The following is a 57,671-nucleotide window of genomic DNA, read 5'->3' as shown; positions in this document are numbered from 1 at the left end:
GCGATATTTACCATTCGGCGAAATAGTTTGCCTTAATTTGTTCGATTGATCGTACCTATTCAACTCTCTTTGACCTTGCTAGAGGTTTGGCTTAAATCGGAGTTTGCGCCAAACCTGGCCGTAAGAGCTGGAAAAATGTAAAAAAGTTCCAATCTGAGGCAACTGCTGCTGGCTTTGCTAGGGGGAGAATGAGGTGTCACAAATTAGAATTATGAATTGTTAGATGTATTGAGTGTGTGAGCGCCGTAGGGGCCAGTGACTTCGAGTAAGTGCCCAAACCCCAGTGGGTTGAGGATCGTTATGCGCTACAAAAGAAAGTTCATACCCTTAAACCTGAAGCGAGAGCAGTTGGGGCATCCTAAAACTTTTCTGACCCTTAGTGAGGAGGCCCAGGCTTTCGTAGCCGAAATTATCGACGATAGTTATTCGTTGCGTTTTTCCATTGATCTGGAGCCCGATGGCGATCACCGGGCGAGCTTACATGGCCCACCCCACCTGCTGGATCTATTTACCGCGCTCAACCTGCAAATACGCTGTGAAATTGTCTCTGATGGATATGGTGATACAGGAGGTGGGGCGGTTACTTGCGCGGGCGAGCCAGAAGAACTCGAGAAGTTTGCTATGGCGCTGGGCCTCAGCAATGGTTGTCGAGTTCTCGACTTGATGTGTGGCAGGGGAGTCCTGAGTAGCTACCTGCTTAAGTTTGCCAAAGCTCATGGGGTTATTATTCAATGTAGCTTGTGCGATTCCCACCCTTCGCAGCTTGAAAACCTTGACCCAAATATTCAATTGCTAGCTGCCGATATCACTATAGGTGATGGAAGAAACTTGCCATATCCCAGTGAATTATTTGATGCTGTGGCAATCAGAATGGGCCTGCACGAAGTGCCTTATAAAGATCAGCCCCTGGTTCTCCAGGAGTGTTATCGGGTTTTGAAGCCGGGAGGTCCGCTGTTGGTTTGGGACTTGATGCCGGCGTCTGCCGGGGTCCAAGATTTACTGTGTGCCCAAAAGCGAAAATTGTCAGCGCTGACACACCGTGAATCGTTGCTCTTGGATCGGTTCTTTTTGCGGGAAGACCAGTTGTTACAATTGCTCAGCGATGCAGGCTTTTCGCAAGCAGAGCGGGTATCCAGAACCTATTACCGGGATAGTACTCAAGACAAATTAAAAACAGAGTTGGGCGGGGATCAATACAAATTGGAAATTCTGAATAGTTACCTCCGCGAGAGAGTTACCCAGGCGATTATTGATGAGGTTTGCTGGGAGGATTCAGGGCAAGATATCTCGATGATGATTCCAAATTGCATCTATCGCACGTACAAACCGATAAATTTAGAAGAGAATACTGGCTAGGAACCGCTCCAGGTTTTTCGATACTGCCGCCAAACAACAAAAAACTACTTGGTGTCAGGGATCGTAAGGCGCAATCTGAAAGCGTAGATTGTAAAATAGCCTGATTGATTTGCTTTCTTCTGTAAGCAATACAGAATTTTGTCAGGCGGCATGGGGATTCAGGTCCCAGGTAGACACCGCCAAGTTCATGTGGACATAAAAAGTACAGCATTATTGAGGTAAGCCATTGAAGGCCGAAAGCGCAACTGAAAAAAGCCCTGCAGAGAGCAATGCATTGCCAGACTCATTGATCGCCCGACTCGTTCGCGAGGGGGCCCTGATCAGTTTGCTGGCTGGTGCCCTGTTGCTCGCCATTAGCCTGTTAAGCTTTAGCGCAGAAGATCCGGGCTGGTCGCAAACTGGCAGTACCCAACAAGTGCACAATGCCATTGGGCCAGCCGGTGCTTGGCTGGCAGATGTGTGTTTGTCTTTGCTCGGATGGATGGCTTACCTGTTCCCCTTGCTGATTGGTCTGCGGGCCTATCACATTCTTCGCGATCGCAATGCCCGCTTCCATTTGCCGCTATTTGCTTTGAGAGTATTTGGCTTGCTGCTTGTTCTTGTCAGCGGGGCGGCAATGGCGACTCTTTGTTTTGATCCCGCAGAAAACCCGTTGCCGTTTACCAACGGAGGCATCATCGGCAGTGCGATGGCGTCTGCCCTGGGTTCTAGCCTCGGCTATGTAGGGGCAACCATTTTACTGCTGGCGATATTTGCTATCGGTGTCACTGTTTTTACAGGTTTGTCGTGGCTCAAATTGGCAGAGGCAATCGGCAAGAATGTGCTCGGCTTTTTTGCCTTACTGGGCAGTTTCTATCAACGCTGGCGCCAAAAGCGCAATGAGCGGAGGGTGGCCAGAGAGGCGATCGTCGTGCGCAAGGCCGCTGTGGAGGAAGAGAAACAGCGAGTTGCCAAACGAATTCCCCCAAAGATTGAGCCCACTGCCCCCAAGCCGAAGCAGAGTCCTCGGGCAGCAAAGGAAAAACAGCGAGAGCTTTTCAAGAGTGGCCCGGTTACTGGAACCCTGCCGCCGCTGGGTCTTCTCGATCCAGCAGATCAAAACAAGAAGGCCGGCTTCTCCCGGGAATCCCTGGAAGCGCTGTCACGCCTGTTGGAACTTAAGCTGAAAGACTTCGGCGTTGTTGCCGAAGTGGTATCTGTGCTGCCGGGACCGGTAGTAACCCGCTTTGAAATTCAGCCTGCTCCCGGTGTAAAGGTGAGCAAGATTTCCAATCTGGCAAAAGACCTGGCGCGCTCACTGGCGGTGATCAGTGTGCGTGTGGTCGAGGTAATCCCAGGCAAGTCGGTTGTGGGTATCGAAATCCCTAACGAAAATCGACAGATGGTACGCCTCAGTGAAGTGTTGTCGGCAGATGTCTACGATAATGCCAAATCGCCGCTGACTCTGGCGCTCGGTCACGATATTTCCGGTCAGCCGGTGGTGGCCGATCTGGCCAAGATGCCTCACTTGCTGGTAGCGGGTACCACCGGTTCGGGTAAATCCGTGGGTATCAACGTTATGTTGTTGAGCCTGCTGTACAAATCCACGCCCGATGAGGTCCGCCTGATTCTGGTGGACCCAAAAATGCTGGAGCTCTCGGTGTACGAGGGCATTCCGCATTTGTTGACCCCGGTCATCACCGATATGAACGATGCCGCCAATGGTTTGCGTTGGTGTGTTGGAGAAATGGAGCGCCGCTACAAGTTGATGGCAGCAATGGGGGTGAGAAACCTCGCAGGCTTTAACCGCAAAGTGAAAGAGGCGGAAGAGGCCGGGGAGCCGCTGATCGATCCTATCTGGCAGCCAGATCCCGCCTCCAGCGTGCCGGAAGATGAACAAACCGCACCGGCCCTGAAAGCACTGCCTGCCATTGTTGTCGTGATTGATGAATTTGCCGACATGATGATGATCGTCGGTAAAAAGGTCGAACAGCTGATCGCGCGAATCGCACAAAAAGCCCGTGCAGCTGGGATCCACTTACTGCTTGCAACCCAGCGTCCGTCGGTGGATGTTATTACCGGCTTGATTAAAGCTAACGTACCTACTCGAATCGGTTTTCAGGTTTCGTCCAAGGTGGATTCCCGCACAATCCTCGACCAGGGCGGTGCGGAGCAGCTGCTCGGTCATGGTGACATGTTGTACTTACCGCCTGGAAGTGGTGTTCCTGTTCGTGTCCACGGCGCTTTTGTCGACGATCACGAAGTGCATAAAGTTGTCGCCGATTGGGGCCGTCGCGGTGAGCCTGATTATATCGATGGTATTGTCGACGATAGTAATAACAGTATCCCCGTGCCTGGATTACAGTCTGAAGGCGGTGAGGATGAAGATCCTGAAGCCGATGCGCTCTACGACGAAGCCGTAGCTTTCGTCACTAAATCCCGCAAGGCGTCAATTTCCTCTGTGCAGCGTCAGCTGCGGATTGGTTACAATCGCGCGGCTCGAATTATTGACGCCATGGAGGCTGCTGGGGTGATATCTGCGGCGGGCCACAACGGCAATCGAGAGGTGCTGGCACCGCCGCCAGCCTGATAGGAGTTTGGCCCTTGGAGCAGTGGCGGGTTAAGCCACTGTTCACTTAGTCGGGGTTAATCTTTAAGGAAATCAATACGTTGGGACTCCACTATGAAAAGAATTCTGCAGGGTCTGCTGCTTTCAATCAGTGTTACCGCCAGCGCGGCCTGGGCTGATGCCACAGATGACCTGAGCGATTTACTCAAGCCGTTGGAAGCGATTTCGGGTAATTTCAAACAGACATTGATCGACGAGCGCGGTGAGGTCACACAGAAGAGCAATGGTAGCTTTTCTGTGCAGCGCCCGGGCAAATTGCGCTGGAAAACCGGTGAGCCTTACCCCCAGTTACTGGTGACAAACAACAAGACGCTCTGGCTGTACGATCCGGACCTGGAGCAGGTGACAGTTCGCCCGGTGGATGCCCGTATTAAGGATACCCCAGCCCTATTACTGGGGGGCAAAGTAGAGGAAATTCGAGGCTCGTTTAATGTGAGCCAGAAAGAAGGGGTTTATCACCTGACCCCCAAGAACCCCTCGGCCCCTTTTAAAGCCATGGAAATTCGATTTGCCAAAAATGGCTTGCCGTCGGCAATGACCGTGCGCGATGGTATGGGACAAACCACTGAAATTCAGTTCAGTGGTATGGAGGCGAACCCAAAACTATCCGCTTCTATATTTGATTTTAAGCCCCCGGCCGGTACTGACATTATTAAAGATGAGTGATCTGTTCGATACTCCCAAAACCCACCAACCCCTCGCGGCCCGTATGCGGCCGAATTCCCTGGCCCACTATGTGGGCCAGTCGCATTTATTGGGGGAGGGCAAACCTCTGCGGGAGGCCGTAGAGCGCGGCCAACTGCACTCAATGATTTTGTGGGGGCCACCCGGTGTTGGCAAAACCACTTTTGCGCGGTTGCTAGCTGAAGAGTGCGATGCTCGATTTGCCACTCTGTCTGCGGTACTCGCCGGAGTGAAAGATATTCGCCAGGCGGTGGCCGAAGCTGAACAGCACCGGATACAGTCGGGCCGACACACTATTTTATTTGTCGATGAAGTGCATCGATTTAATAAGGCTCAGCAGGATGCCTTCCTTCCCTACGTGGAGGAGGGCACTGTGACTTTTGTCGGGGCGACTACGGAGAACCCGGCTTTTGAGTTGAACAATGCGCTTCTATCCCGGTGCCGGGTCTATCTTTTGCGCAGTATTCCCGAAGAGGAATTGTTGGGGTTGCTGCGCTACGCCCTGCAAACTGACCAGCAGTTGCGCGAGCGGAGCGTCAACATTCCCGAAGAAGTGTTGGGCAAGATTGCCCGGGCTGCCGATGGGGATGCCCGCAGTGCTTTGAACTTGCTGGAAGTGGCATGCGATCTGGCCAAAGAGGAGGCCGGGCGACTGATTGTCGATGAAGACGTGCTCGCCGAGGTGCTCAGTGCCGATGTTCGCCGTTTTGATAAAGGCGGCGATTATTTTTACGATCAGATTTCCGCCATGCATAAATCAGTGCGGGGGTCTGACCCGGATGCGGCGCTCTACTGGTTTGTGCGGATGCTGGATGGAGGCTGCGACCCGCTATATATCGCTCGCCGTGTCGTGCGTATGGCTAGTGAAGATATCGGCAATGCGGACCCGAGGGCTTTGCAGTTGTCGCTGAATGCCTGGGATGTGCAGGAACGACTGGGGAGCCCCGAGGGCGAGCTGGCAATTGCCCAAGCCATTACTTACCTGGCGGTTGCGGCAAAAAGCAATGCGGTTTACTCCGCTTACAATCGTGCCGTGGCGGATGTTCGTCGCGAGCCCAGTTACGAAGTGCCAGTGCATTTGCGCAATGCCCCTACCAAACTGGTAAAAAGCCTGTCCCACGGTGCGGAGTATCGCTACGCCCACGACGAACCCGATGCTTTTGCTGCGGGAGAGAATTACTTCCCCGAAGAGATTGCTGAGCGCGAGTACTACCAGCCGGTTCCCCGAGGGTTGGAGTTAAAAATTTCAGAAAAATTGCAGACTCTGCGCCGACTAAATCGCGAGAGTGACAAGCAGCGTTACAGAAACTCTAAATAGATAGAAAGGAAGCAGCTAAATGCAGTGGCTGGCAGTCGCCTTGGGCGGCGCACTTGGGGCAGTTCTTCGCCACCTGGTGAGTATCTGGAGCTTTCCGGTATTTGAGGGTCGGTTTCCGCTAGGAACCATCATTGTCAATTTAACAGGCTCTTTTTTGATCGGTATTGTTTATGTACTGATCGCTCACCGCGCCATGTTGGGGGAGGAATGGCGTCTACTGTTGATGACCGGCATGTTTGGCGCACTGACAACCTTTTCCACTTTCTCCCTCGAAAGCCTGATACTGTGGCACAATGGCCAGCCGCTGGTGGCCCTTGGCTATATTGTCGGCAGCCTTGTTGGTTGTTTGTTGGCCACCGCTGCTGCTGTCGCTTTGGCGACACGGTATTTTTAATTTAACTTCTCTGTTGTAGGAGCCTGATAACAGGCGAACTGGAAACGATGCTCGATCCCAAACTGATTCGCACGGATATGGACCAGGTGGCCGCTGCCCTGAAAAAGCGCGGTGTAGAACTGGATACTGCCAAACTTGAAGCCCTTGAAGAACGCCGCAAAGAATTGCAGGTGCGCACCGAGAGTTTGCAAAACGAGCGCAATAGCAAGTCGAAAAATATCGGCCGTGCCAAGGCGAATGGTGAAGATATTGCCCCGCTTTTGAAAGAAGTGGAGTCCCTCGGTGGTGAGTTGCAAGATGCCAAACATGCACTGACAGAATTGCAGGGAGAGCTGGATGCAATCTTGTCTGCGATTCCCAACTTGCCGGATGCCTCAGTGCCTGAAGGCGAGAGTGAAGACGATAATGTAGAAGTTCGCCGCTGGGGCCAGCCGCGTACTTTTGACTTTGAAGTTAAAGACCACGTAGACCTGGGCACACACCTTGGTGGCCTTGACTTCGAGATGGCAGTGAAGCTCACCGGCTCCCGCTTTGCGGTAATGAGTGGTGATGTTGCGCGTCTGCATCGCGCGTTGGCACAGTTTATGCTGGATACTCACACCGAAGAGCATGGTTACCAGGAAACCAATGTGCCGGTTGTTGTGAATGCTGATTCCCTGTACGGCACTTCCCAGCTGCCTAAATTTGAGGAAGACCTGTTTAAGCTCGAGGATGATCGTGGTTTTTACCTGATCCCGACTGCGGAAGTGCCCCTCACCAATATGTATCGCGATCATATTGTTGAAGACAGTGCTAGCCTGCCGCATAAATTGGTTGCTCACACTACCTGCTTCCGCTCTGAAGCTGGCTCTCACGGCCGCGACACTCGTGGCATGATTCGCCAGCACCAGTTTGAAAAGGTAGAACTGGTTTGGGTGGCGCGCCCGGATCAGTCTGAAGAGGCACTGGAAACCCTGACGCAAAATGCGGAGACCATTTTGCAGAAGCTGAACCTGCCATACCGCACAGTGATTCTCTGCGGTGGCGATATCGGTTTCTCTGCTCGAAAGACATACGATATTGAAGTTTGGATTCCGTCCCAGGATAAGTACCGCGAGATATCCTCTTGCTCCCTGGTAGGTGACTTCCAGGCGCGCCGAATGAAGGCGCGCTGGCGCAACCCGGAAACCAATAAGCCCGAATTGGTGCATACGCTGAATGGCTCCGGCCTTGCCGTGGGTCGTACCCTTATCGCTGTTCTGGAAAATTACCAGCGCGAGGATGGCAGTATAGAGGTGCCGGAAGTATTGCGGCCCTATATGCGAGGCCAGGAAGTGATCTCAGCTTCCTGAGCGTAGCACTCCAAAAGGGCGAGCGTAGAGTTCGCCCTTTTTTGTTTGTAGTCATGAGTTTCACTTTGCCCGCTATTTGATGGAATAAGAAGTTGCGTTATTTACCCCTCGCATTTGATGTCAAAGATCATCCCTGTTTGATTGTTGGAGGCGGCTCCATTGCCACCCGTAAAGCTCGTTTATTGCACAAAGCGGGTGCACAGATATTGGTGGTATCCCCGGAAATTACCGATGAGCTTCAGCAAATGGTGACTGATTCTGGTGGGGAATGGTTTCAATCAGTTTATTCGAGCGAGTATTTACAGAAAGCGGGGCTGGTCGTTGCTGCATCTGATAGTGAGTCCGTGAATGCACAGGTTTCAGCCGATGCCCAGGCTCAGCGCTTACCTGTCAATGCAGTGGACGCGCCAGAGTTGTGCACGTTTACTTTCCCGGCCATTGTGGAGCGGGGAGATCTATCGATCGGTATCAGTAGTGGCGGCGCGGCTCCAGTACTGGCGCGCAGAATCAGGGCTCAGCTCGAAGCTCTGCTGTCGCCGGGTCTGGGACCGCTGGTGACTTTGGCGGCGCGAATGCGCGATAGGGTTAAGGCAGCGTTGCCAGAGTCTCGCCGCAAGAATTTTTGGGAGTGGGTTTTTGCCGGCCCCGTTGCCAATCGCATGGAGGCGGGGCAACCAGCAGATGCAGAGCAGGCGCTGGTGGATGCGCTACAAGACTGGCAGGGGAGCCCCAATCCGGTGGGTGAGGTTTACCTGGTGGGTGGAGGTCCGGGAGATCCAGACCTGCTGACTTTTCGCGCACTGCGCTTGATGCAGCAGGCAGATGTGGTGCTCTACGATCGGTTGGTTTCACCGGAAGTGATGGAGTTGGTGCGTCGGGATGCAGAGCGGATCTATGTGGGTAAGCGCAAGGCTTTCCACGCGGTGCCACAAGACGATATCAATCAGCTGTTGGTAGATCTGGCCAGCCAAGGCAGAAAAGTTTTGCGGCTTAAGGGAGGCGATCCCTTTATTTTTGGTCGAGGCGGTGAGGAAATAGACAAGTTGTCAGAGGCGGGGATTCCCTTTCAGGTGGTGCCGGGAATAACAGCGGCCTCTGGTTGTGCCAGTTACGCTGGTATCCCACTGACTCACCGGGATCACGCTCAATCTGTGCGCTTTATTACCGGGCACCTGAAAGAGGGTGAGTTGGACCTCCCTTGGCAAGAACTTGCGGGCCCAGCACAAACCCTGGTTTTCTATATGGGGCTTACGGGGTTACAAACTATTTGTGCTGAATTGATTAAACACGGGCTCGATGCGAATACGCCGGCGGCCTTGGTTGAAAAGGGCACTACGCGAGACCAGCGAGTAGTTGTCGGTGACTTGAGCAGCTTGCCGGCCCTTGCTGAAAACAGTGAAGTTCGAGCGCCAACACTCACCATCATTGGTGGGGTAGTGAGCTTGCATGAAAAGCTTCAGTGGTATCAGCCAAATCGAGAAGATTAAGGCAGGGACCCAATGACGCCGAGAGTACCTATACTGAAAAGGTACTCTCAGAGTGGTGTTCAATATGCTGCTTGCATTTATTCGCTTTTATTGCACCAATGCTGTGCGCTTTTTTCTCCCACCGGTCCGTGAAATAGCAATTCCTGCACAGCTAGACAGTCACACCCGGCGCTACACCTACCACTACCAGCAAAAGAAGAGTTGGGTGAGAAACCTCTGGATTATATCGGCGGCACTGATGTTGTGCTTTCCAGTGCTGCCTTTCGTTGTGAGTCTTGCCTTCTTCACCACGTTTCTGTCTTTTGCAATTCTCGATGAGACTGCCTGACTTTAGCGTCCCTGCGGTACCTCTAATTTAACGTGAGTCGGTAGCGAGGCTCGCGTTCAATAAATGATGAAGTGTTTCCCTTTACCCAATCCTGATGGCCGTTGCCGAAAAATGGTGAGAGTGGATGAGCACTCTGACCTGTGGCCATATGGAAAATACCGTCTGCATCCCGGCCCGGTGAAACCACTAAGCGCTGGGATGCGCCATGAGAGGGAGACTGGAAGCGGGGCATATGGGTATCTCCAGCGAGAGGCTCCGCAGGCATTGCCAGGAACCAATTCAGCGGTGGTATTGCTTTGCCCAGTGGATGCTGGATCTTTGCCGTATTTTCAGCACCCCAGGATTGACGCTTAAGGGGCTGATTGCTGCGATTCATTTTTTCCAGTACTTGATCCAGAGCGGCGAGCTTTATCGCGTTCCAGGATTCAAAATCCGGGTTGAGAAGCTGTTTTGGCTCTTGCTGAGCCATTTCCCAAAGTGGGTATTCAAATTGGCGCTTGAGTTGGCCGAAAGAAAACTTGGGCTGATAGCGGCGCATGTAAGTCAAAATGGGCGCTGTCGTAAGCTCCATCAACTTCAGGCGATAGTTGCGAACGATGCGATAGCCTACGGAGTCGATGGCGGCTCGGCCTCCCCAATTTTGAATCTGTATATATACCTCGCGGTAGTCTTGCTGATCTTCAAGTAAGGTGAGGAGGTGTTGCTGCCACCGCTCGAGAAAAACTGCCTGATCGTCGAGCTGGATATTTAAAAGGTCCTGCTCATTGAATTTTTCTTGAGCGAAAAGCCGTTCGCGAATTTGTTGCTGACGTGCGCCGAGCGCATAGCCGTGGTTGCCCATGAGTTTGAGATAGTCCCCATCAACGATTCGAGCGTTGGCACTCCAGATTCGGCTTGACTCTGGGTTATACAGGCGGGGGTGCTCCTGGGGGCTTAAATAACCGTCCCAATAGGCACTACCATCTGCCCAGCTGACTGATCGACTGCCATCAAACCCGACTCGCTTGGGAATAGCGCCAGCCACAGTCCAACCAATATTGCCGTTACTATCGCCAACCACTAGGTTCTGGTGGGGGATGCCTATGGTGGGGCCAAGCTCCAGAGCTTCTTCGGCGGTACGAACAACTTCCATATCAATCAAGTTCATATTGCCGCCCAGAGTGTCGTGAGCAACCCAGCGGAATGCGAGAGGAACGCCATCGTGGTTTGTACCGATAACGGGACCCCAGATAGTTGTGCGAACTTCTATGGTTTTTGGGTCGCTGCCTTTGACGGCGATAGATTCTGTTTCATAGGCAAAATTCCTCCAGCCTTCAGGCGTTTTATATTGATTGCCGTCTTCGCTGAGTTCCAGTGGAATCAGGTCACTCCAGTCGCCCCCGGTGTTGGTAAATCCCCAGGCAACTAATTCGTTGCTTCCGGCAACCATAATTGGGCCGCCTGGAAGGGTTACGCCACGGACAAATCGGTTGGTGCCAGGTATGCTCCAGCCTGCTCGGAACCAGATATTGGGAACACTCAGCCCGAGGTGCATATCGTTGGCAAGAATGGCTCCACCGTGCGCTGTCAAATTACCGCCGACCACCCAGTTATTACTGCCGTAAATTTTGTCATCACTCTCCATCGCCTGATAAACGATAGTGTCCTGTTCATCTAAAAGCGCAGAAATCGGCGTTTCTGGGAGGCTGACTTTTTCTCGTGCTTCGCCAAATAGTGGTGCGTCCCATCGCCCGCCTTGGGGAAAATAGAAAGCGTAGAGATCTGCTGGAAGCAATTCGGCTAAAGCGGTGTCGCGAAGTTCATAACTACCGCGTTCACTTTGTAGCGTCAGGTACATGCTGTAGATCGTTAACAGGCTGTCGGCAGAATTCCAGGGGCGCGGTTCCTGACCCAATAACAAATACTCCCAGGGTTTTGCGGGAAGCTGGTTGAGGCCAAAATTAATACCGTTGATATATTGATCCAGAAGGGCTTTTTGTTCCGTCGGCATCGCAGCAATGTTTCGCTCTGCTCGCTGGCGAAATTGATGTAAACGTACCTTTTGATCGTGTTTTATAGTGGATGCGCCCAGTAATTCTGATAATTCCCCAGCAGAACTTCTCCGCAACAGATCCATTTGGAAAAAACGTTCCTGCGCGTGTAAAAAGCCCAATGCGAAGGCCGAACTGTTTCGGTTTTCAGAATGAATTAATGGCACTCCCTGTGAATCGCGCTCGATAACAACCGGGTCTTTTAATTCACCCGTGGTAATGGTTCCATCGAGAGAAGGCAAGCTCTGTCGGAGCCAGATCCAGGAGCCAATTAAAAATATAATTATCAAACCCAATAGGCTGAAAATTATTGCTGGCATATACCGCTTGAGAAATGGAAATGTTGTCATTGTGGTGGCCGCAAAATCTCTGAGTTAATGTCGGTAGCACTTTTTTGTGCAATTTTAATTTCACTCGCAAAGTTACTAAGCGATACAAAGAGTAACTTTTAGTGACAAAACCCAAGCTTTAAATTATAGGATTTTCCTGTCATTCACTGCTATTTCTCGAAGAACTGACTGGTCACAAGAAAAAAGTCATCGCAGGGTTTTCAATATGAAAACGCAACCGTAAGATGGCGTGCAATAACAAAAACAACAAGAAATCGAAAACATCAGGCTGTATAACAATAAACGCGAGGACGCGATGATGCACGATGTTGGTAGAGATGTAACAAACCGTAGATTCAATCTTTCCATTCTTTCTGGAACCATTGCTTTCCTCACCGCTGTCGGCTCTCACGTTCACGCTGCGGAAATTGAGGAGGTTGTCGTTACTGCGCAGAAGCGAGCGGAAAACCTACAGGACGTACCTATCGCGATTTCCGCCTTCACCGGGGAAAATATAAAAGAAGCCGGTGTCAAAAATTTGACTGACTTGGGGAAATATACGCCGGGCGTGGAAATGCACAATGATACCGCCCTGCAACCAACGTACAGTATTCGCGGCGTGCAAACTAATGACTGGACCATAGGCTCTGATCCAGCAGTGGCGGTCTATGTGGATGGGGTTTATACCGGCCGCAGTGCAGGTGCCGAGATACCGCTGACCGATATTGAGAGGGTTGAAGTCCTCAAGGGGCCTCAGGGCACACTATTCGGGCGCAATGCCACCGGTGGTGCGATCCACATTATTACCACCAAACCGCAGGCGGATGATTCTACAGAATTAAATCTAACTGCCGGTAATTATGGGCGCCAGTCGTCGGATCTTTTGGTTAATCGCCAGATTAGTGACAACCTGTATGGTCGTTTTTCGGCGTCGACAAATCGTCGCGATCCATTTGCCGATAATTTAGCAAATGGGTTCTCTGTAGGGGATCAGGATACTCAGACCTACCGCGCCTCTGTGTTGTGGGAGCCGGCGACGGATACCGAGGTGCTGTGGCGCGCCAATTACGGGATTATGGATCAAGGCAGCGCTTTGCGAACAACCATAGTGCCCAGCCTTAAAGATGAAACGGATGTTTTTGGCGACTATGCCCTGGATACCCCGACCATTGAGGATCGTGATTCCTTTGGCACATCACTGACAATTACCAAAGATTTCGATAATTTCACTTTTACTTCGATTACTGCCTACAGCGAATTCGATGCCCACCTGCAGCAGGATGAGGATGGTACCGCCAACCCGGACTATATGTTTGGGTCCGCTAATACTGATGATCAAAGCCAATTTTCTCAAGAATTCCGTCTCAATGGTGCTACAGATACCATCAAATGGACTCTGGGAGCTTCTTACTCCGAAGAAGAGGTGGATCACACCACTTATGCCAATTTCACTACCGGATCGGTAGAATCCTTCGCCGTTTATGAAGGGGTAAAGGCTGCCTATCCGGACCTGACCCAAACCGAGCAAGAGGACTTAGCGGTTATCACCCGTGCGCAGCTGCAGCAGGCGGGGTTGGAGGGAATTGCCAGCGCTTCCTTTGTCTATGACCTGATGCTGCAAACAGGCCAGGTGGATGCGTTACTCGCTCAGTTAGGCGCTGCTGGTATAACTGGCGATATGCTCTATGCGGAAGATGTAGTCGGACAGATGATGGCGGGCTTCAATCCCTGGATAGCCTCGGATGCACATTGGGGGGAGAGTGTCCGCAACACAGGTGATTACCGTTCCAGTGCTATTTACGGTGATATGACCTGGAGCCTTACCGATAAGATGGACCTGACTATCGGTGCTCGTTATACCTACGATCAAAAAGATTTCACCATCCAGACGGCTTATGGCAACAGTATTCCTCTGTCACTGTCCGGCGGAGATGTGCGCTTGGTTGACGGAGATGGCAACGTAATCGGCACTGTAACCCTGCCTGAGGTCGATTTGGGGTCCCAGTTGTTTGGCATTGTGTTTTTCAACAATGGCCAGCCGGTTTTGGACTCTAAGTTGAGCGATAGCTGGAGCGACCTTTCCGGTCGTATAGTGCTGGATTACCGCTGGAATGACGATGTGATGACCTATGTCTCCCTGGCGGATGGTTTTAAAGCTGGTGGATTCAATAGTCTTAATTTTGGTCCCGGGGTTGAGTCGTCTTTTGATCAGGAAGATGTCGTTAACCTGGAGGTTGGTCTTAAGAGCAGCCTGTTCGACAACCGAGTACGCTTGAATACCTCTATTTACACCTACGAATACAACAATTTGCAGGAGCTGGATCTGGTGGGTACTCCTATTCCTAGTTATAACTTGCGGAATTCGGATGCAGAGGGTACTGGGGCGGAGATCGAAGTGCAGTGGGCAGTAACAGAGAGCTTGTTTATTGCCGGTAATTACTCCTACCTGGATACAGAGTTTACTGACTACCAGATCATCGAAGCCATTGGTGAGACTGAAGAGGACTCGAAAGTAGGCCAGTCTCGGGTATCAACGCCAGAGAATAAATTCAACCTAATGGCTGAATACACAGTGGACCTTGCATCTGGCGGGGAGTTTATTTTCCGTGGCGATTATAACTGGACAGATGAGCGAATTGGTTCGATTACTGATCGGACACGTATCGTGGAAGACTATCAGTTGTTCAACCTGCGGGCGGCCTGGAACAGCCCTTCAGATAGTTATTCTTTAGCGCTATGGATACAAAATTTGACGGATGAAGAAATTGCTGGCGGTTATGGTGGTACCGGTGCAGCCATTGGTGCCAGTCCCGCTTGGCGCTTTATGCCGAGAATGTACGGTGCGGATTTAACTGTCCGATTTTAATTAACCCATGGGTTAATACGGCACAGGGATGTGCTGTTGTCGACCTTGGGAGGGCATTTAAAGGCCACAGGGGCATTGTGGGATTATTTAGAGCCCCTTATTCCGGCAGTAGCCTATAAAAAACGTTTAGATTGTGAAAATTGCGTCTAAATTTTGAAAGAAATATTACATAAAACAATTTTTGCTCTATTTTATTAAGTTATTCCTGTCAGCATGACGAGAGAGTGGGCCGGTTTATCCGGCCCTTTTTTTTATTGACCCTTCAAGAGAAAAATAAACTGGCGCATATACCCTTCTGTTGAATAGCTAGCCTCTAGGTTTACACCTAAAACTGCGTATGATGATTTCAATAGAGAAGAAATGTGTCGCAGTTGATTACTAATATGGCAATACACGTCGGTGAAGTAACTTTAGAGGAAGTACAACATCAACTTCTCAGTGATTACCAGAAAGTTCGTGCAGAGACAGAGAACCTCGCGTTGCCGTTATCCCCGGAGGATATGCAGCTACAGTCTATGCCGGATGCCAGTCCTACCAAATGGCATTTAGCACATACGAGCTGGTTCTTTGAGACCTTTATCCTTGCCAACCGGTTGCGGGGATATCAAACATTTAACCCACACTTCAACCACCTGTTCAACTCTTACTACAACAGTTTGGGTACCCCCTTTGCACGCCCTAACAGGGGGCTAATTTCGCGTCCGGATAGTGCCCAGGTTTATGAATATCGAAAGTTTATCGATGACTCCATGCACCGGATGCTCAGTGAGTACCCGATTCCTGAAAATTTGGCCGCGTTGGTCCAGCTGGGGTTGAATCATGAGCAGCAGCACCAGGAATTGATATTGACCGATATCAAGCATGCGCTGTCAACTAACCCCATGGCACCGGCATACAGGGTTATGTTTCCTGAAGATGAAGACGGGGCGCTGGAACCACTGCGATGGTTGAGCATACCCAAGGACTTCTATGGGATAGGGAGTGATGGGGATGCTTTCTGCTTTGATAATGAAGGCCCTGAGCATCAGCAGTTTATCGATGACTTTGTGATTGCCTCCCGATTGGTTACCAATGGCGAGTATCTTGAATTTATAGAGGATGGTGGCTATGAACAGCATCGGCTGTGGCTTTCGGATGGTTGGCTGCATTTGCAGAAAAATCAGCAAAAGCACCCATCCTATTGGCGGCTGAACAGTGATGGTTGGCATCAGTACTCCCTCTATGGGTTGCTACCCTTAAATCCAGCTGAGCCTGTCTGCCATCTTTCTTTCTATGAGGCAGATGCTTTCGCAACCTGGGCTGGAAAACGATTGCCTACTGAATTTGAATGGGAGGCAGCTGCTTGCCATTTACGCCAGCCGAATCAGATGGCATCAGCTAATTTCCTGGAAAAACGTCACTTTAGGCCATTGCAGGCGCAGCGGGGGCAAACGCAGTTCTTAGGGGATTTGTGGGAGTGGACTTCCAGCGCTTACTTACCTTATCGGGGCTTCAGAGCCCGGGAGGATGCAGTAGGGGAGTACAACGGAAAGTTTATGTGTAACCAAAAGGTTCTTCGCGGTGGATCTTTTGCAACCCCGGCTGACCATATCCGGATCAGTTACCGCAACTTCTTTTATCCACACCAGTCGTGGCAATTTACCGGTATCCGTTTGGCAGGAGACTAAATGTGAAAGCAGCCGTATCATCGATGCAGGAAAGTTCACAACAAGACCATGAATTTCTCAATGATGTGTTACGGGGGTTGGCCGGAGATCAGAAAACACTACCGTGTAAATACCTATACGACGAACTTGGCTCTCAGTTATTCGAGAAAATATGTGATGTAGACGATTATTATTTAACCCGTACTGAGGCGAAGATATTCAGTCAGTATCTACCGGATATTGCTGAGGAAATTGGCCCAGGGGCACTACTGGTGGAGCCCGGTGCAGGCAACTGCGAAAAAGTAGAGGGCCTACTGCATCTATTAAAAAGCCCTAGCGGATACTATCCCATCGATATTTCCCCGGAGATTCTCTATCTGGCGGGGCAACGAATTAAAAAAGGCTTACCTCATATTTCTATCTGGCCGGAAGTGGGTGACTTTACTCAAGCCGAAGTATGGGACAATCTGTCGAATATTGAGTCAAAAAAACGTGTGGTGTTTTTTCCTGGTTCGACAATTGGAAACTTTGAGCCGGATAGGGCGGAGCAATTGCTGGAGACGTTTGCGGCAAATTTGAGAGCGGGAGACGGCCTGCTTATCGGAACTGATTTAGTTAAAGATTCAGTTGTGCTGGAGAGGGCGTATCACGATAGTGAGCATATTACGGAGCAGTTTAACAAGAACCTCCTGCAACGAATTAACAGTGAGTTGGGAGGCAACTTTGATTTGTCATCTTTCTCTCATCGCGCCTTCTATCAGCCATTGCGACAACGCGTAGAAATGCATTTAGTTAGCCTCCGGGATCAAAGCGTCGCAATCGCTGGGGAACAAATCGTCTTTTCGGAAGGGGAGACTATTCATACCGAGAATAGCCATAAATATAAAGTGAGTAGTTTTAATACCCTGTTGATGAAAGGCGGCTTTAAACCTGTTCGCCACTGGACTGATTCCTCTGAATCTTATGCTATTCACTATGCCCAGGCTATCTAGGGAGGTTTTAGGTCTCCTTTTCTCACTGGTGATATTGGCCGCACCAGCAAGTTTTGCTGGTGCGGAGGAAAAAAAACAGTGGGATGCCGATAGTTTTATTGTGTATAAACATCCGCTTTGCTTCTGTTGTAACAAATGGGTGGATTATCTACGGGGTAACGACATTGCCGTATCTACCAGTTCTGAGCTGAATATGGCCAAAATTCGGCAGCAATGGGGTGTTCCTCGGGGGATGGAGGGTTGCCATACGGCGGTGTGGCACAACAAATATGTTTTTGAAGGCCATGTTCCCGTCAAACATATCCTGCAATTTATTTCCTCTCCTCCAGAGGATGGAATCGGTCTATTAGTACCCGGGATGCCCGTTGGTAGCCCAGGAATGGAAGTGGATGGAAAGTTTGAACCTTACAATATTTATCTGCTGCTGGAAGGGGGAGACTATCGCCCCTTTGTCCGAGTCGAGAAGCCCCAGAGTTAGCTCTTGTTTTTAGGTCTGTAGCGAGCTGTACCAAATAATATAGAGATAACTCGCTGCCACACTGATAACACTTACCGGCAACATCAATAAAAAGAACTGCCAGAAGTTAAATGGTTGCACACCAAATTTTTCCGCCTGCTGCAGCACTATTACATTGCTGGCTGCGCTGATTATAAATAGGTTACCAGCAACTGTAGATATGGCTGATAGCATCATAAGTGTTTGAGTGTCGTGTTCATGTAGCAGATTCAGGTAGATTTCCACTACGGGAACATTGGAAAACAGTTGGCTGGCAAAAAAACTGACAAAAGTTACGGTTTCAGGTTCAGCCAGATTAATCCCGCTCTTGTGCAGAAAAAACTGTAGTGATCCGGACTTGAGTAGTGAGCCGGTCACAATAAACATAGAAATAAAGAAAAAGAGGGTGGGCCAGTCTACTTCTCTCAGTATTCTTCTTCTTTCATGACTCGCCAGATAAATGGGTGAGCAGGCGACCAAGCCTATTTGACCCAAGGTTGGGTGGTAAATACCTTCTACGTTATGAAGTACACTGCCTAATGCTATTAGAATTACCAGAAGGGCTGCCGACAATAGAGGTGGCCATTTTTGTGCTATCTCATTGTCCTCTCGATGCTGAATGCCTACATTGTGACTGGGTTCGTCAACTTTAAGAAACCTTTTTAACCAAAGAATCGACAGCAGCATGGTGATTGCTGCCGGGATAAAGATCCACTCGGCAAATACCAGAAACATATTGTCAAACTGCCCTGCGTTGGCAATCAAGATATTTTGTGGGTTGCCGACTGGGGAGATCATGCTGCCGATCGTAACGGTGGCACAAAGTAAAATAAGTAGGGGTACAACACCCCAGTTCATATCCCTAGTCATCAATAGAGCGATGGGTACACCAATCACTGCTGCAGCATCATTGGTGAGAAGGGCGGCGCAGACGGCCATGATCAGGACATAGCTTGCCAGTATGGTATTGGGGTTTTTACGGGAGAGTATTCGCCTGCTGATTTGTGCTGAAATCCCTGTGTCGTACAGAGCGGATGCAATCGAAAATACAGAGAATAAGTAGAGGATTAAGTCCCAATCCACTGCAAAGAATGCATCTTTAAGTGTGATTTGCCTCAAGGCCAAAAGTGCTACTGCGCCAAGGGTCATGATGTGCCAGATACGAACGGCAGACGGTAGCCATTGGCGCACGGCTATTAGGATAAAGATGATTGCCGAGACGGTTAAGCTGATAGACATCTATCGTTATCCGAGTGTCGCTAGTCCCAACTGCTACTCTGGTTTTCAGCATTGCTATTTTTCTGAGGCTCTATCCAGTGCAGCAGAGTGCCAACAAGGCCATTCATAAGAGTTTAAACAAACCTCTTCTCTTTACGAATTTCTTTGCTGGAGATGTGGTTGCGGGTTTGGGACCATACTTGGCTATTTACCTGCTCTCAGCCATGCACTGGAAGCCGGGAGATATTGGGGTTGTCCTGGCAATTGGCGGGGTAACCACTGTACTGCTGCAGACACCTGCTGGCGCATTTATCGATAGTACTCGCTTTAAGAGAGGGCTTATTGCCACTTGCGGGATCATTATCGGTATTGTTTCTATCACTATTGTGGAATTTACCAGCCACAAGCCATTGATTTATCTCTCCCAAGTTTTGATGGGAGGCGCAATTGCCTTCGTGGCTCCTTCTATTGCGGCAATCACACTCGGGGTTACCAGCGATAAAAACTTTACCTATCAAACCAGTGCCAACCAGGCCTCCAATCATGCGGGCAATGTCTTTGCTGCTGGACTTGCAGCGATTCTTGCCCTGACTATTTCCGGGCAGGGGGTGTTCTGGTTGATGGCGGTTATGGGTGCCCTTATGGCGATCTCGGTAGCCTTTATTCCGGGAAAATCTATCGATCATATCCGTGCTCGGGGCGGAGAGCACAAGGATGTAGAGGGCAAAGCGCAGCCGTCAGGCTTTAAGTCACTGCTGTCTGACCGGCGCCTGGTCGCTTTGGCTGTCAGCGTGTTTCTATTCCACTTTGGCAATGCCGCGATGTTGCCCTTGGTGAGTCAGAAACTGTCGATTAACTCGAATGCCGATATAGCTATTGCCTTTACATCAGCTTGTATCATCGCCGCCCAGTTTATGATGATGCTGATGTCCTTTCTGTGTGCGGCCAAAGCGGATACCTGGGGGCGCAAGCTAATCTTCCTTATCGGTTTTTTTATCAATCCGGTACGGGCGCTGTTGTTTATGTCTACGGACAATCCGTACTTCCTGGTAGCAATTCAATCCCTGGATGGCGTGGCTAATGGTATATTTGGCGTCATTATTATTTTAATGTGTGCCGACCTGACACGTGGTACGGGCCGCTTTAATGTTACCCAGGGCGCTATGGCCGCCTTGGTGGGAATTGGTTCGGCATGTAGTAATTTTTCTGCGGAATATATTGTTCAGTATTTTGGCTATGGCGTTGCTTTTCTTACTTTGGGAGCTATTGCTCTGATCGCCGGTACATTTTTTCTGATTTTTGTCCCAGAAACGAAAGGGGCAACAATCCCTAAACCATCAGCAGGAAACTGATAGCCCCGGTTGTTTCGACTATTGATAGAAATCTATGGTTAATTCTTTTTCTCCAGCCCCAGGCCTTGGCAATCGACATATTCAGACCGTATTCAGTCGTTTTCACCGCGCCACCCCCTGGATTGAGACAGATTGCCGCTGGTACGAAACGCCTGATGGCGATCGCCTTTCTTTGCATTTTCCCAGGCCGCTACGCAATGATCCCGATTATCCTCTGGTATTGATACTTCACGGTTTGGGAGGTTCGGTAGAGTCGCCCTATGTGCAGGGGCTGATGGAAACCCTTCTGGCATACCATTATCAGGTCGCTGTAATGCATTTTCGAGGTTGTGGTGGTGTGCCTAACAAGTTGCCGAGGGCCTATCACAGTGGTGACACTGAAGATCCTCGCTGGCTGGTTAGTGAACTTAAGAAACAGTTTCCATTAATGACGATTGCCGTGGTTGGCTTCTCATTGGGCGGAAATGTTGTTCTGAAAATGTTAGGTGAAGATGGTGGCCGCGGGCAGGTAGCCGCTGGGATTGCTGTTTCGGCGCCAATGGACCTCCATGCCTGTAGTCGCTACATCAACACTGGTATATCCCACCTTTATGAGCGCCACCTGATTAGCGGGCTTCGTTTGAGCCTGCTTCATAAGGCGAAAGACCCACAGTTGGCTGCGGCCTTACCCGATCTCAATTGCAGTGAGGACTTTGTCGATTTCAGGCATTTCGACAATGCTTTCACTGCGCCGTTACATGGTTTTCGTGATGTGGATGAGTATTACACCCAGGCATCCAGTAAGCCTTTACTCAAAGATATTCGCACGCCGACTTTGATTATCAACGCCGTTGATGATCCTTTTATTTGTCCATCAGCGATACCTGTAACCAGCGAAGTTAGTTCTGCTGTCGATTTGGCGGTGAGTGATCGAGGGGGGCATGTAGGGTTTATAGATGGGACGGTATGGAGCCCCAGTTATTGGCTGGAGAAAAAAATACCCTACTTTTTGGGGGCAGTCGTTGGGTTTCCAAAGGGAGCCCGTTAGGGGGCTCCCATTTCCAGGCTCAGGGTTAACAGCACTGGGTACTCGATTGATCCGCTTCGGGAGTGTCGCTGGCAAATGGCATTTCCTTGCCGCAGCCGGGAAACAGGCCAAAGTGCCGTGAAAAATCGCCAATAAACTCGAAGTGGGGTGCGAGACGGGTCTCTGCGAGCATTCTCCAAGTATTACCGCACACAGGGAATACTCGTCCGGTCTCAATAATGTGGTGTCCATCGAGAACGAATTGATCGGCAGAGCCCGGTAGTGTGCCTTTGTAAATCACTGCTTGGCCGTAATCCTCACAGTCTTTTTCCAGTTGCGCTAATTTGAACAATCGATAAGTGGCGGAAAAAAATCGAATTGATCCACAGCGCTGGGCCAGGGTTGGGTTGGTGATAAGTAATGGCCGACTCTCCACCAGGCGTGGATCGCGGAAGCCGCTGCCCTGAGCAATTTCCAGAAAGTCATTCCAGTAGAGTGCGCCCCCAAGACACTCGCCGAATAGTTCGGGGTCAGAGCTAATTGCGGGGGGAATGCGGCGGTCGGCATAGACATCGGAGAAGTAAAATTCTCCCCCTTGTTTCAGCAGCCGGAACAAGCCTTTGAGTACAGCATCTTTGTCTGTGGAAAGGTTAACCACACAATTGGAAATGATCACATCAAAGCTTTCAGGCTCTAATTCCAGTTCCTCCAGCTTTTCGATGTAGCCATGCAGGAAGCGGACATTGTCATAGCCAAACTTGTCGGCGTGATGGGCTTGGTGCTGCCTGGCCACAGCTAACTGCTCTTCCGTCATATCGACACCTACTACTTCACCTTTTGGGCCTACCAACTGGGAGAGCAAGTAAATATCCCGGCCTGAGCCACAGCCAAGATCCAGTACCCGGCAGCCTTCCAAAAGCGGAGGGCAGACAAGTCCGCAGCCGTAATAGCGGGATAGAATATCGGGATGAATATTGGACAGCAATGGTTTTAGCCACTCTGGCATATCGCTGGGATCACAACAGGCATTGGTCTTCAGGTCTGAAGAGTTCTTTAGTTGGCGTCCGTAGTAGTCCTGTACTAAATCGTGCATTGGCTCTTTACCTATTGCGGGGGTTAACCAAAAAGGTGCAGTTGCGCCGGTATTGGCGCTCTTTGTAATTTTGCTGAGGAAGTGTAACAAGTCTGCGGTTCCCTCGACTAAAAACCAGAGGAATCACGGAAGAGTTGAGGAGTTAGAGGTTCTTCTGGCCAAAGGTTTCCGCTTTCGAAACTGATGCAGAGCTCTATACTGGCATGATATTTCACTCATTCTGGCTCAAGAGGCGGGGTAAAGCAGAAAAGTCTCAATTGGCACAAAAATACCAGCATGATGCACTAGATATTTCAGAATCAGCAAAATTGCCTTTTGGCGCCAGTGGGAATTGGTTTGTAGAGAATCGCATTATTTTCGTTAATATCGACTCTCTCCGCTTCGATATTATGAGGGAACGTAATTGAGCGATCACCTAGCTCCCAGTGCTTCGACAGAGTCCGCCGAGGATTCCTTACAGAATTCGCAGTTCCTGGTGGATTTGCGCCAGCAGATGCTGCGTTTTGCCAGTTTGCAGTTGCAGGATACGCAGTTGGCTGAGGATGCTGTTCAGGAAGCATTGATGGGTGCCCTAAAGAACTCGCGTAGCTTTTCCGGTCGCTCGGCTTTGAAGACCTGGGTCTTCGCCATTCTCAAGAACAAGATTGCCGACATATTGCGACAGAGACAGCGCTTCGTAGATGCGGATCAATTGGTTCGTGGGGATAGGGAAGAATATGATCACGATGAGCTGTTTGATCAGACGGGGCACTGGCAGAAGGATGAAAAGCCCAAACGCTGGGCTGATCCTGAGTCGGCAATTCACGATAAGCATTTCTGGCGGATCTTTGAGGCCTGTCTCAGCCATCTTCCCTCGCGCCAAGCGCAGATCTTTATGATGAGGGAGTTTATTGAGCTGGAAAGCCATGAGATCTGTGCTGCCATGGAGATTACCGTTAGCAACTTAAATGTCACATTGCACAGGGCGCGCCTTCGCTTGCGCGAGTGTCTGGAAGATAACTGGTTTGGTGTGGAGAAGTGACAATGATGAAGACCTGCCGGGAAGCCACGAGGCTGATGTCTGAGTCCCAGGAGAGGGACCTGCTCATTTCCGAGAAGGCGAGCCTGAAGTTACATCTGGCGGTTTGCACACCTTGCCGCAATTTCGGCAAGCAGATGAAGACCCTCAGGCATATCACCAAATCCTATGCTCAGGGTGGCCCCGAGAAAGCTGACAACGAAAAATAGCATTTCGCACTTGGGGCCACTTATCCAATATTGGCGTTCCTAGCGGGGAGGGCGAACCGGGCGGTAGGCGATATGGCCGCCGACAAAGTGCGGTTCATACCAGTAGGACCCGCAGTGCTCATAGGTAACGTTACCAACAGTTACTGCAACACAGCTGCGAGGCAACGTATATAACCACCCGCCGACACCTACGGCTGCTGCCGTACCCCAAAATGCTGGTCCCGGGTAGGGCCAGTAGTGGGGGCGCCAAGGGGGCGGTGGGTAGGGTGGATGATGGGGGTGAAATGGGGGGTGATTGGGAAAGCGCCTTGCAAACTCCCCCGGGGCATAGCCACCGTGGAAGCCTCCACCCATCGGACGCATCCCATTAAAATGTCCCCCAATATTGAAATGAGCCCCACCACCACCAAACCGACCAAAGGCTTCGGCTGAGGGACTGGCCAATGCAGTCAGTAGTGCCCCCGTGACCAGGGCAGGTACAACCAGTTGTGCAAGGAAACCCGTCTTTTGACCGTTGCGATGCATCATGGTGTGGCCTCCTTATTGGGTTCCGCCTTCTTAAACTGGATCTGCTTGAGCTTGTCGGTGGAAGGGGTAAATTGCCCGGCGGCACCAGGTTTGGCTTCCATCCATTTCAAGGTGGCAATAAAGCGCGGCTTGGCGGGGTCGCGGGTATTCACTGTTGAAATACGCAGGGGCAGGGGCTTGTCACCAGCCTTGATCCAGATTTCCCAGTCCAGGTTTTCAGAGCGAAATGCCCAGTGCTCGGTTTTTTGGCCGTCAACCATAGGCCGGTTTACCAGAAAGCCTTCTTTGATACCGGACCAAACATTTTCCTTCCTTCCCCATTCGAGGAGGTCGGCAAAAGGAATCTCAATGCCGTAATCCTTGGCGGCTTTGGTCAAAACTTCCGCTGTAGGCTGGGGTGCTTCCATTTCTGCGAAGTAACCATCGCGGGGAGCAATCACGGTGAACTTGTCGCCATTGTGAATAAATTGACGGGTAATAGAATCTGTTTTCAGGTCTACACGCAGTTGCTTGGGTGGCATTGCCATATATTTGACGGTACCGCCAATCAGGAGCTTTTCCTGATTTTCCAGAACGACCTCAGTGAATATATCGGCGTTAAACATCATCATTTTGAGGCTGGCGAGGTAGTCACCCATTCGTTTCAAGGTTGCCATCGCCTTGGGGTCTAGGGGTTCGTTTGATTCCATGCCCCCCATTTGGCCTTGAGGAGGTTTGCCTTGCTGCATTTGCCCTGGTGGCTGGGGGGGATTGCTGTCATCGGTCGATTGAGAGGGGTGCCCTGGTGGCGGGGTTTGGCCTTGGGGGCCAGTGCTATCGGGTTGCGGGGGTGGTGTCGGGTTTTGAGCGACAATCGCAGGGGCTAATGCCACCGTCGCTGCAAGAATCAGCGCCCTAGCCAAGCCACCAAAGGGTTGAAAAGCAAGCATTTACCGGTACCTCCCAATACATAGCCATAGTTGTGGCATCTGAATCAGTGTAGAGGAGAACCTTCGCGCCTGCCGTTGCGTAAAAACGAGTATTGAAACGAGACTGGCTATTCAGAATTGCTGGTCAATAAGCTGTTGTTTTACAAAACTTTTGCCGTATTCAATTGAGGCTCTGGGTTATGTTTGCTAGAGTCGGTCTATTATTGATACTAGCCTGCTCCTATGAATGTGGTTCGTCTGTCATTTTTATTGATTGCGCTGCTGATTTTCCAGACAGCTGGCGCCTTCTATGACAGTCATGATGAGCTAGAAGATATCACCATCCACTTCTCTTCAAATCATATTGATCAACTCCAGGGGGTAGCTCCTACTGACGAGCCTGATGGGGGTTCCGTCACTTTCTCGCTGCCTTCCTCCGGTGAAGAGCAATCTACACCGACGTTGGATTTCTGTAATCACTGTTGCCATTGTCACGGAATTAATGCAACCGGGCTTTTGGGGCAGTCTTATCAACCTCTTCTTCGGGGTACTATCAGTTACAGTGACGCAGTCAGTGCAGCTGTGCCCTCAGGTTATTTTTCTCCACTTTTACGCCCACCTATAACCCAAGTCTGATTAGTTAAATACTGCGTGTGCCGCTATAGAAGTATGTAGCTTTTGCCCACGCATGCTGATCGAGTTGTGACTTGGGAGAATTCCATGGATTTTAATTACACGCTCTTTAGGGGCGTGGTGGGTCGTGCAGCCGCTAAATTCTTGCTGGCGACCACTTTGAGTTTATCTGCGCAAACTGTTTTTGCGCAGAAAGGGGAGCTATTAACACTGCCAGAGGCAATACAGAGAACGCTGGCACAAAACCCCCAAATTGCAGTTTTTCCTTTTCAGCAATGGGCTTTGGATGGTGCTGAGTTCACCGCAAAACAGCGTCCTGCTTGGGATTTTGGCTTTGAAGCTGAGTATGCAACCTACGACGATGGTTCATCAGGTAACGGCCCTCCCGGGCCTCCAGGCCTCCCGGGCCCTCCAAGTGATGACGACGATGATGAGTATACCGAGCTTGAACTGACCGCCTCACTGTCGTCAGTTATTGAGTTGGGTGGAAAACGCGAAGCGCGTATTGATGTAGTTAATGCCCAACGGGATCTCTTGATTGCTGATGAGCAGGCGACTGCGTTAGATGTCTTGGCCGAGGTGGTTCGAGCCTATGCCCAGGTACTTGCTGCCGCGGAGTTGCTTGCTCTTGAAGCAGAAAAAGTTTCACTGGCCAAAGAAACGCTGAAAGTGGTGACTACGAGGGTGAATGCCGCAGCTTCGCCAGTGGCTGAACGCATGCGGGCAGAATCCGCGTTGGCAAAAGCCATTTTGGCTGCTGAGGCGCAGGAGAGAATGCTGACCTACTACAAGTACGCATTGTCTGCACTTTGGGGGCAGCCGACACAAGACTTTACTGTTGATTCCAGTGTGCTGTTTCGTTTTGAGCCAGGTGCGAGTTTCGAGGTGTTGTACGAAAGAGCTCAGGAAAACCCTGCCATTGCTCGATTCGCTTCGGAAGAACGATTACGCACATCGCAACTGCACTTGGCGCAGGCGAAGTCGAAGCCGGATATCGGTTGGTATGCCGGTTACCGTATCGACCGCGAATATGATGAGAATGCGGTGGTGGCGGGCATTAACGTGCCTCTTTTCACCGGTCGACGCAACCGGGGCAGGGAAATCTCTGCGATGGCTGAGTTGGAGCAGGTTCAGCTAGAGAGAGAGGCGGCGCTACTAAAACTCTACCCCCAACTTTTCCTGGCGGTAACAAGCCGGGAACAAGCCTTGGCTACTGTCGATGAAATGGAAAACACCGTAATCCCTATGCTGCGCGAGGGGCTCTCCGAAGTGGGCCGGGCTTATCGCCGTGGTCGCTATTCCTATGTTGAATTAATTTCTGCCCGCGAGGAGTTGCTCGATGCTGAGCGTTCCCGAATTGTTGCGGCGCGATCTGTCCATTTATATGGCGCGGAAATTGAGAGATTAACTGCCCGACCTTTAGGGGCTGTAGCTGCTGATAACAGCAAATGAATTTGGATTTAGAAAATGAGCAGATCAAATAAAACATTAAAGTTTGCGATGTTGTTCTTCTCCCTTTTGGTATCAGCAATGGGGGCGATGAAGTTCAGTTATGCAAGTGGCTCCCATGGCGGAGGGCATCATGAAGAAGAGTCCAAAGGGCCCCATGGAGGGCGACTTCTGGAGCGCGGAGACCTAGTAGTTGAGCTGGCGTTAGTAGAGCAAAGTGGTAAGGCTGAGTTTCGCGCGTGGGTTCAGAAAAATGGAGAAGCACTGAATAATGCGGACTTGAGCCTGACTCTAGTTCGACTTGGGGGTGAGTCAGAACGAATAGCTCTTTCCCGTGATGACAGTATTGATTACTGGCGCAGCCACAGAAATTTGCCTGAGCCCCATTCATTCGATATTGAACTCTCCCTGACCTACAAGGGGGGTAGTGCTGAATGGAAGTTCGAATCCTATGAGGGCCGCGTAAAGATAGCCGAGGATATGGCAGCAAAAGCCGGCATTAAAACCGCGATTGCCGCACCGGGAGTTATTCAAGAGCGCGTCACTCTTTACGGCAAAACTGCTATCGATCATCGCAGCCTCAGCCATGTTCGCGCCCGCTATCCGGGCACAATTATGACGATTGAAAAAGCATTGGGTGATTCCATACAAAAGGGGGAAAAGCTGGCAACAATTGAGTCCAATGACAGCTTGCAAACTTATTCCTTGATAGCGCCTATCAGCGGCCAGATTATCGATAAGCAGGCCAGTCGAGGGGAGTTTAGCGGTGATCGGGTACTGTTTACGATTGCGAACTACAAGCAAATATGGGCAGAGCTTCAAGTATTCCCCACTCGCCGGGGACAAATTGCTCGCGGGCAAAAAGTTTCTATTACCGCCGATGGGCTCTCATTTGATTCGACAATTGTCAGCTTGGCACCGGGGGGCAATGGCACGCCTTTCGCAATAGCCCGCGCGATGATTGAGAATCCAGAGGACATTTGGACAACAGACCTGATGGTTCAGGCTGATGTGGTTACCCATGAGAGTCCTGCGCCTTTAGTGGTGGAAAATCAAGCGCTACAACCCTTCCGTAATTGGACCGTTGTGTTTGTAAAAGTAGGGGATGCTTATGAGATTCGCCCACTGGAACTTGGGCGGACTGATGGCAGGGTTACAGAAGTATTAAGTGGACTCAACCCTGGAGACCGCTACGTCACTGAAAACAGTTACTTAATCAAGGCGGATATAGAGAAATCCGGCGCTGCTCACCACCATTAATTGAGGCCAGAAGATGATTGAAAGCATCCTGCGCTTCTCCATTGAGCGGCGTTATTTCGTATTGTCCCTAATTTTTATTCTGGTGGGGCTCGGGGTTTGGAGTTACCAGAAACTACCTATTGATGCAGTCCCCGATATCACCAATGTTCAGGTGCAGATTAATACTGAAGCACCTGGTTACTCGCCTTTAGAAGCTGAACAGAGAATCACCTATCCGGTAGAAGCGGCACTTGCCGGACTTCCCAACTTGGAGTACACCCGTTCGATTTCGCGCTACGGGCTATCCCAAGTGACCGTGGTTTTCAAAGAGGGGACAGATCTTTATTTTGCGCGAAACTTGATAAACAGTCGTCTGGGTACCATCGAGAGCAATCTGCCCCCGGGGTTGGAGCCAGAAATGGGGCCCATTGCCACCGGGCTCGGTGAGATCTTTATGTATACCGTGGAGGCTCTGCCCGGAGCAACCCAGCCCAATGGCCAGCCCTACGACGCCACTGCACTGCGGGAGATTCAGGATTGGATTATTAAACCGCAATTGTCTCTCGTTCCGGGGGTTACGGAACTAAATACTATCGGTGGCTATAACAAGCAGTATCACGTAACACCGGACCCCCGCCAGATGCTTAACTTCGGCGTATCTATGGAGGATATTGCCGAGGCTTTGCGTCGCAACAACGAAAGTCGCGGTGCTGGCTATCTGGAAAATAATGGACGCCAACTGTTAGTGCGTTCACCGGGACAACTACAGAATATCGGAGAAATTGAAGACGTAGTAATTACCAGCCGATCCGGGGTGCCGGTTAAAATTTCTGATGTTGCTGAAGTGGCTATTGGTAAAGAGCTGCGTACCGGTGCTGCTACGCGAGATGGTGAAGAAACCGTTTTGGGCACCGCTATGATGCTGGTGGGGGAAAACTCCCGCGAGGTGGCGCGCAATGTGGCGGAAGCTTTGGAGCAAGTAAAATCCACTGTACCTGAAGGTGTAAAGGTGGAAGCGGTTTACGATCGCACGACGCTCGTGGACAAAGCCATCGCTACCGTGCAGAAAAACCTTATTGAAGGTGCGTTGCTGGTAGTCGTCGTGCTGTTCTTGCTGCTTGGAAATATTCGGGCTGCCTTTATTACGGCCGCTGTGATCCCGCTGTCCATGCTTGCCACTATATTTGGTATGGTGCAAACCGGTGTTTCTGCCAACCTGATGAGTCTCGGTGCGCTCGATTTCGGTCTGATTGTCGATGGGGCTGTAATTATCGTAGAAAATGCGATTCGCAGGCTCGCCGAAGCCCAACAGCGCAAGGGCGGTAAGTTACCTCTGCAAGAGCGACTGGAGCTGGTATTCCAGGCCACCAATGAAGTGATTCGCCCGAGCCTTTTTGGAGTGTTGATTATCACGGTGGTGTATATTCCTTTGTTCACACTGACTGGTGTCGAAGGAAAGATGTTTCACCCTATGGCCGCTACTGTGGTTATGGCGTTATTGGCTGCATTGGTTCTTTCTCTCACCGTAGTACCTGCAGCAGTTGCTGTTTTTCTCACCGGGAAAGTCAGTGAAAAAGAAAATAAGGTGATTGTTGCTACTAAGTCACTGTACAAGCCGCTTTTAATTGCCGCAATGAAAGTGCGTTGGCTGGTACTATCAGGGGCTCTTGCTTTAGTACTGTTTTGTAGTTGGCTAGCTACTACTCTCGGTTCTGAGTTTATCCCTCAGCTTAATGAGGGCGATATTGCACTACACGCTTTACGTATTCCGGGGACTGGCCTCGAGCAGTCGGTGGAAATGCAGCGTCTACTGGAGCAGCGTATTAAGGAGTTCCCCCAGGTAGACAAGGTATTTGCAAAAATTGGTACTCCAGAGGTAGCTACAGATCCAATGCCTCCGAATGTGGCTGATAACTTTGTGATCCTGAAACCCAGAAATCAATGGCCCGATCCAAAACTGCCTCAGGAGCAATTGGTGGCAGAAATCGAAGCAGCCGTTCGAGAGCTTCCAGGTAATAACTACGAATTTACCCAGCCAATCCAGATGCGTTTCAACGAGTTGATTTCTGGTGTGCGTGCAGATCTGGGCATCAAAGTATTTGGTGATGACCTGGACCAGCTGGTCGCTTCGTCTAATCAAATCCTGGGTGTGTTAAATGGGATTGAGGGTGTAGCCGATGCTCGAGTAGAGCAGGTTGAAGGTCTGCCAGTTCTCTCTGTAGTCCCCAAGCGTATAGCGCTTGCCCGCTATGGTATCGACCTGAAAACCCTACAGGACTTGGTATCAACCGCAATTGGTGGGGAATCTGCAGGGCTGATTTATGAGGGTGACCGTCGCTTCCAATTGGTAGTAAGGCTGCCGGAAGGGCTGCGCCGGGACTATGAAAACCTTGGTGACTTACCTGTACCTTTACCCGCTGGTAGCCCGCTAGGTAGCTATGTGCCCTTGTCTGAAGTAGCCAATCTTGAAATGACACCGGCTCCCAATCAAGTCAGTCGTGAAAATGGCAAGCGCCGTGTAGTGGTAACCGCGAATGTACGCGATCGCGATTTAGGATCTTTTGTAGAGGAGGCAAAAGCCCGAATCCAACAACAGGTGTCTTTGCCTGCCGGTTACTGGTTGGTATATGGAGGTACATTTGAACAACTGGAATCTGCAAGTACGCGTCTTTCTATCGTTGTCCCGCTGACGCTTTTGGTAATCCTCGGCCTTCTAGTAATGGCTTTCGGCTCATTCAAAGATGCCTTGATCATTTTTACAGGAGTTCCCTTAGCGCTAACTGGCGGGGTGCTAGCTCTATGGCTGCGCGATATGCCTCTATCGATTTCTGCAGGGGTTGGGTTTATTGCCCTTTCTGGTGTTGCGGTTTTAAACGGCCTGGTAATGCTGTCATTTATTCGTCAGCTGCGGCAACAGGGCGGTGAGCTTTTGGTTTCGATTATTGACGGAGCAATGATTCGTCTTCGTCCTGTACTGATGACTGCTCTGGTCGCCAGCTTGGGGTTCGTGCCTATGGCATTGAATGTGGGTACCGGCGCAGAGGTACAAAGGCCCCTGGCCACGGTTGTGATTGGGGGGATTATTTCTTCCACACTTCTAACTCTGTTTGTACTTCCGTTACTTTATCGGATTGTGCATGGCAGGGGAGGAGACGAGATGGCTAAAAACTCTATTAAGTAGATGTTTCTGCCTACTTCACCTCACAAAAGAGGTGAAGTAGGTGTAGAACCAATGAGGCAAGATTCAGTTAATTTATTGACTCCTAGTGACGCTCTAAACAAAAGGTATGAGTGCAGGTCGTTCGGCTTCCTAATAAACTCCCCTATGAGTCTGTAAGATAATCTTAGTGTTTAATATACAGACTGCGTATGGTTTAAATGCATTGCTTTTATGGCGCTGTGTTTTTGTGAGTGGTACATGCCGAAAGTGACTCGATAGCTTGAGACGTCTAGTTTATGTGCAGCTGATTCATATCAAATTCTTTAGAGTGTTGATATATTTTTCAGCAAAATTTAAAGCGTTATTTCTTTTTGTTAGTGGGTCACAGTATGAAAAGACAAAAACGGAACTTTTTTCTGTTGAATAAGTGCTCAATGATATTGGATGGGCGCCGTGAGTTTGGAGTGAGGTACCTATGATAGGTTCAAAAAAATTCATGTGCACACCCAGGGATTCCAGGTTACCCAAGTTGGATACGCATAATCCTTCAAGAAAGTAGGGATTGTTGGTTTCGTATTTTTCAACCCACTCAATAATATTCCCTAAATCATAGTTCTTGTGAAAGTTAAACTTACAATATTCGCCGGACTCTGCCTGCCGATCAAGTTCAATCTGTAAGTGCTTTGCCAGCTCCCAGGTGTTCTCGATATCGATATCTGGTGTAACCTCAAGAGTAGTAACTGCAGAAAAGGTACCAATAACGCTTAACTCGATTCCGGTGCCGCATAGGTCGCGGACATCCATGGGTAATAAGATTTTGATCCATTCTCTGTGATTTGGCAGTATGTTTGATGCCTGGATGGCAATAGCACAAAAAAGCGCACTAGGTCTTACTTTGTGTTTTCTGCCAATAGTTGCAACGTGAGAGAGTTCCTCCATAGGAAATTTGCGATATAAAACATGGCCCTGCCGTTCAGTAACAAAAGCGGCTTCTTCTACTGGCCATTTAAATAAATTTTCCTTAATTCCAGATGTTTGCTGGTTGGAGAAATGCTTGCTTGAATCAAAGTAGGTCTCAATAGGGTCGTATAACGGCTGTCTATCTAACCTGAATCTTCCTTGATCCAAAAAATACAAATCTAAAATATAGAATATGATCCCGGCAGACCGGCCGTCCAATGCAGCATGATTGCTGACCATAGATATGTAGTCGACTTTACCGAGTGAATTTAGATAGAAGGAAAGAGTATATGTACATGCTTCAACATTGAGTCCTGTTTTACCTCTGCGAGTATATTCATACTCAATATTAATGGGTGTTGAAAGCTCCTTTATTTCTATAGGAATATCCTCAAAGGGTACATCGCAATACCAGCGCAGTTGCTCAGCTGACTCAACACGAGCCTGTAGAAGGGGGTAAATTTTATGGATTAAAGAAAAGGCAGTTTTAAGTTGCTCGACACTCAGTGGAATTAGAACTTTATAAAAGGAAACCAGCAAGGTTCCCCCGCAAGTTCTCCTGGCTAGCTCGGTAAATAATGCTTCTTCAGGCCCCAGCACCCTGGAGGACTCTCGGCTGGACATAGGTGCTCTTTCCAAGAACAGATTGACTTAATGTCAAACTTAATAAAATAGAAGTTAAGATGCAAAAATATTGATACCTAAATATTGCTTGCTTATCTATATATACTTGTTCGGAATACATAAGTGCTGGCTAAGATTTGTCGTGGCTTGATCTAAGATTGACTGGTTTGAGGTGCATTACTTGAGTAGGGGTATGGGGCAATAGCTCCTTTGGTATACATGTATGCCTTTCAATAAAGCTAGTAACGTCGCCTCCTTTCGGTAGGTTACATTAAAAAAAGTACTGAATTTTATATGGTTTATTGGCTTAAGGTTGATGTTTGGTGAAATCTATGAGATGTACATGATATGACAGACTGTACTTGGTTGGCGTTGCCAATATTTCCTTGCATTGATTTTTGGTGGTCACTTGTAGTGACCAATTGATTCTTTGTTGGAGAATCGTATATAAGGTGAAATTGTTTGGGGGTAGCCTTGGCTGATTAGGGAGTAGTGGGCGCCTTTGCTTTTGTTCGTTTTTTTAAGTCAAGGGTTAGTTCTCAGGTTTTAAAAGCCTCTTGATAGTGTTGATGAATTTTTCTGCAAAATTCAAAACGCTATCTCGTTTTGTGAGTGGATCACAGTACGAAAATATAAATACAGAATTACGTACCGTTGAATAGGTTAGTAGTGAGATAGGGTGAGCTCCATGTGTTTGAAATGGAATTGCCGTGATGATTTCAAAGTGCTTCATTGCTGTGCCAAGCGCTTTCATGCTGCCTACATTAGATATACACATTCCTTCAGAAAAGAAAGATTTCTTTTCCTCATAATCCTGAGCCCATTCAATAATATCCTCGAGTTTATATTTCTTGGGGAACATGAACTTGAATGGTTCTCCTTCTTCCGCCTGTTTATCAAGCTCAATCTGTAAGTGGCGCGCTAGTTGCCAGGTGTCTTCTATATCTATATTGGGCATGATTTCAAGAGTGGTTGCTGATGAAAAAGCACCTACTGCACTTAATCCAATTTCAGTGCCGCAGAGTTCACGAACATCCATGGGTAGTAAAATTTTTATCCAATCTTTATGGTTGGGTAATATTTTGGATGCTTGAATCGCAATGGCGCAAAACAGGGCGCTTGGCCTTACCTTGTGACTTTTCCCTATTTTTACCAGTTGTGAAATTTCTGCAATCGGAAATTGCCGATATATAGCATGACCTTCACGTTCTGATACAAAAGCAGGTTCCTCTACGGGCCAATTAAAAAGTTCATCTTTTTGAGAAGATGGTTTTTCATGGGCAAAGTATTTAGGGGAGCTAAAGTAGCTTTCGACAGCTTCATAAAGTGGTTGTCCGCCCAACCTGAATGTTCCTTCATCTTTAAAGAATATGTCCAAAATACAGAATAAAGTCATCACTGATCGGCCATCCAAAGCTGCGTGGCTGCTGACTAGTGAGATCCATTCAACTTCGTCATGGGAATTAATATAGAAAGAAAGTGTATATGTGCATTTTTCAACATCAAGGCCCGTCTTTCCCCGACGATTGAATTCAGCCTCGAAATCAAGAGGCCCCTTCAATTTTCGAACCTCAATTGGAATTGACTCGAATGGTACGTCGCAGCGCCATCGAAGCTTGTTGCCGGACTCAACTCTTGCCTGTAAAAGTGGGTAGATTTTATGTGCCGATGCGAAACCACGTATCAATTTTTCAACGCTAAGAGGAGTGAGTACTTTGATAAAGGAGATTACTAATGTCCCCCCGCAAGTTCGCCTTGCCAATTCGGTGAACATAGCCTCCTCTGCACCTAATACTCTGGAGAGCTCTGTAGCTGGCACAAAGTACCTCCTTTTTAAAGCCCATCCATATCATGTAAAGTAACTTGAATAGGCTTGAATCGCAAAAAACAATTGCTTAAAGGTAAATGGCTGTAGATTTGATTTTGGATACTTTGTTGCAGAAGAATAGTTAAGTGATGGTAAGTTGTACTAACAATAGTTTTATTGGTGCGGATTTTAATTTAAGGGTTTTTCCAGGAAAATTGTTGTTTATTGGTCTGTAGCGGGTTTAGTGAAGTTCTTTACATTTGCTTTTACCCTACTGGGAGGAAGTAGACTTACAGTTGGGTTTTGGACAGTAGCTTTGTGGTCAGCATGTTGTAGTTGATGTAAGCTGTGGGTGAGTGCTCTTAGTAGGGGGGTATCTTTGCTCATACACTGGTTGCCCCTTGCTGAGTAAGATAATTTACACATCTTATATAATTTATTCTGACTGGGCTTTTAAAATATGCCGGAACAACTCTTTACACTTTTACCTTTTTGGCCTGCGATACTTGGAGCTGTAGTACTTTTTTTTCTGGCTAAATCCATCGTGATAGTAGAACCAAAGCAGTACCACTTCGTGCTATTTCTTGGTAAGTACTGGAAAACTGCCACCCCTGGTTTCAACTTGATTATTCCCTACCTTTCCTGGGTAGACAAAAAAGCCTCAACGGCTCTACACGAAACCCCTGTTGAGTTGAGCCTAAAGACCAGTAATCATGTTACATTTGGTTTGATTCTAAAGGTTCAGCATCAGGTGTCATCGGATGTGCAGCTTGCATACAAAGCTCTCTATGATCTAGAGAATTACCAGGCACAGCTGAAGTCGTTTGCAACAGATGCAGCTATTCCTGTTGCCAATGGCATTGAGCTGGAAGACGTTTATAACAAAAAAGAACATATAGCTGACAAGGCTAAGGAGCGCCTTCGCCAATTTTTCCACGATTTTGGTGTAGAGATTGTCGATGTATTATCAGATGAGCCGCGGCTACCCAAGTCGGTAGAAGTTCAGGCTAACAAAGTTATGGAAATGCAGCGGGAGAAGCAGGCCGCTACCTACGAGGCTGAGGCGATCCGGGAGCGCGAAGTGGGTAAGGCTAAAGCTGATGGCGAGTCCGTAAAGATTCGTATGGAGAAAATGGGGGAGGCACGACGGGTATATGCACAAAGTGCAGCCGAGGCTATTAAGGTTCTCACCAGCGCTGGTACCAGTGCAGACGAAGCGTTGCGCTTTATGACTGCCATTGCAGATAATGATGCGCTGGTAACTGCTGCACGTCACGGTAGTACTGTGGTAATGGCTACCAGCCAGGCGCAGCAAGTACCTGTCGCTTTGCCGTTACCTGATAAGTCGGCTGCGGTAGCAAAACAACGGCCGCTGAGAGAGCCCGAGCCTGTCTAGTAAGGTCATCCGAGGGGTAAGCCTATGGGCTTATCCTTTGGTAGCTTCGGGGTATCTTGATAGTACTTTACTCCGATAGTTGATGTCGTACTGCTCAGCGCTACAGTACTTGATATTCTAAGTGGTACAACTACAACATTTTTCATGCTCCTGGCGCTGCTTATATTGCTTTATCAGTTGTCTTTGGTCGTAATTTGAGTCAATGGGCCGATATGATCTTTGCTAGGGACCCTCTGATCAACGAAGCATTTTTCCAGAATTAAGCTGAGCTGCTTGAAAAATTCACTTTATTACGCACAAACGCGTAATTTGCGCGTAATAGTCCACTAATTTTTCATCTGAAACCCTCAATAGGTGGATTTCAGGCGAACCACCCCTAGGCAGCCAAGTATTTTCTCCCTATTATTAAGTTGGTAAAGCCTGCCAGTAAGCACAGCCTCTCAGTATTTTTTACCAGTCCCCGATAGCGGACCTTGTCATAACCAAATACCCGTTTGATGTAGCGGAAGGGGTGCTCGACCTTCGCTCTTATCTGCGCCTTGATCTTTTCCGCTTTACGAAGTGCATCACGCCCTGGAAGAGTTTTTAGCTTGCTCGGCTTCATTGCTATATACCAATCCGCCTCCCGCTCTTTCAACTCTTCACGTTTCTCCGCACCAATGTACCCAGAGTCTCCCCAGATTCTTTTCTCCTCCCCGTGGAGAACTCGCTCTGTAGTTGTGACATCATGCGAATTCGCTGCTGTTGTATCTATGCTATGTATTACTCCGAGCACATCATCAACCCCGATATGCATTTTCATTCCAAAATGCCACTGATTGCCTTTCTTTGTTTGATGCATTTCTGGATCACGTTTTTTCTTTTTATTCTTGGTTGAAGTTGGCGCAGAGATAATAGTGGCATCTACAATCGTACCTTCACGCAGTACCATGCCATTCTCAGCAAGATGCTTGTTGATTTCATCAAAAAGAGCTGCACCTAGCTGATTGAGCTCCAGTAAGTGGCGAAAGTTAAGAATCGTTGTTTCATCGGGAATTGGGCCGCTCAAAGTCAATCCAGCAAAACTACGCATGGATTCAATTTCATACAGTGCATCCTCCATAGCGGGATCACTGAGATTATAAAATAGCTGCATGCAATGAATACGGAGCATGACACTCAATGGATATGGCTGTCGGCCACGTTTGCCTTGTGGATAGCAAGGAGTGATCTGAGCTTCTAGTCGCTGCCATGGGATGAGGGCTTCCATTTGAGAAAGAAACTTCTCTCGGCGAGTTATACGGCGCTTTAGCTTATATTCTGCTTCGGCAAAGGTGACTTGGTGCATAATTCATCGTAGTCTTGATGGGTAGGTGAATATTACCAATATTGGCTTGGAATTATTCAGAGGTTCCCTAGGCATTTTACCGGCGAGTCCAAGCCGGCTAGTCCCGACTATGGTTGGCCCAAGTTAAGGTATGAATTGATTGTATTTATAAAAACACTGTTAGCCTGCGTAATCACCCTAGCTCTCATTCGAGCAATGACATGAATGATCGGTAATCTAGATAAATCATTTGCACTTTATATGTGGGATGATATTTTCAAAGCACTCTTATTTTTTTGGCATATTTTTGGCCCTGGATGGAGGACTATGTTTCGCCTGTTTAGAAGGCCATTGAAGCACAGCTCTTAGAGTATTTTGTGCTATTGCTGTTTCGAAGTTCTATTATGACTCCTAGTGTGTATTTGGTCTGCATAGCTAGTGGCGGAAAATTATACGTGATATCGAAGCTGTCAAGTTTTTACCTGGAAGATGATGCTCGTATTATGTCTCGGAAGGGCAAGGTATCGCTATTTTGTGGTTTGTTGGTATTGGGCAGGAGTATTGATGTCCACTATCGCGCCAGTATTGGTCTCACATGAATTTTTGCATCTCAAGAAGTTATTGGTAGGGTAATGCTTGGAGGGGGTCCCAGCTGCTAATAAATAAGAATAATATGGTTTTTTTGATTTTGACCTAAGAGCTAGGGTAAGAGGTGCAGCTATAGTAGCTCATATATATTATCTTGCCGCGGCTGCTTAAAGAACCTTATTTGTCGGGGGCAGAAATGCACCATCACAAATTATTCAGTGACAAGAGTGAGCTTTATAAGACTGCTAGGCCAACCTATCCTCCAGAGCTTTATAAGTGTCTCTCAAGCTTGGCTCCATCAAATAAACTTGCCTGGGATTGTGCTTGCGGTAGTGGTCAGGCAGCGATAGGATTGGCTAAACTATTTGGTAGTGTGTACGCAACTGATATTAGCGCCGAGCCAATAAAAGCGGCTAAAGTTCACCCTAATATTCACTATCAAGTAGGACCTGCTGAGCAGTGTGACCTGGCAAATGAGAGTTGTGATTTGGTTTGTGTAGCCCAGGCGTTGCATTGGCTTAACCTTGATGATTTTTGGCCCGAAGTTCTAAGGGTTTTGAAGCCAAAAGGTATTTTTTCAGCTTGGAGCTATAACTGGCCAGTCTTAGATGGAGATCTGGCTCAAATATTCAATGAACTTATTTTGGGTCCAATAGAGACGTACTGGGCTCCACAAAACAAATTGCTCTGGAATCACTTTAAGGATATAGACTTTCCTTTTAGTGCTATACAGGTTTCGAAGCCAACTATGGAAGCAGTCTGGGACCTGAATGAGTTTTTTTAATTTTATACATACTTTTTCGGCCGTGCGGAGATGTATAGATGGCATGGGTGGTGAATTTATGGAGCGGGCCTACCGTAAGGCTAAGGAGGTTTGGAAGATACCTCAAGAGAAAAGAGTGATAGCATTTGATTTTGTGCTCTATGTAGGGTGTAAGAAAGGTTGGTGATAGAGAGATATCGCTATCACTAGATCAGGGCAGTAGAAGTGCTTTGCAAATCTGTATTTAATTTCAATAGTAACTTATCAAATTAGAAAATATCGGGGAGTTAAAAATGTCTTATGCAGATGGATTTGTAGCAGCTGTACCCTCAGATAATAAAGAAGAATATATTAAGCATGCAAAAATTGCTGCAGAGGTATTTAAAGAGCAGGGGGCTCTAAAGGTTGTTGAAACTTGGGGTGATGATGTTCCAGAAGGCGAATTAACCTCTTTTCCTTTGGCCGTAAAGTGTGCTGGCAATGAAACTGTAGTGTTCTCCTGGGTCCTCTGGCCTTCTAAAGAGGTTCGAGACTCTGGATGGCAGGCGGTTATGGATGATCCGAGGATGAACCCAGATCAAAACCCCATGCCATTTGATGGTAAGAGATTAATCTATGGTGGCTTTAATATTATATTGGATGAATAAGGCATGTTTGTGGGTCATTGCGGAATGTCAATAGCTTAGTTTGAGTTGCCTTTGAGGTAGTATTTTATCGTGAATTGAGTAGTGCGAAGGTTCCGTTAATGATTGATACGTAGTTGTATTTGGAGTGCAGCTACACCTGAAGAGGGTGGATATATTCTGCAGCTTAGTTGGGCTTCGTGATTCTCGAAGCTGGTGGCGACTATCCACTGCCTAAAGAAAGTGAAATTGCATTTCACGGCTTCGAAGATGGTCTTAACTTCTTTAGTTTGGTAAATTCGTCAAATCCCAATATCGCAATGTGGTATTGTTTAGGTCTCTCCCAGGAAAATTGGGTAATCCTGGTTAATGGTATGACTATAATTCCTACCAATCTTGCACTATTTATCCTGGTCGTTTAGGGTGGATAGTGTTGGGCTGGTGGCTTTGGTAGAGATATTTCTCTCTTAAAGAGTGTATGTTTGTTAAGCGCTTGCCCCCTCTACGGACCCGACGACCTTGGTTACAAGTAATAACGCCATGGTAGCCTCACGACGGACTTGTCAGGTTGGTGTTTGGGGGATAGTAGGAGTTTGCTCTCCACATCGAATGATCCGGAACATGTGGTTAGTGTTACAGCTATATTGCACGGTTGTGTATTTTATTCAATGCTCAGTAGATTTAGGGTGATTATTGTTATCGGTTTTATTTGGTTCATTATCGCTCTTTTAGATTTGAATGTACCTATATTTAGGGGGTAGGCTTGTCTAATATACATAACTCTCAAAGCTGCCAATCCACGGCTATTAAATTTCTTTTTTCCACTGCCTACCCCCATGATCGATCGCCCACGCTGTAAATGTAGGGATTATCTGCAAGTACACTTATTTGATACGCTAGAGGAATCGAAGACAGTCAGGGTCGGAAGTATTGGCTGTATTGGAGCTCCAAGTATTATTTAAATTAGTGCAGGTGGGATCGGCAAATGGGTCCAGCAAGTCGAAACCAACATTGTCTGTAGATATATTGCCTCGAATTACATTGTCGACACTTCCTGACTGCTCTATATATATTCCCTGGTCACCATTATATTGGACTGTGTTTTGGAGGATTGTATTGCTAGAGCCGCTGTCGGAGATCTCAATACCATCATCACCATTATTGGAGGCAATGTTTTGGGATATATAAGAGTTGTTTCCATTAATGACGATTCCGCCACCATCATTGTTTTCAGAAATATTGAATGATATGGTTGCTCCTGATCTGTTTAGATCAATTCCGTCATCTTCACTGCCTGCAGTATAATTTTGGATAATAGAGGCTGAGGCGCCATTAATTTCGATGCCTTCGTCACCTGCCCCATTAATTATATTTTGTGTTACTGTAGTGAAGTCGCCACTGGCATCTATGCCATCATCACCATCCACCCCATTACTAGTAATAATATTGCCCTGTATTAGATTGTTATTACTCTCTGCTCTGATTCCGTCATCGAGGAGAAAATTAGTGATTTGTGTGTGAAGAATTGAGTGTAAGCCGGAGCCGGCTACCAGAATGCCCCCTGGACAATTCTCTACGCTCCCACCGATAACTTGACGAGAGGTACCCTCAACCATTATACCAAATTGTCCAGTTTCTCCAGCTTCACCGACGCATGTGATTCCGCCATCACCTGACATATACAGGTTTCCTGAGGGGCCGGTAATGGTTAAAGCGTAAGGGTTTTCTGGTGTTAATTCACATTGTAAATTTTCTGTAAGAGTGGTAGGTGAATTAATAGTATCAAAACATTCAACGGCAAGTGATTGAGGGGAAAATATAACGGCTGAAGTGCTTACCATTAAGTAGATGGGCACAGTCAAAGACTTGGAAAATTTGATATTCATTGATGATTCCTTCCATGTAATAGGGTATTAGTGGGTTTAATTTATCCTTGTTTTTTAGGTGTCCTGAAATGGTTTGCTTAGGGTCTTCAATGCAGTTTTGTGGTTAAAGTGGGTGGCTGTTATTACAGCAATAATTCTGCTTTATGTGGTTGTTTCTTTCAAATATTTATTTGGAGTTTTGAGATTGTTGTAATTATATTTTTTTATAAGTCTTTGGATGTTTCCCTTGGTCTATGAGGTTAGTCTTGTCCGGGAAGTGCTGGTGTTGATTTTTAATATTTATATGGAAATGTTTAGTGTCGGTTGCCCTATATAGATATTGAGAATTAGTGGGTGTAATTATCTTGTCTGATACTTGTCGCCTCAGGTAATACTTTTTGAATTCCTTTAAGATCAATACTCCGGGTAGTTTTAAATGGCAATCTGGGTAGGGACTATGATCAAGGACTGGGAGTGATAGGCTCTAAAAACCATGTGGTTTAGTGCTTCCACATGAATATCTAGGGGGTGGACAATTTTGTGATGCCTCGAAAGTCCCATAGGGAAGCCTTGAAGACCGCAGTTGCTGCACTGTGACCCTGATGGCATTCGTTGCATGCTGCGCCTAATGTCTGCGACCATCAATGCCTGCAATATACTGTAGAATTATTTTGAGGCCCCTATTAAAAATTGAATTATGGCGCTTTAATAAAAACTGTTCCCAGTTGTATCTCCTCATTTGATTAGTGTTGTTTTACCTTCTGGTACCTTTCCGCCAATTTCGTGATCACGATTAGAGGTGCCTTATGCCCTGAATTGGCCAAGAAGGTTAAACGGGATGTCCGGAAATCCGGCGCTGACCAAGCAACAGTGATCCACCAGTATTTTGAGTGGTAAGCCCAATACCGGCCTCTTTTTTAAATATAATGGAATGGAGTGCTACCATCTTGCAATGCAATCTTTCGCGCTTCGGCTCTATATCATGCTCTCACTGGAATAGTTGACAAAAATGTAATTATTCATGATGGAAGTGGCTGTAATCTCCATAAATAAAATGCATCTTCGATGTTTTCATTGTTTCGTCAATTTACCGATAAATATTTCGCGGATTGGGTTGCAGTATTTGATAATGGTTATAGGGAGTGGCTTATTAATATATCTTGCCTATAGCTGATGGCCTCTTGTTCGTAGAATGCTGCCAGGATAGGAGCAGGTATGGTTAGTGTTTCAAGCAGGGAAAGTACGTCTGACTCGCGAGTTAATATACTCAGGGGTACTTTTATTAATCTATTTGCTAAAATAGTTACCTGGTTTAGCCGAGCTCTGAACTCAGGCTGACGTGATTTTTATATTTTTGTAGGAAAGGGGCTGATAGGTACGAGTTTGAGTGCTGAATAATGGTTATTTAACGATCATGCTTGAAAGTATTCGCTTAGGCAGCGGATAAACTTTGTGATTACCCTGAGTAAAAATCGTGCTTGGAAAGACAAACCTCTCATATTTCTGTCTACATCCTCCTTTCTCCGTGGGTAAATTGTTATTGAGTGTTATCTCAAAAAACTCGCTGATGGTTAATTAACCCGAATAAGTTGCTGTATCTAAAATAGGAGGAGCTGACCTCCTCGAATGGCTCCAGAGCCTGGTGTCTAATGACTTATGACGCGAAAGGTAGTCTTTTTTGGCTTCTGTTGACTTTCCGGTACCTTTCCACTAGTTTCGCGACCACGATTAGAGGTGCCTTCTGCCCTGAATTGGCTGAGAAGGTTAAACGGGAAGTCCGGAAATCCGGCGCTGCCCCCGCAACGGTGATCCACCTGTATTCTGAGTGGTAAGCCCGATACCGGCCTCTTTTCTAAACACGATGGAGCGGAGGGCTACCATCTTGCAATACGATCTTTCGCGCTTCGGCGTGCCGCATTGCTATTCCTCCCTCGATCCCATGTGCTTTTGTCTTAGGGGTTGAAACTTGAAAAAATCTATATTGAGCCTGGCTGTACTGTCAGCCGTGAGCGCGCCGTCTTTTGCTGAATCCACTGTTACCGAATCTTCAATTCCAGACCTGGAAACCGTGGTTGTTGTGAGCTCCCGTCAGGGCGAGCCGCTGCGCCAGGTAGCTACTTCAGTAACTGTATTGGATGAAGAGCAGCTAAAAGAGCGGGGATTGGTGTCCCTTGCTGATGTTCTGCGCAGTGTGCCTTCTGTCTCTGTTACCAATAATGGGGGTATGGGTAAGACAACCTCCCTAAGGGTACGTGGAGAGTCCGGTTTCAGAAGCTTGGTCCAGATAGACGGTATCGACATTTCTGACCCAACCGGTACCCAGGCGGGGGCTCATATTGAACATATTATGAGCAGCAACTTGCAGCGCGTGGAATTATTACGCGGTCCACAAGGTATGCTCTACGGAGCCGATGCCGGTGGTGTACTGGATATCTCGACTCGTCGCGAGGGAGAAGGGCAGCGCTTTGAGGTGTCAGCTGAGGGCGGTAGCTTCGATACTGAACGCTACAATGCCAGCGCTAGCGGAGCCAATGAAGCATTGGATTATTTTGTTTCTGCAGCGGCGGCAGAAACCGATGGTTTTAATACCAGTAGTTATGACACGGAATTGAGAGATGACGACGGTTACGATAATGAAACCTTGCATGGCCGTGTAGGTTGGAATATTTCTGAGCAGTGGCGACTTGAGGCTGTGGCGCGGGATACCGATGCTTCAGGTGAGTATGATCGCTGCGGCTGGCCCTCTCAGGATGATTGTAACTTTGATTTCAGCCAGGAAAGTGTTCGTGTCAGCTTAGCTCATAAAGGCGAAGATGGTCAGCAGGAGTTGGCTTATGCACGTTCTGATTTGCAGCGTACCTATATCAGTGAAGGCGTGCCCTTTTATGAAGCGGAAGGTGATATCGAAAAGTTGAACTTCACCGGTTCCTACGGGTTTAGTCGCGAACATGGAATGGTCTACGGGGTAGAGCATCGTGAAGATACTTCGGGAGACCTGGATCGGGATCAGTGGGCAGTTTATTCCGAATATCAGGGAAGCTATGCCGATCAGGCTTATATCACCCTTGGCCTTCGCCATGACAATAACTCTGATTTTGGCAGCTACAACAGCTTCCGCGCCAGCTCAGCCTATTTATTTGAGGATGTTGCCAACGGTACGGTAAAAATAAAAAGTAGTTACGGCACTGGCTTCCGTGCCCCGAGCTTATATGAAGTTGACTACAACGCTACCGCATTCGACTGGTTAACTTTTACTCCATTAGAGTTGCCGTCTCTTAATCCGGAAGAGAGCCGAGGCCTGGATCTTGGTGTTGAATACTTTGGTGAAAACTCTCTCTACCTGGAGTTCGTACTGTTTAAACAGGTCATTGAGAATGAAATCGGATTCGATATGGTCGACTACACAGGTTACCTGCAAAGCAGTGGAGAAAGCGTGTCCCAAGGCGCTGAGTTTGTTGTCGAAGCGCAATTGACTGACAGTTTGTTGCTTTCTGCCAACTACACCTACACCGATGCTGAAGAAGCCGATGATTCTCCCCGAGCCCGCAGTCCCAAGCACTTGGCGAATCTCGGCTTCACTTATAAGCCTACTAGTGACTTGAGCCTTGTTATGAACCTGCGTTCCAGTGCGGATGTGGTAGATAGCGATGGCTCTTCGCTGGATGATTATCAAGTGCTGGATGCCAGTGTCCGTTATCAGCTGAACAACGCCACGACGGTATTTGTTCGCGGTGAAAACCTTACCGACGAAGATTATGTGGAAGTCACTGGCTATAACACTGCGGGCCTCGCCGGTTATGCTGGTGTGGAATTCAGCTTCTAAAGCACTTTCTTTTATAGGTTCTTGAACTGAGGTGGCCATGTCGGAAGACGAGCAAAAACGAAATGCCAAGCACAAGCAGGCAATGCAAAAACACAAGGAGAAGGTTGATGCCAACATTGCAGCAGCCGATATCCAGCGTGGAGTTGCTGTCCTGCTCACCGGAAATGGCAAAGGGAAGTCGAGCTCAGCTTTCGGCATGGTGATACGCGCACTGGGTTACGGGCAGAAAGTGGGCGTTGTGCAATTTATTAAAGGCGCACAGCAATCTGGGGAAGAGCTTTTCCTTACAAACCATTGCCCGGAAGTTACTCTCTATCAAATGGGCACTGGCTTTACCTGGAATACTCAGGATCGCACCAGTGATATTGCTGCTGCAGAGAGAACCTGGGCAGAGGCAGAAAAAATGCTCACCGATACCACCTATGATTTAGTGGTGTTGGATGAGCTCACTTATATGCTCGCTTACAAATACCTGGATGAGTCCAAAGTATTGGAGACTCTAGCCCAGCGGCCACAGGAACAGAGTTTGGTGGTGACTGGTCGAGGTGGTGGTAGTGCACTACAGGAGCTCGTGGATACGGTATCTGAAGTGAAAGATGTTAAGCATGCTTTTAAAGCGGGAATCAAAGCCCGCAAAGGCGTAGATTACTAGGTTGTTTTTACTATGTCCGCGTTGATGGTTCAGGGCACGACTTCCGATGCCGGCAAGAGTACTTTGGTGGCTGGGCTCGCTCGTTACTTTTCCCAGCGCGGAGTCAGTGTCGCACCTTTTAAGCCGCAAAACATGGCACTCAATAGTGCCGTTACGGTGGATGGTGGTGAGATAGGGCGGGCACAAGCGCTGCAGGCCCAGGCCTGTGGGATCGACCCCCACAGCGATATGAACCCGGTGTTACTTAAGCCCGCTTCAGATACCGGGGCTCAGGTTATTATCCAGGGTAAAGTGCTGGGGAATATGCAGGCGCTGGATTACCACCACTACAAAGCTACCGCGCAAAATGCAGTGCTGGGCTCCTTCGCACAGCTCGATGATCAATATGAGTTGGTGTTAGTTGAAGGGGCTGGCAGCCCGGCAGAAATTAACCTGCGGGAAAACGATATTGCCAATATGGGCTTTGCCGAGGCCGTTGATTGCCCGGTTGTACTGATTGCCGATATCGATCGCGGAGGCGTGTTCGCCCACTTGGTAGGCACCCTCGAATTGCTGTCTTCCTCAGAGCGAGAGCGTGTCGTTGGTTTTGTGATCAACCGCTTTCGTGGCGATCTGCAATTACTTCAGCCGGGGCTCGACTGGTTAGAGGAGTATACGGGCAAGCCAGTTCTGGGAGTCTTACCTTATCTCCATGACCTCTACCTTGACGCGGAGGATGCCATTAGCACCCAACAGAGCGGTGCTGATGCTCGATTGAAAGTGGTAGTGCCGGTATTGCCGCGCATAAGCAATCATACAGATTTTGATGCGCTGAGGTTGCATCCGGATATCGATCTGCAATTTGTCAGTGTCCGTGAACCAGTCCCACAGTGCGACTGGATTATTCTTCCCGGCAGTAAAAATGTGCGGGCAGACTTGGCTTACTTAAAAGAAAACGATTGGCCTGCACAGTTGGATCGGCATCTGCGCTATGGCGGCAAACTAGTGGGTATTTGCGGTGGTTTGCAAATGCTGGGGAGCGAGGTACAGGACCCGGATGGGGTAGAGGATACCCCGGGCAACGAACCGGGCTTGGGTTATCTGGATTTCACAACTCGATTGCAACCAGTCAAAGCACTGAAAAATATTACCGGCTTTTTAGCTTTGGAAAATGAAGTAAAAGAAGCTACTCCTGTTCAGGGCTACGAAATCCACTGTGGCATAACAGAAGGTGTAGCTCTGCAAACTCCAGCGGTATATATCTGTGATAAAGACGGAAATTCCAGGCCTGATGGTGCAATAAGTGCTGATGGACAGATATTCGCGACCTACGTGCATGGGCTGTTCGATTCACCCGAAGCGCTGAGCGCACTTTTTGCCTGGGGTGGGTTGAAAGACTCTACGCCGCTGGATGTGGGTGAACAGCGACAGCAACAATTGGACAGGCTGGCTGAGACTATTGCCGAGAATATCCAGGGAAACTGGCTCGAGCAATTTGAGGGAGCTAAGGAGACGGCAGTGCTGCAAGAGGATACCCAGTGACTGTTGCCCGTATCAAAGCATTAAATGTTGCCTGGTGGTTACTGCCCACAGCACTTGCCCTTAGTTTTTCTGCTGCCGTTGCTATAGGTGCAGTGTATCTCTCACCCTCACAACTAATTGCCGCGATCAGTGGTCAGGGCGATGGTGGACTCGCTGGGGATATTGTTCAGGTAATACGATTGCCAAGGGCGCTATTGGCCGCTGGAGTGGGTGCTGTGCTCGCCATCTGCGGGGCAATGTTGCAAGGCTTATTTCGAAACCCTCTAGCTGACCCATCCCTGATTGGTGTTACCGCAGGGGCTTCTCTCGGTGCTTGTTTGGCCATCCTGCTAGGAGCGGAGGTTGCCGCTGCGTTTGGGAGTTTGCCCGTTGTATCCATAGCTGCTTTTTTCAGCGGCCTTTTAGCGGTGACACTGGTCTACAAAGTGGCGAAAAGTATTAATGGCACTTCCGTGGCCACCATGTTGCTAATGGGGATTGCCGTTACCGCTTTTTCCGCAAGCCTGATCGGGCTAATGGAGTACTTTGCTGATAATGACACCCTGCGCCGTATGAGCCTGTGGCTTATGGGAGGGCTGGATGCAGCGAGCTATCCTCGCGCTTTTCTGGTTTTGGCCGTGCTGGGCGCTTTGCTTGCCAGTATGTCCCGCTTCGGCACCTCACTAAATGTTCTTTTATTGGGAGAATCCCAGGCGCGGCACCTCGGTATTGATGTGGAGCGGGTAAAAACCCGTTTGATAGTGCTTGTTGCGGCGGGAGTGGGCACTTCGGTTGCTGTAGCCGGCAGTATTGCTTTTGTGGGGCTGGTAGTGCCCCATATAGTGCGTTTATGGGTAGGACCTGATCACCGGCAACTGTTGCCGCTTTCTGCCCTGGCTGGAGCCAGTTTATTGCTGGTTTCCGATACCCTGGCGCGAACCATTATTGCCCCGGTGGAGATCCCGGTAGGGCTGATCACCGCACTAATTGGAGTGCCTTTCTTTGTTTCCTTGTTGCGTAAAAGCAGGGGGGCAATTTAATGGCTCTGCTACAGGTGGAGGGAGTTGCGGTTAGTGTCGATAATCGGCCGCTGTTGCAAGATATCAACCTGAAGGTAGATGTCGGCGAGCTGGTTTGTGTGATTGGCCCCAATGGCGCCGGTAAGTCGACTCTGCTGCGTGCCCTTTGCGGTGAAGTCAGGATGGATTCCGGGCAGGTCCACTTTAAAGGCCGCTCTTTTTCAAAGTTGTCCGCCCGCAATCGAGCCAGGCAAGTTGCCGTCCTGCCGCAAAATAACCCACTGACATTTGCCTTTACCGGGCTGGAATTGGTCGCCCTCAGTCGAACTCCGCATTCCACTGGCACTGACCGGGACCGAGAAATCTGCCTGGAAGCCATGGCAGCGCTGGATGTTAGTCATTTGTCTGAGCGCCTGTACCCAACATTATCTGGCGGCGAGCAGCAGCGCTTGCAATTGGCTCGGGTGATGGCCCAGATCTGGCGGGCAGAGGATGGTGGAGAGCGGCTCCTCTTATTAGATGAGCCCGCTGCTAGCCTGGATATTGCACACCAATATGGAATGATGAGAGCGGTAAGAGACTTCGCGCGAAGTGGCGTAGCTGTGGTAATGACGGTCCATGATCTGGCCCATGCCAGCGGCTACAGCGACAGAATCCTCGCCTTAAAGCAGGGGCGCAGTATGTCCTACGGAAATCCGGAGGATGTATTGACTGCGGAGAATATGCAGCAGCTTTACGGCTACAGTGTCACGGTGATGCCACATCCCGTAACCGGTAAATCCCTGGTGATTGCAGATGTCTAGCACCAGTGGTGTACACCTGGTACTAGGGGGCGCCCGCAGCGGAAAAAGCCGGCTCGCACAACAGCGCGCGGAACAGTGGCTAAATAGCAGTAGAGATGGTGGACTTATCTACCTGGCAACGGCTACGGCGGGCGATCAAGAAATGTCTACCCGTATTGCTCGACATCGGGAAGACCGGGATCATCGCTGGCAGACCCTGGAAGAACCTACTGCACTGGCCGAGGCTCTGGTTACCGCTCCTGAGTCCCATTGTGTACTGGTGGACTGCCTCACTTTGTGGTTGAGCAACTGTCTTCATCTGGGCGTTTGGGAGCGTGAGCAAGAGGCGCTTCTGCAATGTATCGATCAGAGGCGTACTCTCGCTAACGGTAATACCCCACCTTGGATTTTTGTCAGTAATGAAGTCGGTTCGGGTATTGTGCCCCTTGGGCAGTTATCGCGGGAATTTGTGGATGCGGCAGGTTGGCTTCATCAGGCATTAGCCGAGCGAGCTGATAGCGTCACCTTGGCAATTGCTGGTTTGCCGCTCACTGTAAAGTAATCACCTGAGATTGATAATGATGACTGATGAACTCAGTTGGCTCGATAAGCCCGCACCAACCCCGGACCAGAGTGCTCGCAATGCCGCGATTGCCCGCCAGAAGCAATTGATTAAGCCGCAAGGCGCACTCGGTCGGCTCGAGAGTATTGCCGTAGATTTCGCCGGATTCCAGGGGAGGGAGCAACCCCTACTGAATAATTTGTCGGTGCGGGTATTCGGTGCTGATCACGGTATTGCAGCCCAGGGAACTTCCCGATTTCCTCAGGCAGTCACTTCTGTAATGCTAAAACTATTTTGCGAGGGCGGGGCGGCTATTAATGTGTTGAGCCGCGAGCAGAATGCTGACTTTGCCGCAATTAACCTGGGTTGTGTGGTCCCCGCTGAACACCCCGACCTGATTGATGAAGTTATAGCTCCCTCTACTGCGGATTTCTCCCAAGGTAACCCAGCTATGACCCAAGCGCAGCTGGCTCTTGCTCTTGATGCCGGTCGCCGCCAGTCTACCGATGCAGATTGTTTTATTGGCGGTGATATGGGTATTGGCAATACCACTTCCGCCGCTGCCATGTTTGCTGCCCTTTTTGAGCTAGAGGTTGGCAACATTACAGGGCGAGGAACAGGTATCGACGATGCAGTGCTCGCCCGCAAGGTGGAACTGATCGAATTTGCCTTGGAGCAGCATCGGGCAGCGCTGGGCTCGCCACTTGTTATTTTGCAAACTTTTGGTGGCTTTGAGATTGCAGCCTTAACAGGAGCGTTTGTCGCCAGTGCCCAGCGAGGTGTCCCTGTATTGGTTGATGGTTTTATGGCGACTGCTGCGGCAGCTATTGCCGGTACTATTAATCCGTCAGTGAAACCCTGGTTGCTCTACGCCCATCTCTCTGACGAGTCTGGTCACAAACTAGCCCTCGAGTGCCTGGGGGTGAAGCCATTGCTGAGCTTCAATATGCGCCTTGGCGAAGGCACAGGTGCAGTGTTGGCCATCAGTATTATCAAGCAAGCGCTGAACCTGCATAACAAAATGTTCACTTTCAGTGAGGCAGGAGTGCCAGTTGCGGATTGATCTTTTACGACACGGTGCCTGCGAAGGTGGGAATATTTTTCGCGGCCAGATTGATGTACCCCTAACCAGTGAGGGTAGGGAGCAGATGTTGCGAGGGCTTGCTGAGCTCGATGACTCCTGGAACCGGATTGTTACTTCACCCTTACAACGCTGCCAACGGTTTGCTGCTCAGCTTGCCGGAGAGAAAAAGCTACCGATAACTGAAGTTCCTGATATCCGGGAAATTGGTTTCGGGGACTGGGAGGGGCAGTCAGTCGATAAGATCTGGACTGAGCAACGAGCACTGTGTGAAGCTTGGGGGCGTGACCCGGAAAAGCACGCACCGCCGGGAGGCGAGCCCTTTCACGTATTTCGATCCAGAGTTCTTCAAGCTATTGATAATCTAGCCCAGCAATATTCGGGAGAGTCCCTGCTGCTCATTACTCACGGCGGCGTTATCAAGTTGTTGCTCGCATATGCGAATAACTGGCTTCCAGTCAAAATGATTTCACTGCAAGTTAATTACGGGTTTGCCGCATCGCTGAGATACGACTCGGACAATAAGACCTTTACCGTTTCCTACCCAGAGCAGTCAGCTTATGTTTATTGCCCGTAAGTTGTACAACCTATCCCAAGCATTTCTGTATGCGCTGGTATTTCTTACCCGGCTGCCGGTGGCGGGCTTGCTGCGGGAGGTGGACAAGGAAACGGTGAAGCGGTCGATATATTTTTACCCCCTGGTTGGAGTGGTGATTGGTGTACTGTTATCCGGAGCCGCCTACCTTCTGGCCCCTTTAGGTACTCAGTTACAAGCCGCAATACTATTGGGTTTCTGGGTGGTCCTGACAGGTGCACTACACCTCGACGGCCTTGCTGACTGTACTGATGCCTACTTTGCTGGACATAAGTGTGCCGATCCTGAAGAACAACGTCAGCATATTCTGAGGGTAATGCACGATCCCCACTGCGGCTCTATTGCGGTAGCGGCTGTTGTTGTTTTCCTACTGATAAAGTTCGCTGCAATAGCAACCCTGCTAGAGCTAATAAACCCGGTAACAAAAGATGCTTGGGTCTATCTGCCGTTAGTGCTCTCACCTATGTTAGCCAGGGCTGCGGCCCTGGCTTTAATGGGAATTTCACAATACGCACGTATTGAAGGCCATGTACCGCCCACTGGCTCCGAGCGCCGATGGGACCTATTGCCGGTAGTTGCAATCGTAATTGCTATTGGATGTTTAGCGGCGCCAATACCCATTGCCATAGGCATCGTCTGTAGTTTGATTGGCCTGGTTTTATTCTGGCGTCGCCTGTGGGATAAGGCTATTGGTGGTTATACCGGCGATTGTTTGGGCGGTTTGGTCGAGATAAGTGAGTTGTCGATATTGATTTTATGGGTGGCAGTGGTTGCCAATGTGAGTTACGGAGCTGTTTAGAAGCTCCTTAGTTATAGTCGAGTTAAAGAGATGTCTCGAAGCAGTATTGTCCGTGTTGTTTTAACCTTGAACCTGTTATTGGTGAGTAATACTTGGGCGGATGATCCCGTGCGGGTAAAAGATGCCCGTGGCCAATGGGTTGAACTGCCTGCACCAGCAGAGCGTATTGTTGCGCTAGCGCCAAATATCGTGGAGAACTTTTACAGTGCCGGGGCAGGGGATAAGCTAATCGCTGCGGTAAGCTACAGTGACTACCCCGAGCAAGCCAAGCAATTACCGGAGATAGGTAACTATAAAGCGGTAAACTATGAAAGTTTACTATTGCTAAATCCTGACTTGATTGTTGCCTGGGGATCGGGAAATGGCGATCAGATGATTAATAAACTGGAGGATCTCGGTTTTACAGTTTTCGTATCTGAATCTCACACTCTTGAAGATATCGCTGTGAATGTAAAGCGCTTCGGTAAACTTGCAGGCACAAGTGACTATGCAGATAAATCTGCCGGAGAGTGGCTTGAGCGACTGAATCAAATACAGCATAGCCATAAGGACCTGGATTCAGTCAGTGTTTTTTATCAGGTTTGGAATGAGCCTCTGCAAACACTTAATGGCGACCACCTGATTAGCGATGTTATTCAAACCTGTGGTGGCCGTAATATATTTGCCGATGCATTGGTATTAGCACCGAAGATTAGCATTGAGTCTGTACTCGATAGAGATCCGAGAGTAATTATCGCCAGCGGCATGGGAGAAGAGCGGCCAGATTGGTTGGATGCCTGGGAGGCTTACCCAAGAATTAATGCAGTTAAAGAGGGAAACCTGTTTCATGTACCACCGGATATCATTCAGCGACATACTTTTCGGGTGTTGGATGGTATGGAAATGGTTTGTGATCATCTGAACAATGCACGAATGAAGGTTGATATAGGTGCTACAGCTAAAAATGGTCTGTAATTCTCAATGACGTAGGAAAAATAAAATACTCCCAGGTGCATTAAAGTAATTTATATATAAGGCTGTGATGAAATTCAGTTTAAGGAAGGAGACGTATGCTGGAAACAGTATCGGGGATTATAGGTTTCTTGGTGATCATTGGTGGATTGCTAGCTATTCCTTTTGGGGTGGTTAAATTAACTAGTTTTGAGAAGGATAAAAAAATCGTTGGTCAATTTTTTGGCGTCATATCTCTAAAGATATAGCTGCGGGAAAAATGGCCTTTGCAAGCCCTTTCTTAGCGCTTTTTGTCTATTATGGATTCTATCATTCCTTGAAAGTTGGAGGTGATTCATCTGACACTTCAGTAACTACTTCGTGTGCTGCAATAGGGTTTTTTCTTATTTGTCATTCAGGCTTGATTGATCGTAGCTTCTTGAAGCTCCATATAGAAAATCTAAAGTTGCTGGCTGTGAGTGCAATATCTTTGGTTCTCGTTGAACTCAATGCTTCACTTTCGCTTACGACATTTGTTGGTGCTATGGCCATGATGATCTGCGCAGTAAAGTATTCTGTAGAACAGGTGATTCTGGAGGCTGAGCGAGCTAGAGCCAAAGAAGAGAGGGAATCACGTAAAATCTAGCTTAGCCCTCCTTTATGTTCAATGTCCAATAGCAGGATGTATGAAAGCAGTGATATTCAACATACAATTGATCAATATCTAATTGGCCAAGCAATAATCTGGTACGATGACACTTCGACCTTTTGCGACCCAAAGCGAATGTTGAATTACCTAAATTGCCTCAAAGTACGCTATCTCCATGCCAGAAAAGGTCGGCGTGTGGTAGATATGTTTGAGACTATCCCTATAACCTTTGGTCTCTCTACGGGTACCTCTAGCTTATGATGATCAATAAAGGATGATATGACAGATTTTTACGGTGAGCTGCTGAAAGGCTATAAGGAATCCAGATTTTTTGATTGTGTCAATATGTTAAGTGAGAACTATGGAGGGGATAAACGTATTGCTGAGGCGCTTTCCAAACTTCATAACGAAGGAAACCTTAATCTCACCGAAGAGTTTATAGGGCTTGAAAATGTCAGAGATCGCAATTTCTTTCAGGTTACCGGCATACTTTCAGATGCCTTGCCTATGGTAAATGCGCCTGTATCGGAGGTTGTAGCATGTCTCGAGCATCTGAAGAGTGAATCTGAGAATGGCAGTTATCCTGGACTGGTCATCGAAGGCTATGTTGGGTTTTGCAAGGCTAAGCAAGGGCGGGCCAAGGAGAGTGTTGACGCTGTACTAGCGCTAGAGGGAAATAGCTTTGGTTTGCTGTCGCCTGCGCTCATTGCTGGCTCCAATAAAGATAAAGACTACTTTGTCAGAAAAGCAATATCTTTACTCTTGCATGAAAATATAAAGGTGGTTTCTCAAGCCGCATTTTCTTTAGGACGCATTGACTTCAAAACTGACGATCAGCTATTGCAAAAGACTGTGTCATCACTAAGTGATTGCGCAAGCGCTATTGATGAAGATGAGGCCTTATCATCGGTGCTGAAAAGCTTGTTAACACTTAGCGTTAAACATCAAAATTTATATCCGCAGATTAAGAATGTCATAGATAGAGTACTTGATGTCGGCGATGATTTTGTTGTGGATGCCTCGGCTTATTTTTTAGCTTATGAGAGGGAAGCATACCCTGAAGGCTTGAGGGACCAGCTATTTGGTGTTTTATCACAGGTCAAAGCTAAAAATAAAGGAACCTTAGGTCTTATAGGAACTGTTCTTACGAAAATGTTGAAAACAGGCAACTATGTGGCTGTAGTGTCCTACATGGAGCAGTTATTAAGTGCTAGTGATAGTGGCTTCAGTATTGAGTCTTTTGGTCATGTGAAAGACCAATTCATTGAGAGTGAAAGTTGTCGTAATTATGTAGCCACGAAATGGTTGCTGTCTAAGAAACAAAGCTTACTTAAGGCGTTGTCGAATCTAATTGATTTTGGGGAAAAGGGCCATAAACTATCCTTAGATATTGGTCTGGTTGAAGGTCTGTCCCCCGAGGAGTTTGTTGATCTAGCTGAAAAAGCGTGTGGCTGGATTTTTACTAGTCAGGTCAGTGCTGCGAGCTTTTTACTTTCCCTACTGAAAATATGTCCCAATGATGCGGTCGATCCGATTAAAGCCATCCTTTATAACCCACTGCTAATTAGTTTCCCGGGAAGTGTTAAGGAATACTTGGTTGAGTATAAAAAAGCCCAGGAATGTGAAGACACAATTGCGGGTATCATTGATGATCTGATGGAAAAGCTAGATCAGCACAATGACGGAATAGCTTTAGCGAGACGCGTGAAAGAGCTTCGGCCGAGCACTGCTGATAGAGAAGCCTACAACCGCAATCACTCCAGACTAATGTCTGAGGCCTATGCTAATGCGCCTAAGGGTTTCCTATCATCGCTTTTTAAGACTTCCGTGTTGCTATATGGACATAAGTCAATTCACCACGTGTATCCAGGTCCAAATGGAGAAGGTAGAAAGCGCCAGGAAATGCCACTGCATAGTATTAGCCATTCGTTGGAGCTTCCATCACTAGAGCTTTATGACTCCAATGGCCTTGAATATATACTCTATGTGTTTCGCTATAGGGGGTGTGAAAAATGAAAATAATTGTTCGTGAGTACTTGGCTTCATTAAGAGAGAGGGGCGAGCTTGATTCTCTTCTACCCGATTTGTTGTCAGAAATGGGGCTGGTTGTCTTTTCAAGACCAGGTATAGGGGTGCGTCAATATGGAGTTGACGTTGGTGCATACGGAAGCTTGTTTGGTGGTGAAGAAAAGGTTTATCTATTTTCAGTTAAAGCTGGAAATATAGATAGGAAGACGTGGTCTGGAGATTCTCCCCAAGACCTGAAGCCCTCCTTGGATGAGATTATTGATGTGTATGTCCAGACGCATTTGCCTGCTGAGTATCAAGGCAAACCCGTCGAGATTTGTATTTGCTTTGGTGGTGAAGTCAGAGAAGACGTTCGCTTAAATTTATCGGCTTACCAAGCGAAAAATACGAAGGACAATATTTCATTTAGTGAGTGGGGTGGTGAAAAACTGGCGGGCTACATCGAAGACAACCTCTTAAAGGAGGAACTATTGCCAGATGATTGTAGGAGGCTCTTGCGAAAATCACTTTCCATGATTGATGAGCCGGACTCTGCGTACAAATACTTTAAGTCTTTAGTGACTGCACTGTCGGAGACTAAGGAACTTTCACCAAAAAAAACGGTGACAGCCGCACGGCAGATATATCTGTGTTTCTGGATACTGTATGCATGGTGCAGGGAAGAAGATAATTTGGAGAGCGCTTATCGTTCTGGTGAGTTGTGTTTGCTACATCTATGGGATGTCGGTAAGCCTTTTTTAGGTAAAAAAAATAAAGAATCTAGTGCCATTCAGTTGACGATTTTATATATGCAAACTTACTATCTAAATGTTTGTGAGGCATACTTTGAAGACAAAATATTGCCACATACAAAGAAAAAATATGCGTTGTCGGCTGCGGTTTCCCCAACTTGTTTTCTTGATGTAAATTTGAAGATGTTTGATCTTATAGGCCGAATGGCAATGTTCGGGATATGGGGGTATTTTTTACGTGATAGATTGCCGGGTGAAGAAGAGGATCAAGGACAGCGCAAAGAGTTAGAAGCACTTACTGGAAAAATGGATGTAAGTATAAAGGAGTTGATAAAAAATAATCCTGTGTTATTGACACCTATAAAGGATGATCAGGCAATTGATGTTTTTATAGCAATTTGGTTTTTGGCATTAAATGGCCGGAATGCCGGCTTCATCCATGAATGGTTGGATGAAATGATAAATGGAATTTCTTGGCAATTTGTAACTAATAAGAATTATCCTTGCATTTTGAATGACTATTATCAGCTGCTTGAACACCCGGTCCGAGATAAAGAGGGGTATAAAGAAGAAGTGACAGCAGGCAGTATTTTTTACCCTTATATAGCGTCCTTTGCCGCCATCTTTGGGTTTGAGCGTGTGTATCAATCCATTCAGGAGTTAATAAAAAATCACTTAGAGCACTGCAATCTTCAAGTTTGGTTTCCTGACGAAGAAACAGAGGTTCAATTATATAAAAACATAAATGTACACGGAGCAACCATGTCTCATGTTGCTATTTCTTCAGGACCGGAAAAATACCTGGAAGAGCTGTTTTCGGAATGTGATGCGGCTACACATTTTGCAAGCTTGAGTGTTATCCGGGCTCAGTGGTGGCCCATTATATTTTTGGCGAGCAGGCATTACCGTA

47 protein-coding genes and 1 riboswitch (1 of these 48 cut by a window edge) are annotated in these 57,671 nt (G+C 48.3%); of the genes, 38 read left to right on the top strand and 9 right to left on the bottom strand.

Annotated features, from left to right (window positions below):
• Window positions 1–300: 300 nt before the first annotated feature.
• The 8 genes from ACJJIN_RS07375 to ACJJIN_RS07340 all read left to right on the top strand — a co-directional run bounded on the left by ACJJIN_RS07375 (window position 301) and on the right by ACJJIN_RS07340 (window position 9,506).
• The gene (locus ACJJIN_RS07375) at window positions 301–1,356 is read left to right on the top strand and encodes a methyltransferase domain-containing protein (protein WP_282933071.1); all 1,056 of its coding nucleotides are present in this window, start codon (window positions 301–303) and stop codon (window positions 1,354–1,356) included.
• Window positions 1,357–1,582: 226 nt separating this feature from the next.
• Entirely contained in the window at window positions 1,583–3,925 is a 2,343-nt protein-coding gene (locus tag ACJJIN_RS07370; protein WP_444897513.1) for a DNA translocase FtsK, read from the top strand.
• A gap of 93 nt (window positions 3,926–4,018) precedes the next feature.
• Window positions 4,019–4,630 carry an outer membrane lipoprotein periplasmic chaperone LolA gene (gene lolA, locus ACJJIN_RS07365; RefSeq protein WP_282933069.1) on the top strand — a complete coding sequence of 204 codons (612 nt, stop codon included), beginning with the start codon at window positions 4,019–4,021 and terminating at the stop codon, window positions 4,628–4,630.
• Complete coding sequence (locus ACJJIN_RS07360; protein WP_444897512.1) at window positions 4,623–5,966, top strand: replication-associated recombination protein A; 1,344 nt, start codon at window positions 4,623–4,625, stop codon at window positions 5,964–5,966. The genes lolA and ACJJIN_RS07360 overlap by 8 nt, the downstream gene beginning before the upstream one ends.
• Before the next feature lie 19 nt (window positions 5,967–5,985).
• Window positions 5,986–6,360, top strand: a complete 375-nt coding sequence (crcB, locus tag ACJJIN_RS07355; RefSeq protein WP_282933067.1) for a fluoride efflux transporter CrcB — start codon at window positions 5,986–5,988, stop codon at window positions 6,358–6,360.
• 47 nt (window positions 6,361–6,407) lie between these two features.
• Window positions 6,408–7,691, top strand: a complete 1,284-nt coding sequence (serS, locus tag ACJJIN_RS07350; protein ID WP_282933066.1) for a serine--tRNA ligase — start codon at window positions 6,408–6,410, stop codon at window positions 7,689–7,691.
• A gap of 92 nt (window positions 7,692–7,783) precedes the next feature.
• The gene (gene cysG / locus ACJJIN_RS07345; RefSeq protein WP_444897511.1) at window positions 7,784–9,178 is read left to right on the top strand and encodes a siroheme synthase CysG; all 1,395 of its coding nucleotides are present in this window, start codon (window positions 7,784–7,786) and stop codon (window positions 9,176–9,178) included.
• Between the two features lie 64 nt (window positions 9,179–9,242).
• Window positions 9,243–9,506, top strand: a complete 264-nt coding sequence (locus tag ACJJIN_RS07340; protein ID WP_282933064.1) for a hypothetical protein — start codon at window positions 9,243–9,245, stop codon at window positions 9,504–9,506.
• A 22-nt stretch (window positions 9,507–9,528) separates the two neighbouring features.
• Here ACJJIN_RS07340 and ACJJIN_RS07335 read toward each other — a convergent pair whose 3' ends face one another.
• Complete coding sequence (locus tag ACJJIN_RS07335) at window positions 9,529–11,826, bottom strand: penicillin acylase family protein (RefSeq protein WP_444897510.1); 2,298 nt, start codon at window positions 11,824–11,826, stop codon at window positions 9,529–9,531.
• A gap of 355 nt (window positions 11,827–12,181) precedes the next feature.
• Here ACJJIN_RS07335 and ACJJIN_RS07330 point away from each other — a divergent pair, with 355 nt between their 5' ends.
• The 4 genes from ACJJIN_RS07330 to ACJJIN_RS07315 all read left to right on the top strand — a co-directional run bounded on the left by ACJJIN_RS07330 (window position 12,182) and on the right by ACJJIN_RS07315 (window position 17,847).
• Window positions 12,182–14,731: a TonB-dependent receptor gene (locus ACJJIN_RS07330; RefSeq protein ID WP_444897509.1), complete on the top strand. Its 2,550-nt coding sequence runs from the start codon at window positions 12,182–12,184 to the stop codon at window positions 14,729–14,731.
• A gap of 362 nt (window positions 14,732–15,093) precedes the next feature.
• Window positions 15,094–16,398 carry an ergothioneine biosynthesis protein EgtB gene (gene egtB, locus ACJJIN_RS07325; RefSeq protein ID WP_444897508.1) on the top strand — a complete coding sequence of 435 codons (1,305 nt, stop codon included), beginning with the start codon at window positions 15,094–15,096 and terminating at the stop codon, window positions 16,396–16,398.
• A 2-nt stretch (window positions 16,399–16,400) separates the two neighbouring features.
• Window positions 16,401–17,369, top strand: a complete 969-nt coding sequence (gene egtD / locus ACJJIN_RS07320; protein ID WP_444897507.1) for an L-histidine N(alpha)-methyltransferase — start codon at window positions 16,401–16,403, stop codon at window positions 17,367–17,369.
• On the top strand, window positions 17,353–17,847 hold the full coding sequence (locus tag ACJJIN_RS07315) for a DUF411 domain-containing protein (RefSeq protein WP_444897506.1): 495 nt from the start codon (window positions 17,353–17,355) through the stop codon (window positions 17,845–17,847). The genes egtD and ACJJIN_RS07315 overlap by 17 nt, the downstream gene beginning before the upstream one ends.
• 9 nt (window positions 17,848–17,856) lie before the next feature.
• Here ACJJIN_RS07315 and ACJJIN_RS07310 read toward each other — a convergent pair whose 3' ends face one another.
• Window positions 17,857–19,104, bottom strand: a complete 1,248-nt coding sequence (locus tag ACJJIN_RS07310; RefSeq protein ID WP_444897505.1) for an ArsB/NhaD family transporter — start codon at window positions 19,102–19,104, stop codon at window positions 17,857–17,859.
• A gap of 77 nt (window positions 19,105–19,181) precedes the next feature.
• Between ACJJIN_RS07310 and ACJJIN_RS07305 the strand changes: the two genes are divergently transcribed.
• Window positions 19,182–20,435 carry an MFS transporter gene (locus tag ACJJIN_RS07305; protein ID WP_444897504.1) on the top strand — a complete coding sequence of 418 codons (1,254 nt, stop codon included), beginning with the start codon at window positions 19,182–19,184 and terminating at the stop codon, window positions 20,433–20,435.
• A 34-nt stretch (window positions 20,436–20,469) separates the two neighbouring features.
• A complete protein-coding gene (locus tag ACJJIN_RS07300; RefSeq protein ID WP_444897503.1) occupies window positions 20,470–21,462 on the top strand; it encodes a hydrolase in 993 nt (330 codons plus the stop codon).
• A gap of 25 nt (window positions 21,463–21,487) precedes the next feature.
• Here the strand turns inward: ACJJIN_RS07300 and ACJJIN_RS07295 are convergent, their stop codons facing one another.
• Window positions 21,488–22,534, bottom strand: a complete 1,047-nt coding sequence (locus ACJJIN_RS07295; RefSeq protein ID WP_444897502.1) for a methyltransferase domain-containing protein — start codon at window positions 22,532–22,534, stop codon at window positions 21,488–21,490.
• A 403-nt stretch (window positions 22,535–22,937) separates the two neighbouring features.
• Here ACJJIN_RS07295 and ACJJIN_RS07290 point away from each other — a divergent pair, with 403 nt between their 5' ends.
• A complete protein-coding gene (locus ACJJIN_RS07290) occupies window positions 22,938–23,555 on the top strand; it encodes an RNA polymerase factor sigma-70 (protein ID WP_282933052.1) in 618 nt (205 codons plus the stop codon).
• 2 nt (window positions 23,556–23,557) lie between these two features.
• Window positions 23,558–23,761: a zf-HC2 domain-containing protein gene (locus ACJJIN_RS07285; RefSeq protein WP_282933051.1), complete on the top strand. Its 204-nt coding sequence runs from the start codon at window positions 23,558–23,560 to the stop codon at window positions 23,759–23,761.
• 39 nt (window positions 23,762–23,800) lie between these two features.
• Here the strand turns inward: ACJJIN_RS07285 and ACJJIN_RS07280 are convergent, their stop codons facing one another.
• The gene (locus ACJJIN_RS07280) at window positions 23,801–24,289 is read right to left on the bottom strand and encodes a hypothetical protein (protein ID WP_413662207.1); all 489 of its coding nucleotides are present in this window, start codon (window positions 24,287–24,289) and stop codon (window positions 23,801–23,803) included.
• Window positions 24,286–25,218 carry a DUF2092 domain-containing protein gene (locus ACJJIN_RS07275; protein ID WP_444897501.1) on the bottom strand — a complete coding sequence of 311 codons (933 nt, stop codon included), beginning with the start codon at window positions 25,216–25,218 and terminating at the stop codon, window positions 24,286–24,288. Before ACJJIN_RS07275 ends, ACJJIN_RS07280 begins: the two co-directional genes overlap by 4 nt.
• A gap of 222 nt (window positions 25,219–25,440) precedes the next feature.
• Between ACJJIN_RS07275 and ACJJIN_RS07270 the strand changes: the two genes are divergently transcribed.
• From ACJJIN_RS07270 to ACJJIN_RS07255, 4 genes are all read left to right on the top strand, one after another.
• The gene (locus tag ACJJIN_RS07270; RefSeq protein WP_444897500.1) at window positions 25,441–25,833 is read left to right on the top strand and encodes a hypothetical protein; all 393 of its coding nucleotides are present in this window, start codon (window positions 25,441–25,443) and stop codon (window positions 25,831–25,833) included.
• An 84-nt stretch (window positions 25,834–25,917) separates the two neighbouring features.
• Complete coding sequence (locus tag ACJJIN_RS07265; protein WP_444897499.1) at window positions 25,918–27,282, top strand: TolC family protein; 1,365 nt, start codon at window positions 25,918–25,920, stop codon at window positions 27,280–27,282.
• A 15-nt stretch (window positions 27,283–27,297) separates the two neighbouring features.
• Window positions 27,298–28,539: an efflux RND transporter periplasmic adaptor subunit gene (locus ACJJIN_RS07260; protein WP_444897498.1), complete on the top strand. Its 1,242-nt coding sequence runs from the start codon at window positions 27,298–27,300 to the stop codon at window positions 28,537–28,539.
• Between the two features lie 13 nt (window positions 28,540–28,552).
• Window positions 28,553–31,699 carry an efflux RND transporter permease subunit gene (locus ACJJIN_RS07255; RefSeq protein WP_444897497.1) on the top strand — a complete coding sequence of 1,049 codons (3,147 nt, stop codon included), beginning with the start codon at window positions 28,553–28,555 and terminating at the stop codon, window positions 31,697–31,699.
• A gap of 288 nt (window positions 31,700–31,987) precedes the next feature.
• On the opposite strand, the gene ACJJIN_RS07250 is transcribed toward ACJJIN_RS07255, so the two are convergent.
• A complete protein-coding gene (locus tag ACJJIN_RS07250; protein ID WP_444897496.1) occupies window positions 31,988–33,262 on the bottom strand; it encodes a hypothetical protein in 1,275 nt (424 codons plus the stop codon).
• Window positions 33,263–33,794: 532 nt separating this feature from the next.
• Window positions 33,795–35,081, bottom strand: a complete 1,287-nt coding sequence (locus ACJJIN_RS07245; protein ID WP_444897495.1) for a hypothetical protein — start codon at window positions 35,079–35,081, stop codon at window positions 33,795–33,797.
• Between the two features lie 532 nt (window positions 35,082–35,613).
• Here ACJJIN_RS07245 and ACJJIN_RS07240 point away from each other — a divergent pair.
• Entirely contained in the window at window positions 35,614–36,465 is an 852-nt protein-coding gene (locus tag ACJJIN_RS07240) for an SPFH domain-containing protein (RefSeq protein WP_444897494.1), read from the top strand.
• A 376-nt stretch (window positions 36,466–36,841) separates the two neighbouring features.
• Here ACJJIN_RS07240 and ACJJIN_RS07235 read toward each other — a convergent pair whose 3' ends face one another.
• Entirely contained in the window at window positions 36,842–37,792 is a 951-nt protein-coding gene (locus ACJJIN_RS07235) for an IS5 family transposase (protein ID WP_444895065.1), read from the bottom strand.
• 748 nt (window positions 37,793–38,540) lie between these two features.
• On the opposite strand from ACJJIN_RS07235, the gene ACJJIN_RS07230 reads away from it, so the two are divergent.
• From ACJJIN_RS07230 to ACJJIN_RS07220, 3 genes are all read left to right on the top strand, one after another.
• A complete protein-coding gene (locus ACJJIN_RS07230) occupies window positions 38,541–39,143 on the top strand; it encodes a class I SAM-dependent methyltransferase (protein ID WP_444897493.1) in 603 nt (200 codons plus the stop codon).
• A gap of 272 nt (window positions 39,144–39,415) precedes the next feature.
• Window positions 39,416–39,769, top strand: a complete 354-nt coding sequence (locus tag ACJJIN_RS07225) for a DUF1428 domain-containing protein (RefSeq protein WP_444897492.1) — start codon at window positions 39,416–39,418, stop codon at window positions 39,767–39,769.
• A gap of 176 nt (window positions 39,770–39,945) precedes the next feature.
• A complete protein-coding gene (locus ACJJIN_RS07220; protein WP_444897491.1) occupies window positions 39,946–40,167 on the top strand; it encodes a hypothetical protein in 222 nt (73 codons plus the stop codon).
• A 474-nt stretch (window positions 40,168–40,641) separates the two neighbouring features.
• Here the strand turns inward: ACJJIN_RS07220 and ACJJIN_RS07215 are convergent, their stop codons facing one another.
• Complete coding sequence (locus ACJJIN_RS07215) at window positions 40,642–41,631, bottom strand: right-handed parallel beta-helix repeat-containing protein (RefSeq protein WP_444897490.1); 990 nt, start codon at window positions 41,629–41,631, stop codon at window positions 40,642–40,644.
• Between the two features lie 1,694 nt (window positions 41,632–43,325).
• Window positions 43,326–43,473: riboswitch (cobalamin riboswitch) on the top strand.
• Between the two features lie 103 nt (window positions 43,474–43,576).
• On the opposite strand from ACJJIN_RS07215, the gene ACJJIN_RS07210 reads away from it, so the two are divergent.
• The 14 genes from ACJJIN_RS07210 to ACJJIN_RS07145 all read left to right on the top strand — a co-directional run.
• Window positions 43,577–45,433: a TonB-dependent receptor plug domain-containing protein gene (locus ACJJIN_RS07210; protein ID WP_444897489.1), complete on the top strand. Its 1,857-nt coding sequence runs from the start codon at window positions 43,577–43,579 to the stop codon at window positions 45,431–45,433.
• A gap of 37 nt (window positions 45,434–45,470) precedes the next feature.
• Window positions 45,471–46,085 (top strand): cob(I)yrinic acid a,c-diamide adenosyltransferase, encoded by a 615-nt coding sequence (cobO, locus tag ACJJIN_RS07205; protein ID WP_444894041.1) that lies wholly within the window; start codon window positions 45,471–45,473, stop codon window positions 46,083–46,085.
• Window positions 46,086–46,097: 12 nt separating this feature from the next.
• Entirely contained in the window at window positions 46,098–47,606 is a 1,509-nt protein-coding gene (locus ACJJIN_RS07200) for a cobyric acid synthase (protein WP_444894040.1), read from the top strand.
• The gene (locus tag ACJJIN_RS07195) at window positions 47,603–48,625 is read left to right on the top strand and encodes a FecCD family ABC transporter permease (protein WP_444894039.1); all 1,023 of its coding nucleotides are present in this window, start codon (window positions 47,603–47,605) and stop codon (window positions 48,623–48,625) included. Before ACJJIN_RS07200 ends, ACJJIN_RS07195 begins: the two co-directional genes overlap by 4 nt.
• A complete protein-coding gene (locus ACJJIN_RS07190; protein ID WP_444894038.1) occupies window positions 48,625–49,407 on the top strand; it encodes a heme ABC transporter ATP-binding protein in 783 nt (260 codons plus the stop codon). The genes ACJJIN_RS07195 and ACJJIN_RS07190 overlap by 1 nt, the downstream gene beginning before the upstream one ends.
• Window positions 49,400–49,948 carry a bifunctional adenosylcobinamide kinase/adenosylcobinamide-phosphate guanylyltransferase gene (gene cobU / locus ACJJIN_RS07185; RefSeq protein WP_444894037.1) on the top strand — a complete coding sequence of 183 codons (549 nt, stop codon included), beginning with the start codon at window positions 49,400–49,402 and terminating at the stop codon, window positions 49,946–49,948. Before ACJJIN_RS07190 ends, cobU begins: the two co-directional genes overlap by 8 nt.
• Before the next feature lie 16 nt (window positions 49,949–49,964).
• On the top strand, window positions 49,965–51,011 hold the full coding sequence (gene cobT / locus ACJJIN_RS07180; RefSeq protein ID WP_444894036.1) for a nicotinate-nucleotide--dimethylbenzimidazole phosphoribosyltransferase: 1,047 nt from the start codon (window positions 49,965–49,967) through the stop codon (window positions 51,009–51,011).
• Window positions 51,001–51,606 carry a histidine phosphatase family protein gene (locus ACJJIN_RS07175; RefSeq protein ID WP_444894035.1) on the top strand — a complete coding sequence of 202 codons (606 nt, stop codon included), beginning with the start codon at window positions 51,001–51,003 and terminating at the stop codon, window positions 51,604–51,606. The genes cobT and ACJJIN_RS07175 overlap by 11 nt, the downstream gene beginning before the upstream one ends.
• Entirely contained in the window at window positions 51,590–52,423 is an 834-nt protein-coding gene (cobS, locus tag ACJJIN_RS07170; protein ID WP_444894034.1) for an adenosylcobinamide-GDP ribazoletransferase, read from the top strand. The genes ACJJIN_RS07175 and cobS overlap by 17 nt, the downstream gene beginning before the upstream one ends.
• A gap of 30 nt (window positions 52,424–52,453) precedes the next feature.
• Window positions 52,454–53,377 (top strand): cobalamin-binding protein, encoded by a 924-nt coding sequence (locus ACJJIN_RS07165; RefSeq protein ID WP_444894033.1) that lies wholly within the window; start codon window positions 52,454–52,456, stop codon window positions 53,375–53,377.
• Between the two features lie 95 nt (window positions 53,378–53,472).
• Window positions 53,473–53,622: a hypothetical protein gene (locus ACJJIN_RS07160; protein ID WP_444894032.1), complete on the top strand. Its 150-nt coding sequence runs from the start codon at window positions 53,473–53,475 to the stop codon at window positions 53,620–53,622.
• Window positions 53,623–53,633: 11 nt separating this feature from the next.
• Window positions 53,634–53,999, top strand: a complete 366-nt coding sequence (locus tag ACJJIN_RS07155; RefSeq protein ID WP_444894031.1) for a hypothetical protein — start codon at window positions 53,634–53,636, stop codon at window positions 53,997–53,999.
• A 282-nt stretch (window positions 54,000–54,281) separates the two neighbouring features.
• Entirely contained in the window at window positions 54,282–56,018 is a 1,737-nt protein-coding gene (locus tag ACJJIN_RS07150; protein WP_444894030.1) for a hypothetical protein, read from the top strand.
• Window positions 56,015–57,671, top strand: partial view of a hypothetical protein gene (locus ACJJIN_RS07145; RefSeq protein WP_444894029.1) — the 5' portion only. It continues 68 nt past the right edge of the window; only the first 1,657 of its 1,725 coding nucleotides appear in the window; the start codon lies at window positions 56,015–56,017; its stop codon lies off the right edge, out of view. The genes ACJJIN_RS07150 and ACJJIN_RS07145 overlap by 4 nt, the downstream gene beginning before the upstream one ends.

Source organism: Microbulbifer maximicatervae (SeqCode) (assembly GCF_052467505.1).
The sequence above is the reverse complement of the archived record's forward strand: the minus strand, read 5'-3'. Positions and strand labels throughout refer to the sequence as shown.

Bases quoted from the DNA above. Each gene is read 5' to 3' on its own strand.
- cobU (WP_444894037.1), top strand. From the start codon at position 49,400: ATGTCTAGCACCAGTGGTGTACACCTGGTACTAGGGGGCGCCCGCAGC.
- ACJJIN_RS07300 (WP_444897503.1), top strand. From the start codon at position 20,470: ATGGTTAATTCTTTTTCTCCAGCCCCAGGCCTTGGCAATCGACATATT.
- ACJJIN_RS07235 (WP_444895065.1), bottom strand. From the start codon at position 37,792: ATGCACCAAGTCACCTTTGCCGAAGCAGAATATAAGCTAAAGCGCCGT.
- ACJJIN_RS07360 (WP_444897512.1), top strand. From the start codon at position 4,623: ATGAGTGATCTGTTCGATACTCCCAAAACCCACCAACCCCTCGCGGCC.
- ACJJIN_RS07160 (WP_444894032.1), top strand. From the start codon at position 53,473: ATGCTGGAAACAGTATCGGGGATTATAGGTTTCTTGGTGATCATTGGT.
- ACJJIN_RS07165 (WP_444894033.1), top strand. From the start codon at position 52,454: ATGTCTCGAAGCAGTATTGTCCGTGTTGTTTTAACCTTGAACCTGTTA.
- ACJJIN_RS07265 (WP_444897499.1), top strand. From the start codon at position 25,918: ATGGATTTTAATTACACGCTCTTTAGGGGCGTGGTGGGTCGTGCAGCC.
- cobO (WP_444894041.1), top strand. From the start codon at position 45,471: ATGTCGGAAGACGAGCAAAAACGAAATGCCAAGCACAAGCAGGCAATG.
- ACJJIN_RS07275 (WP_444897501.1), bottom strand. From the start codon at position 25,218: ATGCTTGCTTTTCAACCCTTTGGTGGCTTGGCTAGGGCGCTGATTCTT.
- ACJJIN_RS07315 (WP_444897506.1), top strand. From the start codon at position 17,353: ATGCCCAGGCTATCTAGGGAGGTTTTAGGTCTCCTTTTCTCACTGGTG.
- ACJJIN_RS07155 (WP_444894031.1), top strand. From the start codon at position 53,634: ATGGCCTTTGCAAGCCCTTTCTTAGCGCTTTTTGTCTATTATGGATTC.
- ACJJIN_RS07375 (WP_282933071.1), top strand. From the start codon at position 301: ATGCGCTACAAAAGAAAGTTCATACCCTTAAACCTGAAGCGAGAGCAG.
- ACJJIN_RS07340 (WP_282933064.1), top strand. From the start codon at position 9,243: ATGCTGCTTGCATTTATTCGCTTTTATTGCACCAATGCTGTGCGCTTT.
- ACJJIN_RS07200 (WP_444894040.1), top strand. From the start codon at position 46,098: ATGTCCGCGTTGATGGTTCAGGGCACGACTTCCGATGCCGGCAAGAGT.
- cobS (WP_444894034.1), top strand. From the start codon at position 51,590: ATGTTTATTGCCCGTAAGTTGTACAACCTATCCCAAGCATTTCTGTAT.
- ACJJIN_RS07225 (WP_444897492.1), top strand. From the start codon at position 39,416: ATGTCTTATGCAGATGGATTTGTAGCAGCTGTACCCTCAGATAATAAA.
- serS (WP_282933066.1), top strand. From the start codon at position 6,408: ATGCTCGATCCCAAACTGATTCGCACGGATATGGACCAGGTGGCCGCT.
- ACJJIN_RS07270 (WP_444897500.1), top strand. From the start codon at position 25,441: ATGAATGTGGTTCGTCTGTCATTTTTATTGATTGCGCTGCTGATTTTC.
- ACJJIN_RS07295 (WP_444897502.1), bottom strand. From the start codon at position 22,534: ATGCACGATTTAGTACAGGACTACTACGGACGCCAACTAAAGAACTCT.
- ACJJIN_RS07310 (WP_444897505.1), bottom strand. From the start codon at position 19,104: ATGTCTATCAGCTTAACCGTCTCGGCAATCATCTTTATCCTAATAGCC.
- ACJJIN_RS07190 (WP_444894038.1), top strand. From the start codon at position 48,625: ATGGCTCTGCTACAGGTGGAGGGAGTTGCGGTTAGTGTCGATAATCGG.
- ACJJIN_RS07250 (WP_444897496.1), bottom strand. From the start codon at position 33,262: ATGTCCAGCCGAGAGTCCTCCAGGGTGCTGGGGCCTGAAGAAGCATTA.
- cobT (WP_444894036.1), top strand. From the start codon at position 49,965: ATGATGACTGATGAACTCAGTTGGCTCGATAAGCCCGCACCAACCCCG.
- crcB (WP_282933067.1), top strand. From the start codon at position 5,986: ATGCAGTGGCTGGCAGTCGCCTTGGGCGGCGCACTTGGGGCAGTTCTT.
- ACJJIN_RS07150 (WP_444894030.1), top strand. From the start codon at position 54,282: ATGACAGATTTTTACGGTGAGCTGCTGAAAGGCTATAAGGAATCCAGA.
- ACJJIN_RS07215 (WP_444897490.1), bottom strand. From the start codon at position 41,631: ATGAATATCAAATTTTCCAAGTCTTTGACTGTGCCCATCTACTTAATG.
- ACJJIN_RS07285 (WP_282933051.1), top strand. From the start codon at position 23,558: ATGATGAAGACCTGCCGGGAAGCCACGAGGCTGATGTCTGAGTCCCAG.
- ACJJIN_RS07330 (WP_444897509.1), top strand. From the start codon at position 12,182: ATGATGCACGATGTTGGTAGAGATGTAACAAACCGTAGATTCAATCTT.
- lolA (WP_282933069.1), top strand. From the start codon at position 4,019: ATGAAAAGAATTCTGCAGGGTCTGCTGCTTTCAATCAGTGTTACCGCC.
- ACJJIN_RS07280 (WP_413662207.1), bottom strand. From the start codon at position 24,289: ATGATGCATCGCAACGGTCAAAAGACGGGTTTCCTTGCACAACTGGTT.
- ACJJIN_RS07260 (WP_444897498.1), top strand. From the start codon at position 27,298: ATGAGCAGATCAAATAAAACATTAAAGTTTGCGATGTTGTTCTTCTCC.
- ACJJIN_RS07255 (WP_444897497.1), top strand. From the start codon at position 28,553: ATGATTGAAAGCATCCTGCGCTTCTCCATTGAGCGGCGTTATTTCGTA.